A 49,377-nucleotide genomic window follows, 5' to 3' on the forward strand; every position below is an offset into this window, starting at 1 on the left:
TGAAACCGCACGTGATTATCTCGATGCGTTATCGCGGATCTTTATTTCGGTGGATCAGCCAGCGTGGTCTACGCACCTTCGGTCGAAAGCAACCTTGCGCAAGTCACCCAAGCGTCACCTCGCGGACCCGTCCTTTGCGATGGCTGCGCTTGAGCGCGGTCCTCAGCAACTGTTGCAGGATCCGCGTTACTTTGGGCAGCTTTTCGAGTCGCTCGTTTTCCACGAGCTTCGAGCGCTGACTGGCAAGACGGTGTACCACGCTCGGCTAAACACGAAGCTTGAGGTTGATGCGGTGGTGAACTACGAAGGCGTCGACATCCTGGTTGAGGTCAAGCTTGGGTACACGCCGGAAATTCTCGATCACGCGGCAGACACCCTTAAGAGGTTTGACGAACAGCTTGAACAGGACACCGTGTTGCTCGTTGTCACCTCTGGTGGGCCTGCACACCGTCGAGCGGACGGTGTGGTGGTTGTGCCGATCGGGGCGCTAGGCCCGTAGCCGAACCACTTACCGCCCGTCGCCGAACTCGCGCTTGAAGTTGTCGTCCCAGTCCACGTCGGGTTGGGAGTCGAAGTAGTGCTGCTCCAGGTTGGGTGCGTCGTTGCTGCCTTGAACTCCCATGATCAGGAACACGGCACCGGCGATGGCGCCGAAGATGCCAACGAACACGGCGGTTGCGCCGGAAAGGAACGAAAAGGACAGCACGCAGATGGCGATGAGGATTGCGCCGATGGTGTAGTTGCGGGCGGGTGTGCCGGGGGTGCGGTGTTCATTGGGGGCGCCGAGTGGCGTGCGTTCAACCGAGCTTCCCCCGAGAAATCCGCCACCCTGTCCGCCGCCAGTTCCACTCCGGTCTCCAGATCCCCCGATGGGGAGGCCGTCGGCGTCGTAGTCGCCGTTGTAGTTGTAAGGCTTCATGGCGAAGAGCCTACGGGAGTTGGCCGGTGAGGCGGTCGAGTCGGGCTTTGCTGGGGCCGTCGAGGCCAGTGATGGTGACGGTTTTGCCGCGGTTGTGGAACTTCTGGGTGATGGAGTCGAGGGTGGCCACGGTGGAGGCGTCCCAGATTTCGGCGTGGCTGAGATCGATGATGATGTGGTCGGCGTCGTCGGCGTAGTCGAAGGCGTAGACCAGGTCGTTGCTGGATGCCCAGAAGAGTTGGCCGTGGATGCGGTAGGTGCGGGTGTCGATGCGGCCGTCGCCATCAGTGTCGAGCTCCGCCACCTTTTCTACCGACGCGAGGTGGGCGACGCGGCGGGCAAACATGATCATGGCGGTGACCACGCCGAGCACCACTCCGACGGCGAGGTTGCTGGTGATCAAGGTGGCGGCAACGGTGACCATCATGACGATGGTTTCGGACACCGGCATGAGTTTGAGGGTGCGCGGGTGGATGGAGTGCCAGTCGATCGTGCCAAGGGAGACGACGATCATGATGGCGACGAGCGCGGCCATCGGGATGATGCCCACAACATCGCCGAACGCCAGCAGGAGAACCAGCAGGAACACGCCTGCGAGCAGGGTGGACAGGCGGGTGCGGGCGCCGGCTTCGCGGGAGTTGATCAGGGTTTGGCCGATCATGGCGCAGCCACCCATGCCGCCGAAGAGGCCGGTGACGATGTTGGCCACGCCCTGGCCCCAGGATTCGCGGGTTTTGTCGGAGTGGGTGTCGGTGATGTCGTCGACAAGTTTTGCGGTCATGAGCGATTCCAACAGGCCCACGATTGCCATAGCCAGCGCGTACGGCGCGATGATCTGGAACGTCTCCCACGTCAGCGGCACATGCGGGATCATCATGGCGGGGAAGGAGCGGGGTAGTTCGCCCATGTCGGAGACGGTGGGCACGGTGATGCCAGCGATGACGACCACGGTGGTCAGCACCGCGATGGTAACCAGCGGGGCGGGGACCGCGTTGGTGATTTTCGGCCAGAACACCATGATGAGCAGGCCGGCGGCGGTGAGCGCGTAGACGGGCCAGGCGACGTCGATAAGGTGCTGCATCTGCGCAGCGAAGATGAGGATGCCGAGGGCGTTGACAAAACCAACCATGACCGAACGCGGGATGAAGCGCTGCAGTTTCGCCACGCCGAGTGCCGCCAGGATGATTTGGAACACGCCGGCAAGCAGCACGGTGGCGATGAAGTAGTCCATGCCGTACTCGCGCGAGACGGGTGCGATGACGAGGGCGACTGCGCCGGTTGCGGCGGAGATCATCGCCGGCCGCCCGCCGGTAAACGCGATGGTCACAGCCATGGTGACGGAGGCGAACAGGCCGACGGCGGGGTCGACGCCGGCGAGGATGGAAAAGGCGATGGCCTCGGGGATCAGGGCGAGTGCGACGGTGAGCCCGGCAAGTACTTCACGACGAAGCCGCGTCCCCGAAGAAAACGCATAACGAAACGACGCAACCACCCCGGTCGGGGCGTGCTCGAGAGATACAGACATGCCTGTGCTTTCCGTTCGCTTTCCGTTCGCTTTCCGTTCAAAAACGTTGTGACAACCGTGGCAACCGTAGCCCACGGCGCCGACATCGGCCGACACCCCGCGAGCCACAGCGGGAGATTCGGCGCCCAGCGATTACGCTTAACTCCGACTGCCCACAATAGAAAGTGAGAGCTGTGGAAACGAGCAACAACCTCGCGGTAGACACGCTTGCGCGTGTGCTGATGCCGAAGAAGGGCGAGCCGCACGACGTGCGTATGCTGTACCTGATCGAGCAGGAGCAGAACAAGCAGCGTCTGCGCTGGTCGGACCGGACGAGTTTTGAGGTTCCGGCGGGCAACGAGGTTTCCTTCGAGACCTACTTCAATGCGTTCCCGGCGAGCTATTGGCGCCGCTGGTCGCAGCTGGACACCGTCGTCCTGGCGATGACGGTTCAGGGCCGCGCGACGATTTCGGTGTACCGCTCGAAGTACGACGGCACCCGCATCAGCGTGACCAATGCGGACGCGACCGGCTACACGGAGATCCCGCTGAAACTCAGCAATTTCGAGGACGGCGGCTGGCTGTGGTTCGACATCACCGCCGAAGAGGACACGCGCATCAGCGATGCGGCGTGGTGCTCCCCGCAGGAGCCGCAAGAGCAAGTGCTTGACGACGGCACCGTGGTCCCACCCCAACCCAAACAGGTCGCCGTTGGCATCCCCACGTTTAACCGTCCCCGGGATGCGGTCAACGCGTTGCATGCGTTGGCTGAGGACCCGTACGTGGAGGCGTCGATTAGCAATGTGCTTATGCCCGACCAGGGCAACCAGCACCCGGCGGACGAGCCGGACTTCGCCGAGGCCGAAGCGAATCTTGGTGGAAAATTGAAAATTTTCCAGCAGGGCAACCTGGGCGGCTCCGGCGGCTACTCGCGCATCATGTACGAGGCGCTCAACAGCACCGACGCTCCGTTCATCCTGTACATGGACGACGATATCGCCATCGAGCCGGACTCCATCGTGCGCTCCGTGCAGGCCGCACGCTACGCCAAGCAGCCGATCCTGGTCGGCGGCCAGATGCTGAACCTGCAGGACCGGAGCCAGCTGCGCACCACCGGCGAGACCGTCGACCCGAACATCTTCATGTTCTCTGCAGCCAAGCACGCCGTGTACGACCACGACTTTGCCAAGTACCCACTCGGCTACGTGGGCACTGAGGAAGAGGATCTGGATCCGCGTAAGACCACCTCGCGTCCGCTGCACCGCCGCATCGACGTGGACTACAACGGCTGGTGGATGAACCTGTTCCCGCGCGTCGTCGCAGAGAAGATGGGCCTGCCGCTGCCCCTGTTTATTAAGTGGGACGACAACGAGTACGCCCTGCGCGCCAAGGAAGCGGGCTTCCCAACCGTCACCTGGCCGGGCGTTGCCATCTGGCACATGGCCTGGGCCGACAAGGACGACGCCATCGATTGGCAGGCCTACTTCCACATGCGCAACCGCCTCATCGTCGCCTCCATCTACGGGCCGGACAACCCCGAGGCGATGCTGAAGAACATGCAAAAGTCCACCGCGAAGCACTACTTCTGCATGGAGTACTCCACCATCGCGATCCAAAACGAGGCAATGCGTGACTTCCTGGCAGGCCCGGACCAACTCTTCGACATCCTCGAATCCTCGTTGCCGCGCATCCAGAAGATCCGCAGCGAGTACTCCGACGCGCAGGTCCTGCCGTCCGCGACCGAACTGCCCGCACCCACCGGCGCGCCGGGTGTGCCGACCAACAAAATGGGCGGCCGCCTGGCCAAGGTGAAGAAGATCCCGTGGGCCGTCAAGGCGCTGCTGCACCTGCGTAAGGACGAAGACCGCGCCCACTGGGATGCCCCGCAGTTGAACCTCACCGCGGAGGAAGCCCGCTGGTACACCCTGGCACGCGTGGACTCGGCAACCGTGTCCACCGCCGGCGGCACCGGCGTGGCCTTCCGCAAGCGCGACAAGGCCCTCGCCGACAAACTCGTCGAGGAACAAAAGCAGCTGCGCGCCGACATCAAGCAGCGCTGGCCGGAACTCAAGCGCATCTACCGCGACGCGCGCGAAGACCTGACCAGCCACGACAACTGGGGGAAGGTGTTCGATGCCCAGTAAGGAAACAGACCTGCTCGTCGCCATCCAGGACGTGCTGTATTCTCCCGCCACCGCCAAAGGCGCCCGTGTGCTCTCATACTTCGGTGAGCACGACCTCGGATGGATGGGTGTTGCGATGGCTGGCGCCATCGCAACGAGCATTGGGGACGTCGATAAGCAACGGCGCTCCAAGTGGCTCGCACTCGGCGTTGGCACCTTCGCCGCGCACGCTGCAACCGTGGTGCTCAAACGCATCGTGCGACGCCCACGCCCGAACGACCCGCGGGTGAAGATCGGGGTGGGAACGCCCTCGCAACTGTCGTTCCCGTCCTCGCACGCCGCGAACACGGGCGCCGCCGCCGCGCACCTGGCTAACATCACCGGCAAGAAGTGGCCGTGGCTGCTGGTGCCTGTGATGATGCTGTCGCGTAACGTGCTCGGCGTCCATTACCCGACCGACACCCTCGCCGGCGCACTGCTCGGCGCGGGGACGGCGAAGGCCGTGATTGAAGCGGAGAAGAGGATTTAAGTGGCACACACGCAAGAACCTATCGACGAGCCGCTGCTGAAGTCTGAACCCCACACCTCAGGTGTGGACCAGGTGATGAAGAAAACCCCACCGAAGAACCTCGTCGACGCGATGATCAAGGGGCTGCGCCCCAAGCAGTGGGTGAAAAACGTCCTCGTGCTGGCGGCACCGTTGGCTGCCGGCGCGGAAGCGTTCACCCGCCACACCGTGGTGGACATCCTGCTGGCGTTCATCGTGTTTTGCTTCGGTGCGTCCTCGATCTACCTGATCAACGACGCCCGCGACGTCGAATCGGACCGCCGCCACCCGACGAAGCGTTTCCGCCCGATCGCCTCCGGCATGCTGCCGATCAACCTGGCATACATCATGGCGGCGGTGCTCATCGCCGCAGCGCTTGGCCTGTCGCTGCTGGCCACCGACGGCGCTGCACTGGCATGGGTCATCGGTATTTATATTGCGCTGCAGCTGGGCTACTGCTTCGGCTGGAAGCACATCCCGGTGATTGACATCGCCCTGGTATCCTCCGGCTTCATGCTGCGCACCATGGCCGGCGGTGTCGCTGCCGACATCGAGCTGTCGCAGTGGTTCCTGCTGGTCGCCGCGTTCGGTTCCTTGTTCATGGCTTCCGGCAAGCGCTATGCAGAACTGCTGCTGGTCAAGGAAACCGGCGCGGAGATCCGCCGCTCGCTGCAGGGCTACACCGAAACCTACCTGCGCTTCGTCTGGACCCTGTCCGCCACCGCCGTGGTCATGTCCTACGCACTGTGGGGCTTCCAGCTTTCCAACTCCGTCGAGGGCACCGCCGCCATCTGGTACCAGGTGTCCATGGTGCCGTTCGTGATCGCGATCCTGCGCTACGCCTCCGTCGTCGACGGTGGTCAGGGTGGTGCACCCGACGAGATCGCCCTCGAGGACCGAGTGCTGCAGCTTCTCGCCGCAGCTTGGATCTTCTGCATCGTCATGGCCGTCTATGTCGTACCAAACTTAGGTTGGTAGGACAAAACGCAGTAACATCTGCGCAATGACCAAAAACGCCCGTATCTCCGCGCTCGCCGCAGCCGTGGTGGCGGGCGTTGCCGCATTCTGGGGCGGTTGGACCCGCCGCTGGATGTCCGACGACGGCCTGATCGTCCTGCGCACCGTGCGCAACCTGCTGGCCGGCAACGGTCCCGTGTTCAACGCCGGCGAGCGCGTCGAGGCCAACACCTCCACCCTGTGGCAGTACCTGATCACGCTGTTCGGGTGGCTCACGGATGCCCGTCTGGAAAGCATCGCCATGTGGCTGGCGCTGCTGTGCACCGCCGCAGCAGCCGCCACCGCCGCGTACGCCTCCGGCACATTCTGGGGCAGGGTCGGCCCCGTCATCCCGTTCGGCATCATCATCTATATTGCGCTGCCGCCCGCGCGCGACTTTGCCACCTCCGGGCTCGAGTGGGGCATGTCGCTGCTGTGGATCGCCATCTGGTGGGCGGCACTCGTCGCCTGGGCCGAGGACCCGGTCAAGCGCCGCGCGCCCTACGCCGGCTACTTCCTCGCGTTCTGGTCCGGCCTGTCCTGGCTGGTCCGCCCCGAACTCGCGCTCTACGGCGGGGTGGCAGGCATCATGCTCATCGCGTTTAGCCCCCGCAAAACGCTAGGCATCCTCGCCGTAGCGCTGCCGGTGCCCGCCGGCTACCAACTGTTCCGCATGGGCTACTACGGCCTGATCACCCCGCACACCGCGGTGGCCAAGTCCGCCAGCGGCTCTGAATGGGCCCGCGGCTGGGAGTACTTCGCCGACTTCTTCGGCTACTACTGGCTGGCCCTGCCTCTCCTCGGCGCTGCTGCGGTGGCGGTGTGGTTGTTGTGGGGTGCGAGGGGGCGTCGATTAGCAATTGTGTGTTTGACCACCGGCGTTGCACTCGCGCACATGCTGTACGTACTGCGCGTCGGCGGCGACTTCATGCACGGCCGCATGTGGCTGCTGCCCCTGTTCGCGCTGCTGCTGCCGGTGATGGCGGTGCCGTACACCAAGGTCACCGCCGCCGTCGGTACCGCGCTGGTCGTGTGGGCCAGCGTGATCGTCCTGCGCGCGCATCCCATCGACTGGGAGCCGTACAACAACGGCGAAAAGGAACTCGGCATTGTCGACGAGCGCGACTTCTGGACCATGGCCGTCGGCCGCGACGCCGGCGACCCACCCCTGTACGCCGAAGACTTCCTCGGCTCGAAACTCATGGGGGACTGGAACGAGGCCATCGAGCAAGGCCTCGACGAGGACGCCGCCCAGATCAGCCTCGCTATCGTCACCGCCGAGCCGGAGCGCTACAAGTGGTTTGTGCGCGAGCGCCAGCCCGACGCAACCGACCAGCGCGATCTGGAGCTGACCGCCTACATGGTCAACCTTGGCATGACCAGCATGAACTCGCCGCTGAACACGCGCATCCTGGACACGGTCGGTCTGGCCACCCCGATTGCCGCGCGCATGCCGCGGGTGCCGGACGGGCGCATCGGCCACGACAAGGAACTGGGCCTGGAGTGGCAGGTGGCGGACACGGATGCGGATCTGGACAAGTTGCCGCAGTTCGTCGATAGGCAAAAAGCGCAGGACGCGCGCGAAGCATTGCGTAGCGACGACATCGCCGACCTGCTGGCCACCTCCCGCGAACCCATGAGCTGGGACCGCTTCTGGGCCAACGTCCGCTACTCGTTGGGCCCGGGCCGCACGCTCACGCTTGACGACGACCCCACGCACTACCTCAGTCACACCAGCCCCACCCGACAAATCGCCTGGCCGACCGAGTGAATAGCGGACTATGTTTCGGGTTGGTAACGTGAACGTGTCTTTTGCCTGAAAACACGTCTCGAGGGGAATGCATGAACACTCGAACCTCCGTGCGCCGCAAACTCACCGCGGTGCTGGTCGCGATCCTCAGCGCGATCTCCATCGTGAGCGCGCCACAGGCCGCCGCGGCCAACCGTGACTGGCTGCGCCCCGGCTGCACCTGGGACCGGGTCGGCTACTGGGTCCAGCGCTGCAACGTGTGGTCGGCCGCAATGAACCGCCACATCCCGGTACAGATCCAGCCCGCACAGCGCGGCGGCAACGCGGGCCTGTACATGCTGGATGGCCTGCGTGCGACGGAGCGCACCAACGCGTGGCTCAACGACGTCAACGCGGCACGCACCTTTGTTAACCACAACATCACCCTCGTGCTGCCGGTGGGTGGACAGTCGTCGTTCTACACCGACTGGAACGCCCCGGCGACCTACGACTTCAACAACCCGGTGACCTACAAGTGGGACACGTTCCTGACCAAGGAGCTGCCGCCGTACCTGCAGCAGCACTTCGGCGTGTCGCCGACGAACAACTCCATCCTCGGCCTGTCCATGGGTGGCACCGCCGCGGTCAACCTGGCTGCGCTGCACCCGAACCAGTTCCGTCAGGTGCTGTCCTACTCGGGCTACCTGGCCACCACCATCCCGGGTGGTCAGACCGCGCTGCGCGCCGCGCTTCTCGACGGCGGCATGTACAACGTCAACGCCATGTGGGGCTCCTCGCTGAACCCGCGCCGCTTTGAAAACGATCCGTTCCTGAACATGGGCAACCTGCGCGGCAAGGACGTGTACGTCTCCGCAGGCTCCGCCGTGCCGGGCCCGGCCGACGAGAAGTACCTGCCGCAGCACCGCGCCTCCGGCATCGCGCTCGAGGGCGTTGCCAACGCGACGACGCGCGCCTGGTCCGCCAAGGCCACCGTGACCGGCGTGAAGCACACTGCCGTGTTCACCCCGACCGGCCTGCACAACTGGGATCAGTTTGGCAGCCAGCTCGAGGCCACCAAGCCGCGCATCCTGAATGTGATGAACGCCTGGTAGTTCCCGGATTTCCGGCCAGGTGAGGGCGCGTGCGGATGTGTTCCGCACGCGCCTTTTGTTGTTTGTAGAGGTGTTTGCGGAAGTGTTTGCAGTAACGCCCCGCGTGTCGCGCTCGATTAAACCCTCAAGTGAAACTTAAGATTTAGGGCGATACTCTTGTGACACAAGTAGCCCGACGAGGTAGGAGACTCATGCGAGACAACCGGATCACCCCCACCAGGCTCACCGCAGCCCTGCTGCCTGCCGCGCTGGCTCTCACGCTGGCGCCGTCGGCCGCAGTCACCGCCCAAGCACAGTCCTCGGACCTTTCGTCGCTGTCGTCGAACCGCGGCATCTCCGACGGTCTGCGCCCGTCCGACCCGCCAAAGCGCACTCCGATCGAGGTGGAGAAGAACCCCGAGATCCCCGGCCTGCCGGAGGGCGTGAAGGTGGACCGCATCGAGTGGATCACCAGCCGTCGCGTAGCCGTGTTTATCAAGTCCGCGGCCATGCCGAAGGAACTCATCCAGGTGCAGATCCTGCTGGCACGTGACTGGCACTCCAACCCGACCGCGAAGTTCCCGGAAGTGTGGGCGCTCGACGGCCTGCGCGCGCGTGACGACGAAAACGGCTGGACCATCGAAACCAACATCGAGCAGTTCTACGCCGACAAGAACGTCAACGTCATCCTCCCGGTCGGCGGCGAGTCCTCCTTCTACTCCGACTGGCAGCGGGAGAACAACGGCAAGCACTACAAGTGGGAGACGTTCCTGACCAAGGAGCTCGTCCCGGTGCTGAACAACGAGTTCCGCTCCAACGGCAAGCGCGCCGTCGTCGGCCTGTCCATGGGTGGTACCGCCGCAGTCAACCTGGCTGAGCGCAACCCGCACCTGTTTAACTTCGTCGGCTCGTTCTCCGGCTACCTGGACACCACGACCACCGGCATGCCGTCCGCGATCAAGGCCGCGCAGCTGGATGCCGGCGGCTACAGCGCCGAGGCCATGTGGGGCCCGCTGGGCTCCCAGGACTGGATCGACCACGACCCGAAGCTGGGCATTGAGAACCTGAAGGACATGACGGTCTACGTCTCCTCCGGTTCGGGCCGCGACGACTACGGCAACGCCGAATCCGTGGCCAAGGGCCGCGCGAACGCTGCCGGCATGGGCTTGGAGGTCATCTCGCGCCTGTCCACCCAGACGTTCGTGGACTACGCCTCGCGCACCTCCGTCAAGCCGATCGTGCGCTTCCGCCCCTCTGGCGTGCACTCGTGGGAGTACTGGCAGTTCGAGATGGCACAGGCATGGCCGTACATCGCTAACGCCCTCGACGTGCCGGAGGCTGACCGTGGCTCCAAGTGCAACCCGATCGGTGCGATCGCAGAAGAGACCAAGTCCGGCGTCATCGGCACCTGTGTCAACGACGAGTACAACGCGGGCAAGGACGGCAAGGGCAAGGCCCAGGACTTCCGCGGCGGTACTGCGTTCTGGTCCCCGAACACCGGCGCGCACGCCCTGTACGGCGCAATCCTGGCCAAGTACAACGCGCTCGGCGGCGCCGCTGGCTGGCTCGGCTTCCCCACCACCGGCGAGCTCCAGGCACCGGACGGACAGGGCCGCTTCGTCCACTTCGAAAACGGCTCCGTCTACTGGACCGCGAACACCGGCGCCTACGCCATCCCGGGCGACATGTTCAAGGCATGGGGCGCCAACGGCTACGAGACTGGCGACCTGAAGTACCCGGTCGCCGAGGCCAACAAGGTCGGCGACGGCTACGTGCAGAAGTTCCAGGGCGGCTACCTCACCCGCAACCCGGACGGCAAGCACTACATCGTCCACGGTGCGATCGGCGAGAAGTACGGCGAGATCGGCACCGCCACCTCCGAGCTCGGCTACCCGAAGTCCAACGAGATCGCAATCAAGGGCGGCTTCTTCCAGGAGTTCGAGCACGGCAACATCTACTGGTCCGCTGCCACCGGCGCCCACACGATTCTCAAGGGCGACATCTTCAACGAGTGGGGCAAGCGTGGCTACGAGCAGGGCGAACTCGGCTGGCCTGTGAAGGACATGGCGAAGATCCCGGCTGGCGGTCTGACCATCGACTTCCAGCACGGCACGGTTGAGCAGGTCAACGGTGTGGTCAACGTAAGGAAGAAGTAATGCGCAAATTCGCCCTTTGCTTGACGACGATCACCTGCACCGCCGCCCTTACCGCCTGCGGTGGAGCCACCGTGGACTCCGAGGACGTCACCGAAACTGCGGCCACCTCGGCTACGGAAACGGCCACCTCGGCCACTGAGTCGGGTACCGCGTCCGCGACGGAATCCGCGACGGCGTCGTCGGCTGCGGCGCCGGGGTCGTCGTCACGCAATGGCGCCGGCGACCAACCCGCACGGGAAGTGGAAACCGTGCCCACCCAGGTGCCTTCATACGCGCCGGAGGAGCAGGCGTTTCTGGATCACCTCAGGCAAAACGGGGTGAACGTCGACGGTCTTGAAGACCAACTCACAGCAACCGGGTTTACCGTGTGCGACGACGATACGATCACCCGCGACGCCGTCGCCGGGCAACTGGTCGAACAACGCCGCACCGACATGGACGCAGGCACCGTAGCGACCCTGCTCAGCGACACCGCTCGCGCCAACCTGTGCGGCTAACCCCGCACGTGTAAGGAGTTTTCATGCGCCGATCGCGCAACGTTGTCGTCGTCGCTGCCGTGATTGTGGTGCTTGCGCTAATCGGCCTAGGTATCTACCAGTGGCGCACCACCACCGACAGCGACCTGCCGTCGGCGAGCAAGCCGCCAGAGTCGAGCGCGCTCGAGCGTGTCGACGAGCCCGACTGGTGCCCCGCCGTCGAAGTCATCTCCGTACCGGGCACCTGGGAATCCGCGGCAGACGACGACCCGTTCAACCCCCAGGCCAACCCGGCCAGCTTCATGCTGTCCATCACGCGCCCGCTGCAGGAGATGTACGACATCAACCACGTGCGCGTGTTCACCGTCCCGTACACCGCGCAGTTCCGCAACATCCAAACCGCGCACGGCCGCGCCGAGATGACCTACGACGACTCCCGCGCCGAGGGCACCGCGAAACTGCGAGGCGAACTGGACTTCGTGGCGCGCACCTGCTCGTCGACAAAGTTCATCATTGCGGGCTTTTCGCAGGGTGCGGTGATTGTGGGGGACGTGGCGTCGTCGATAGGCAATAGCGAGGGTCCGATCAACCCGGACCGTCTGCTCGGCGCGATGATGATCGCCGACGGACGCCGAGAAAACGGCGTGGGCATCAACCCCGGCGCCGAAGTGCACGGCACCGGCGCGGAGATCGTCCTGCAGCCGCTGCAGCGCGTCGCCGACGCCGTCACCCCCGGCGCCACCATGACCGGACCACGCCCCGGCGGCTTCGGTCTCGTGGAGGATCGTGCCTACGAAATCTGCGCGCCGAACGACACCGTTTGCGACGCCCCACTGGGTGTAGGCAACGCGATCGAACGCGCAAACGCACTCATTTCGGCAAACGGCAATCATGCACTATATGCCACAAATCCGGACGTGATTCCGGGCTCGACAGTGCCCGAGTGGGCTGTCAATTGGGTCCGTGACGTGGTAGAGAGTTTGTAACTCGAATACAGGTGTAAAACAAGGAGTTTTTCGATGGATCTTCAGCAACTGACCGCCCAATTCATCGGCCCCGACGGCGACATCGCCCTGCCAGAACACTTCACCCTGCCCCGACTCGCCGAAATGATCCACCAGGCCCAACTGCAGGCCGGCGGCGGCGACGCGATCAACGTCCGCGCGTGGGACTTTTCCACCGACCCAGCTGGTGTGGAAACAACGTTCACCCGCTCCGAGGTCAACACCCGCATCAAGGCCGTCGCAGCACGCCTCGCCCAGGTCGGCGAGCCGGGCGCACGCGTCGCGCTGATGGCGCCGAACTCCGCCGAGTACGTCTTCGGCTTCATGGGCGCGCTCTACGCCGGCCAGGTGCCGGTGCCGCTGTACGACCCGACCGAGCCGGGCCACGAGGGCCACCTGCGCGCAGTGCTTGGCGACGCCGGCGTCCAGATCGTGCTCACCAACTCCGCCGCCGCCCCCGCTGTGCGCCGCTACTTCGCCGACCTGCCCGGCACCGAGCGTCCCCGCGTCATCGCCGTGGACTCCCTGCCGGACACGCTCGCCGAGTCCTACCAGCCAATCCCGCCGGTGCCGGGGGAGGACACCGCGAACCAGATCTGCTTCCTGCAGTACACCTCCGGCTCCACCCGCAACCCGGCAGGCGTGATGATCACCAACGAGGCGCTGGTCACCGACGTTCTGCAGATCAACGACGCGGTGAAGTTCGAAACACCGATGCGCATCCCGACCTGGCTGCCGCTGCACCACGACATGGGCATGATCGTGGCCATGATCGGCGTCGTGCTGGGCCAGGAGATTGAGATCTTCGCCCCGCGCGACTTCATCCAGCAGCCGAAGCGTTGGGTGGAGCGCCTGTCGCGTCGCGACGACGACCTCGCCGACATCCACGTCTACACCGTGATCCCCAACTTCGCCCTGGACCTCGCCGCCCGCTACGCCGCGCCGGAATCTGCGGACCAGTACGACTTCTCCGCCGTGGAGTGCATCATCATTGGCTCCGAGCCGGTTACCCGCGCGGGCGTGACCGCGTTTATCGACGCGTTCAGCGCCTCCGGGCTCGACCGCTCCGTGCTGCGCCCGTCCTACGGCCTGGCCGAGACCACCCTGCTGGTGTCCACCGACCGCACCGATGAGCGCCCGAAGTTCATCGAGTTCGACCGCGACGCACTCGCAGAGGGCAAGGCCGTCCCGGCGGAAGGCGGCGTGGCTACCGCGTCGAACGGCCAGCCGGTGAACTGGATGCACTTCGCCATCGTCGACCCGGAGACCCGCAACGAGGTCGAAGACGGCACCATCGGTGAAATCTGGGTCCACGGCAAGAACGTCGCCGCCGGCTACCTGGACCGCCCGGAGGAGACCGCCGCGACGTTCCACAACACCATCGGCGAAACCATCCAGGACGGCATGCCGAAGGACAACTGGTGCGCCACCGGCGACCTGGGCACCATGCTCGACGGCCACCTGTACATCACCGGCCGCGTCAAGGACCTCGTGGTCGTGGCGGGACGCAACCACTACCCGCAGGACATCGAAGCCACCGTCATGGAGTCCACCGACCACGTGCGCAAGGACTCCGTCGCCGCATTCGCAGTGCCTGGCGACGACGTCGAGCGCCTCATCATCATGGTCGAACGCGCCGACAACGCCTCCGCCGACGGCGACGCAGCCGCCATCGACGCCATCCGCTCCGCCGTCACCGCCAAGCACGGCATCGCCCCGGAGGTCGTCGAGTTCTACGGTCCGGGCGAGATCGCACGCTCCTCGGCAGGCAAGATCGCCCGCCGCGTCAACGCGAAACGATTCACCGATCGCGAACACGCTGCAACGCAGTAACAAAACCCCGCCGGTGGGCGATAGTCTGAGCTGTTATGAACGAGCATGATCTGATTCAGTGGCTCACCAGCTGGGTTGAGCGCGCCACCGGCGTAGATAACGTCGACCCGACCACGCCGCTGGAGACCTACGGCCTCGCATCCCGCGACGCCGTGATCCTCTCCGGCGAACTGGAAACGCTCCTCGGCCGCCGCGTAGACCCGACCATTGCCTACCAGTACCCGACCGTCGCTGCGATCGCCGCGGCGCTGACGGCGGTGAAGGCGGAGGGGCCGGTAAGGCGTCGTCGTCAAGCAACTGCGACCCCTGGCACCCACGACATTGCCATCATCGGCTCCGCCGGCCGCTTCCCAGGCGCCAAAAACAACGCCGAATTCTGGCAAATGCTCATCGAAGGCCGCTCCGCCACCGGCCCACTTCCCGCACCACGCTGGAATGAATACCTCGGCGACCCCGTCGTCCGCACTAAAATGTCGGAAGAAAACACCGACGGCGGCTACATGGACGGCATCGCCTCCTTCGACCACGAATTCTTCGGCGTCTCCCCACTCGAGGCCCAAAACATGGACCCGCAGCAACGCATCATGCTCGAAGTTGCGTGGGAAGCCCTCGAAGACGCAGGGCTCGCGCCCAGCAAGCTGCGCGGCGAACCCGTCGGCGTGTTCGTTGGCTCGTCCAACAACGACTACGGCATGCTCATCGTCGCCGACCCAGCCGAGGCGCACCCGTACGCGCTGACCGGCGCATCCTCCGCGGTCATCCCGAACCGCATCTCTTATGCCTACGACTTCCGCGGCCCGTCCATGAACGTGGACACCGCCTGCTCCTCGTCGCTGGTGTCGGTGCACCACGCGGTGCGCGCGCTTCGCGACGGCGAAGCCGACGTCGCCCTAGCCGGCGGCGTGAACATCCTGGCCAACCCGTTTGCCTCGCTTGCGTTTTCGGAGTTGGGCGTGATCTCGCCGACCGGGCGCATCCACGCGTTTTCCGACGACGCCGACGGCATCGTCCGCGCCGACGCCGCAGGCTTCATCGTGCTCAAGCGTGTCGACGACGCCATCGCCGACGGCGACAACATCCTCGGCGTAATCAAAGGCTCGGCCACCAACTCCGACGGCCACTCCAACGGCCTGACCGCCCCCAACCCGGACGCCCAGGTAGACGTGCTGCGCCGCGCCTACGACGACGCCGGCGTGGATCCGCTGCAGGTCGACGTGGTCGAAGCCCACGGCACCGGCACCATCCTCGGCGACCCGATCGAGGCCACCGCACTCGGCGAGGTCCTCGGCCGTGGCCGCGACGCTGGCTCGCCGCTGCTGCTGGGGTCGGCGAAGTCCAACATCGGCCACTCCGAATCCGCCGCCGGCGTGGTGGCGCTGATCAAGGTGATCGAGGCGCTCAAGCACGACACGATTCCGGAGTCCATTAACTTCACCGCCCCAAACCGCTACGTCGACTTCGACACCGAGCGCATCGAGGTCGTCCAGGACCCGCGCGAGTGGCCGCGCTACTCCGGCCGCCGCATCGCCGGCGTGTCCGGCTTCGGCTTCGGCGGCACGAACGCGCACGTGGTCGTCGCCGACTTCGACCCGGCCGACTACGACACCCAGGCGCCCGAAACCGAGCCATCCTTCGAGGGCGTGGCTGCGGCGGCGTTGCCGGTGTCGGGCCTGCTGCCCTCTCGTCGCAAGGAAGCAGCAGGCGCACTCGCTGACTTCCTCGAAGGCCGCCCCGACACCGACCTGATCCCGGTGGCGCGCTCCCTGGCCAAGCGCAACCACGGCCGCTCCGCCGCTGTCGTCCAGGCCACCACCACCGAAGAGGCGGTCAAGCGCCTGCGCCAGGTGGCTGCCGGCAAAATCGGCCCCGGCATCGCATCCGCCGACGCACCGACCCCCATGGGCCCCGTCTTCGTCTACTCCGGCTTCGGCTCCCAGCACCGCAAGATGGCCAAGGAACTCATCGCCCGCTCGCCGCTGTTCGCCCGCCGCATGCGCGAACTCGACGAGATGGTCAAGTTCCAGGCCGGCTGGTCGATGCTCGAGATCATTGATAACGACGAGCTGACCTACGACACCGAAACCGGCCAGGTCACCATCACCGCCATCCAGATCGCCCAGACCGACCTGCTGGCCTCCGCCGGCATCACCCCGGCCGCCACCATGGGCATGTCCATGGGTGAGATTGCCGCAGCCTACGGTGCCGGCGGGCTGAGCGACGAGGACTGCATCCTCATCGCCACCGCCCGCGCCCGCCTCATGGGCGAAGGCGAAGAAATGATCGCCGGCACCGACCAAGAAGGCGCGATGGCGGTTGTGGAGTTGTCGCGCGAGGCGCTGGCGGAGTTCGTCGATAAGCATGAGCAGGCTGCAGGCGTTGAGCCAGCCGTCTACGCGGGCCCCGGCATGACCACCGTCGGCGGGCCGTCGAAGGCCGTCGACTACATCGTCGAGGCACTCACCGCTGAGGAGAAGTTCGCCCGCAAACTCAACGTGCGCGGCGCCGGCCACACCAGCGCGCTCGACCCGATCATGGGCGAGCTCGCTGGCGAAATCGCAGGCATCACCCCGCGCCCGCTCACGGTGCCGCTGTTTACCTCCGTCGACCGCGGCGAGGTCTACCAGCCCGGCCAGACCATCCACGACGACGCCTACTTCCTGCGCATGACCCGCCAGCCGGTCTACTTCCAGGACGCCACCGAAGCCGCGTTCGCCGCCGGCCACACCACGCTTGTGGAGATCACCCCGAACCCGGTTGCACTGATGGGCATGATGAACACCGCGTTCGCCGCCGGCCAGCCGGATGCGCAGCTGCTGTTCACCACGAAACGCAAGGTCGACGAGCTCGAGTCGCTTTTGGACCTCGCCGCGAAGCTCTACGCCGGCGGCGTGCCGGTGGACTTCGGCGCCTTCTACGGCGCAGGCAAGGTCATCGACGCGCCGAAGATGGCGTTTAAGCAGGTGGATCACTGGACGCCGGCGAGGCCGTCGTCGGCAAGCACGTCGCTTTTGGGCTCCCGTGTGACGCTGCCGAGCGGCGAGGTTGCGTTCGCGACCGCCGCCGACCAGGTCTTCAGCCCGCACCAGCTCATCGAGGCCGCCGCGGCTGAGGTGGCCGAGGGCGCGCGTGTCGTCGCTACGGAAGAGCACGGCTACCTGCCCGCCGACGGCGAGGTGACCACCGTGGTCGCCTCCTCTCTCGGCGGCGTGTCCGTCAAGGTGTACGACGGTTCCGCGCTGGTTGCGGAGGGTTTCGCCTCCACCATCGACCGCGCCCCGGTTCAGGGCGTCATGGAGCCCACGCGTATCGACGACACCCCGGCCGCCGCCTCTGACGAGGACCAGGACGACGACATCGACGCCGTGCGCTGGGACCCCACCTCCGGCGAGACCGTCGCCGAGCGCCTGCGTGGCATCGTGTCCGAATCCATGGGCTACGACCCCGAGGACCTGCCCGACGAGCTGCCGCTGATCGACCTCGGCCTCGACTCCCTGATGGGCATGCGCATCAAAAACCGGGTGGAAAACGACTTCCAGATCCCACCGCTGCAGGTGCAAACGCTTCGCGACGCCTCCGTCGCCGATGTCATCCGCATCGTCGAAGACGCCGTCGCAGGCCGCACCGATGCGCCTCAGCCGATGGCTGTCAACGACGAGGCGCGCGACCCGGCCGCTGCTGCCGAAAAGACCCAGGGCGTGGGCGTCGCCCCGCGCGACGCGTCCGAACGCATGGTGTTTGGCGCCTGGGCGAAGTACGCCGGTGCGGCGGCTGCTGGTGTGACGTCGGAGTTGCCGCAGATTAGCAACGAGCAGGCGGGAGAGATCGCCGCGCACCTGACCGAGCGCTCCGGCATCGAGGTCACCGCCGAGGATGTGCTGGGCGCCGAGACGCTCGAACCGCTGGCGAACAAGGTCCGCGAAGGCCTGGAGACCCCGGTCGACGGCAACATCCGCGTCTTCCGCGAGGGAACCGGCACCCCTGTGTTTGTCTTCCACCCGGCCGGCGGGTCGTCGTCGGTGTACGCGCCGCTGGCCCGCCGCCTGAATAAGGACGTCCCGGTCTACGGCGTCGAACGCCTGGAGGGCTCCCTCCAGGAGCGTGCTGCCGAGTACGTCAAGGACATCGAGCGCATCGCAGGCGAGCGCAAGGTCATCCTCGCCGGCTGGTCCTTCGGCGGCGCCCTGGCCTACGAGGTCGCATCCCAGTTGGGCAACGACAAGATCGACTTCATCGCGCTTTTGGACACCACCCAGCCGTCCGAGCCGATTCCCGACACCCTTGAGGAGACCAAGGCGCGCTGGGGCCGCTACGCCGCCTTTGCCAAGGAGACCTATGGCCTGGACTTCGAGGTGCCTTACGAGCTGCTCGAAACCGCCGGCGAAGACGCGCTGCTGACCATGCTCACCGAGTTCCTGGCCAGCACCGACGCCTCCGAACACGGCCTGGCCGCCGGTGTCCTGGAGCACCAGCGGGCATCGTTCGTGGACAACCAGATCCTCAACCACCTCGACTTCACCCGCTGGGCCGACGTCGACGTGCCGGTGTTGCTGTTCCGCGCCGAGCGCATGCACGACGGCGCCATCCAGCTCGAGCCGAACTACGCCCACATTGACGAGGACGGCGGCTGGGGCGCTATCGTGAGCGACTTGACCATCGTCCACCTGCCCGGTGACCACTTGGCGGTTGTGGACGAGCCGGCGGTGGGCATCGTCGGTAAGCACATGAACGCATGGATCGAAGGGAAGCGATGAGTACCGCCGACAAACTCGCCGACCTGCGCGAACGGCTTGACAAAGCGCAGGACCCGGGCTCGGAACGCTCGCGCAAGCGTCGCGACGACGCCGGCCGCACCACCCCGCGCCAACGCATCGACGCCCTGCTCGACGAGGGCTCCTTCGTCGAAATCGGCGCGCTCGCCCGCACCCCCGGCGACCCTGACGCCGTCTACTCCGACGGTGTGGTCACCGGCTACGGGCGCATCGACGGCCGCCCCGTCGCCGTGTACGCCCACGACAAAACCGTCTACGGCGGCTCTGTCGGCGTGACGTTCGGCCGCAAGGTTACCGAGGTCATGGAGTTCGCCATCAAGATCTCCTGCCCCGTGATCGGCATTCAGGACTCCGGCGGCGCCCGCATCCAGGACGCGGTGACGTCGCTGGCCATGTACTCCGAGATTGCCAAGCGCCAACTGCCGCTGTCGGGCCGCGTCCCGCAGATCTCGATCATGCTGGGCAAGTCCGCCGGCGGCGCCGTCTACGCCCCGGTGACCACGGACTTTGTCATCGCCGTTGACGGCGAGTCCGAAATGTACGTCACCGGCCCGAACGTGATCCGCGAGGTCACCGGCGAAGACATCACGTCCGCCGAACTCGGCGGTGCGCGCGTACAGGAGCAGGCCGGCAACATCCAGGCCGTGGTGGCTACGGAGGAGGACGCCTTCGACTACGTCAAGGACCTGCTGGCCCACCTGCCCACCTCCACCTTCGACGCGGCCCCCGTCGTGACGGCCCCTGCGGACGAGGAGTTGGACGACTCCGCACTCGATTCCTTCATGCCCGACGACACCAACGCCGGCTACGACATGATGGATCTGCTCGTGCAACTTGGCGACGACGAAGACCTCGTCGAAATCCAAGCCGGCTACGCCGAAAACCTCATCTGTGCCTTCGGCCGCATCGACGGCAAGGCAGTCGGCTTCGTCGCCAATAACCCGATGTACGCCGCTGGCTGCATCGACGCGGACGCCGCCGACAAGGGCGCGCGTTTCATCCGCACCTGCGACGCCTACAACATCCCCATCGTCTATGTCGTGGACACCCCCGGCTACCTGCCCGGCGTGGAGCAGGAGCGCGAAGGCCTGATCCACCGTGGCGCGAAGTTCGCCTTCGCCGGCGTGGAGGCCACCGTGCCTAAGGTGACGCTGGTCGTGCGCAAAGCCTACGGCGGCGCGTATGCGGTGATGGGGTCGAAGAACCTCAACGGCGACATCAACCTCGCCTGGCCCACCGCCCAGATCGCCGTGATGGGTTCGGCGGCGGCGGTGGTGATGCTGCAGGGCAAGCAGCTCGCCGCCATCGAGGACCCTGATCAGCGCGAGGCCATGAAGAGGATGTTCATGGACTTCTATGACCAGGAGATGACTTCCCCGTACGTGGCTGCGGAGCGGGGTTACATCGACCAGATGATCGAGCCCAATCAAACACGCATTGCTTTACGACGAGCCCTTCGCCAACTGGCCACCAAACAAGAATTCGACCTTCCTAAGAAGCACACCATCAGCCCCCTGTAAGAAAGGCCCTTCTTCTATGCTTTCCTCCACCCTCGACCTGTTCGGCGACCTTGTCAGCATGATCATCTGGTTCATCAACGGCATCCAGACGGGTGATCCGCTCTGGAACTTCGGCTCTAGCTTCTAGGCTTTCTTCGACCAGAGTTTTGCGATTCCGCGCCAGCCGAGCATGAGCAGCGCGGACATGGTCGTCGCCACGATGATGAACGACCAGTGGGGGATCGAGCCGTTGCGGATGCCCCAGATGACCAGGCCGGTGATCACGGTGACTGGCCAGATGATGCCGCCCTTGTTGTCACGGGCGATCAGCCATCCCAGCGTCACGCCCAGGGCGAACGGCCACAGGGTGGATAGCCAGCCGGTGAAGTTGAACGGCATGGTTTCGGATTGGTGGGCGGCGCGTGCGAGCAGCGCGAATACCGCGATGGCGACGTAGTCGGCCGCGATCGCGGTGGGGCGTGTGATTCGTTTCGTCATACTCGCAGATGGTAGCGCCCGAACAGCGCGTCCATGATTCCGCCGGGCCTAAACACCGGGTACCCGCGCGGTGAAACCCACACCGGCCGGCCCCGGATCCGTTCGATCCTTCCGCGCCGGTTGGTGTGGCGGGGGTCGTCGTGGTTGACCCGGTTGTGGTACCTGCACAGCGGCACCAGGTTGGCCAGGTTGGTCTGCCCGCCTTGCGACCACGCCGTGATGTGGTGGAACTCGCACATATCCGCCGCCACCCGACATCCGGGTACGGGGCACATCGGGGTGGCCATGCGGGCTAAGTCGCGTTGCTTCGCGTTGGCCACGCGCTGGGTCCGGTACAGGTTCACCGGCCCGGCCTCGGGGTGCACGAGCGCGACCTCGGTCGGGAACATCTCGCCCAACAGTGCGGCGACGTATTCGGCGCCGGTGATGGTGGTGCCGTCGGAAAGTGCGAGCAGGACGTCGTCGCCGTGGTCGGCGAGGATTGTCACGTGCTGGTCCGCCGGCACCGCCACGATCGGGCGCGGCGCCGGCACTTGCACCCCGCCGCCCGCGGTGAGCATGTCGGCGAACCGGGCGAACATCTGCGGGCCCGCAGGTTTCGACGCGTCCAGCCCGGAGCGCAACTGCTGTTCCAGCGCTGCGAGCACGTGTTCGTCGCCGCAGCCGGAGAACTTCCGTTTGCCACCCCGCGAGGCGGAGAAGCGGAAGGCGTCTTCGGGGGTGCGGGCGTCGTCGGGAAGCAATTCGCGCGCGGCTTTCTGCACCGCCCGGTAGTCGCCGCGCACCTCGAGCAGCGCAAGCCGCGGCGCCCAACGCTCGTTGACTGGCAGGCGCTTCAGGCGGCGCTCGATGGCCACCAACTGGTGCAGCGAGAACCCCCGCGCCCGCTCCAGCGCCACGGCCTGTTTGCGGGTGTAGGCGGTGCGGCCGAAGTACACCGTGTGTAGCGCGGCCCACTCGCGAACCTGTGCCGGGTCGAGGCCTGCCTGGAGGGCGTACTGCTCGTCGAAACCGGCGAGCGCATCAACGGCGCTGGCCAGCGTGTCCACGAGAGCAGTAAATGAAGTCATGCATTTCAACCTAAAGCGCCGGCCAAACTTGCGCAACGGCCCTGTGGATAACTCGCGATTATGCCGTTGGTTTATCCACACGCCCCAGGTAGACGGCGGAATAGACGATCCAGCCGATGGCGGTCACGAGCGCAAACGAGATGGCGCGGTAGATGACGGTGGCTGCGGTGGCGTCGGCAAGCGAGAGCCCCCCGGCGACGAGCATGCCCACCGCAACGGGCTCCACCGTGCCCAAGCCGCCAGGCGTGACCTGGGCGGATCCCGCGAGTTTGGTCATGATGAACGCCAAGCAAATACCCGATAGCGAAATGCTTGACGACGACACCGCCCACACCGCACACACCATCGTCGCCAAGTCGAGCAGCCGGTTACACAGCGACAACCCGGCAGCGCCCGCGAAGGCGGGGGCGGAGATACGGATGGCGGAGACCTGGTCGATCACGGACACAGCGCGCTCGTGCACGCGCGAGGGCAGAAACCGCACCCAGCGCTTGAGCACCGCGGGGTTGAGCGTCGCCCAGAACACTGCGGCGATGGTCAGCGCGGCCGCCACCAGCGACAGCACGAGCGACGTCACCGACAGGTCGGCACCCAGCAGCACCACGGCGACGATGCCGATGAGCACCAGCCATACCGTGGACAGCGCACCGGAGACGACGAAGAACCACCCACACAGCCCCGTCGACGCCCCCCACGAGCGGTGCACCCGGTACGTCAGCCACGCCGACAGCGCGGGCCCGCCCGGCACGGTGGTGGACCACGCGTTAGAGGCGAACACGATCGCGTTGGTGCTCGCCACCCCCGTGATGCGCCCTTCGACGTTGAGCAGGATCTGCATCACCCCGGCCATCGCCACTAACGCCAGCAAGGCTGTGACCACCGTGCCCAACAGCGGCGGCGGCGAAGCAGACCGGACGGCGCGCCAGACGTCGCCGAAGAACGGCATCTGGTCGCGAAGCACCACCAGCACCACCACGACCAGAACGACCGGGGCGAGCCAGCGCAGCCAGGTCCTAGCGTTCAAGTTCTTTCTTCTTCAGCTGCTCGAGGGCGCGGCGCTGCTCGATGTCGCGCATGAGTTCGCTAAACGGCACCAGCGTCGCGTCCTCTTCGACGGAGACGCCGGCGCGGCCGGGCAGGGTGTCAACGACCATGTGCTCGATGGGGGTTTCGGTGGGTGGTGTCGTCGATACGCCAGAGCCCTCGCCGAGTGCACCCGCGGCACGTTTGACCCAGCGTGGCGCCCACCAGTTGTCCTCGCGCAGCAGGTGCATCACGCCGGGCACGAGCAGCAGGCGGATGATTGTCGCGTCGAGGGCGAGCGAGAAGATCATGCCGTAGGCGATGTACTTCATCATCACGATGTCCGACAGGGCGAACGCGGCGGCGACCACGATCATGATGGCGGCCGCGGCGGTGATAATCCCACCGGTATGGGCGGTGCCGTCCTTGATGGCGTCGTCGGTACGTGCACCGTCCTGGCGGGCCTCCACCATGCGGGAGACCAGGAACACCTCGTAGTCGGTGGATAGGCCGTAAAGGATGGCGACGATGAGCACCAGGATCGGGCTCATCAGCGGACCCGGCGTGAAGTTGAGCACCCCTGCGCCGAGCCCGTCGACGAACACGGCGGTGAGGAAGCCGAGGGTGGCGCCGATGCCGAGGATGTTCATGATCACGGCCTTCGCCGGCAGGATCAGCGACCCGAACACGAGCGCCATGAGCAGGAACGTCGCGAGCACCATGTAAACGCCCATCCACGGCAGGCGCTCCAGCAGCGCTTCGATGGATTCGACTTCCATGGCGGGGGTGCCGCCGACGTAGGTGGTTACGCCCTCCGGCACGTCAATCTGACGCAATTGCTTGACGACGTCCGCCCCACCGTCCCTGTTCTCCAGCGGTGCCGACAGCACCGTGATGTCGCCTTCGGTGGGGTAGTCGGGCTTGAGCGGGCGGGTGAAGCCGTCGATGGCGCGGGTCTGCATGACGATCTGGCCGAGCTGCGCGTTGTCGGCACCCTGGACCACGAGTTTCACCGGGTCGGTGCGGAAGGCGGGGAACTCTTCGTTGAACTCGTCCTGCGCTTGGCGGGTGACCTGGTTGGGCGGCAGGTAGGTTTCGTTGATGCCGCCGAACGCGATGCCGACAATCGGCACGGTTAGGGCGATGAGTAGCGCCGCCACCCCGACGACAACGGGGCGGGCGTGGCGCATCGCCCAGGCGGGGATCTTGTACCAGACCGTATCTTCCATGCTGCGCTCTTTGCGACGACGCACGGACAGGAAATCGATCTTGGTGCCCAGCATGCTAAATAGCGCCGGCAGCACCGCCACCGAAATCACCGCGGCGAGCACCACCGCGCTGATCGCACCGTAGGCAACCGACTTGAGGAACGCCTGCGGGAACATGAGCAGGCCCGACAGCGCGACGCCGACCATGAGGGCGGAGAAGAACACCGTCTTGCCCGCCGTGTTGGTGGTCACGGCGACGGCCTCTTCGGTGTCCAGCCCGCGGTCGAGTTCTTCGCGGAAGCGCGACACCATAAACAGGCCGTAGTCAATGGCAAGACCCAGGCCGAGCAGCGTGATGATCGACTGGGAGAAAATGTTGACCTGCTGGAACTGCGCCAGCACCGCCAGCAGTGACAAGGAGCCGATGATGGACAGGATGCCCACGATCAGCGGCATCGCCGCGGCCATCACGCCGCCGAAGACGAACAGCAGGATGATGGCGACGAACACCAGGCCGATCTTTTCGGCACGTGCGATGTCGTCGGCCATGCCGGTGTCCAACGCGTCGGCCACGGCGGTGGCGCCGGCGATCTGGGCGGTGCCGCCAGGGACCTCCAGCGCCTCGAGCGCGGGCTGGATGGTGCGGAAGTCCTTCAGCGTCTGCTCGCCGTCGCCCTTCAGCCCGATCGCGGCGAACGCCTTGGTGTGATCGGCGTTGACCAGTTGCGGGTTGGGCCGCTCGAAGTAACTGGTGATGTGCGCGATCTGGTTAGGGTGCTGCGCCTTGAGCTCCCCCAACTGTGCATTCACCTTATCGACGACCTCCGGCCTGTCCACCCCATCCAGCGCCGTCACCAGCAGGATCACGTCGCCGGAGTTGTCGCGGCCGAACGTGTCGTATTCGATCTGCGCCGCCGTCGTCGAATCCGCGCCCGGGTCTTCCCAGCCTTCTTGGGAGAGGCGGTCGGCGAGTTTGGATCCGAACAGCACTTGCATCAGCAGGATCAACGCGATGACGATGACCGGGATGATGCGGCGGTGGCGGTAGGCGAAGTGGCCCCACTTGTAAAACACGGCGGGCTCCTAGTCTTTCGGGTTGTGCAAAAGCGCCTTGAGCGGGCGGAACGGCTGCAGCCAGGCGCCCTCGTCCGGCAGTTTGTCCAGGTGGACGCGCGGCAGCGGGTTTTGGAACACGCCCGGGATGTCTTCGAGGTCCACGAAGGTGACGTCGGGGGAGTTCACGGCCCAGGAGGCGTGTTCGTGGAAGCCGAGGACGGTGACGGGGATGTTGTCGTCGACAAGTTCTTGCAGGAGCTCTTGGAAGTTTTGTCCGTCTGCGGATGCGACGACAACGCCTTGGAGCACGCCTTCTTTACGACGACGCTCTATGTGGTCGATCATGTCACCGTCCACATCCGAGTCTTCCTCGCTCTTCGGCTTAGCAAAGACGGCGAAACCGACGTTGCGCAGCGCCTCCACCCACGGGCGGATCGAGTCTGCGCCGGCGGGGGAGACGTTGGTGAACACGGTGGCTTCCGGCTCGACGTCGTAGCCGAGTTCGTCGGAGCGGTCGGCGGCGAGGTCGATGAGCCAGCGGCCGATGGCGTCGAAACGCGGACGGTGCGCCGCAGTCGGGCGGCCACCCAGGATCGCGCCGAGGCCCATGTCCAGGTTCGGGGCGTCCCACACCAGCAGGTAGCTCTCCGGCCCGGCCGGCGCACCCGGGGTGTAGGGGTGGGTCATTGCCTGCAGGTCCATTACTTCTTCTCCCACAGGTACTCGCGGATCACGTGATCCTTGTCCAGGCCCTTGCCTTCGAACTTGGTGATCACCTGGCGGTCCGTCAGCATCGGCGCCTCGTCCCATGGCCAGCCCTTGTACTCCAGCATCGGCTCCACGTTCACGAGTTCGTCGATCCACTCGGCGTAGTCGGCGTGGTCGGTGGCCACGTGCAGCACGCCGCCCGGCTTCAGGCGCGTAGCGATGAGGTTGAGGGTGCCGGATTGGATGATGCGGCGCTTGTGGTGGCGCGCCTTCGGCCACGGGTCCGGGAAGAAGATGCGCACGCCGTCCAGGGATTCCTCGCCAAACATGCGGGCCAGGACCTCCACGCCGTCGCCGCGCACCATGCGAATGTTGTCGATGCCACCACGCACCACCGCGCCCAGCAACTTCGCCAAACCCGGCTTGTACAGCTCCACGGCAACCACGTTGGTGTCCGCCTCGAGCGGGGCCATCGCCGCGGTGGAGGTGCCGGTGCCGGAGCCGATCTCCACGATGGTGGGGTGGCCGGAGCGGCCAAACCAGTCGTCGATATCAATGCGTTCGTCCGACCCCTCCGCCAACACCTTGCCCAGGCGTGGCCAGTGCTCGTTGAACAAGGCCTCCTGGTTATCGGTCAGCGTGCCGCGACGAAACGTCACGGACCCCAAACGCGGGTAATCCAGGCCGGTTTCAAAATCAGTTTGCAATGGGCGGCCAGCGGGCAACTCGCCCGTGCCCGACCGCGTGTTTTCAGAATTATTCATCGTGTTTATTGTCCATATGAACAGGTCAAACGCAAGTGTCCCGGCGAGGGGTGAGGGGCCGGGTTGTCACCCCCGTGTCGTCGATACGCATGAGCCCCCGACGGGGGTAGCGCGTTACCCCCGCCCAAAGTGTTATGAGTGCTCGGGCGTACTGGTTATATCCACTATGCTGTGGAAGTGCCCAAGGTTTGGCTTGAAGAACACACATTTCGATACTCTTGGGGCAAAACGCAACGATTATTGGGGTTGCCGTGCGCCACGCACTGGCAATAACCAGTTACACAAGGAGTGCACATGACCGCCGAAGTTAAGCGCCTGGAGGGCCAAGCCCCCACCGACAACGAACAGCTCATCGACTGGATTAACGAAGCCGTCGACCTGTTCGAGCCGGAGAAGGTGGTCTTCGCAGACGGCTCCGACGAGGAATGGAACCGCCTGGCCGACGAACTCGTCACCGCCGGCACGCTAATCAAACTCAATGAGGAAAAGCGCCCCAACTCCTACCTGGCGCGCTCCAACCCCTCCGACGTCGCCCGCGTCGAGTCCCGCACCTTCATCGCCACCGAAAACGAAGAAGATGCCGGCCCGACCAACAACTGGATGAAGCCCGAAGCGCTCAAGGAAGAAATGCTCGAGCACTTCGCCGGATCCATGCGTGGCCGCACCATGTACGTTGTCCCGTTCTGCATGGGCCCGATCTCCGACCCGGACCCGAAGCTTGGCGTGCAGCTCACCGACTCCGCTTACGTGGTTATGTCCATGCGCATCATGACCCGCATGGGCACCCAGGCGCTGGACAAGATCCAGGGTGACAACTTCGTCCACTGCCTCCACTCCGTTGGCGCCCCGCTCGAGCCGGGTCAGGAAGACGTGGCCTGGCCGTGCAACGACACGAAGTACATTTCCCAGTTCCCAGAGACCAAGGAAATCTGGTCCTACGGCTCCGGCTACGGCGGCAACGCCATCTTGGCCAAGAAGTGCTACGCCCTGCGCATCGCATCTGTGATGGGGAAGGAAGAGGGCTGGATGGCTGAGCACATGCTCATCCTGAAGCTCACCAACCCGGAGGGCAAGAAGTACCACGTTGCCGCTGCATTCCCGTCCGCTTGCGGCAAGACCAACCTGGCCATGCTCACCCCGACCCTGCCGGGCTGGGAGGCCGAGGTTGTTGGCGACGACATTGCGTGGATGAAGCTGCGCGAAGACGGCCTCTACGCCGTCAACCCGGAGAACGGTTTCTTCGGCGTCGCCCCTGGCACGAACTTCGCCTCCAACCCGATCGCCATGAAGAGCATGGAGCCGGGCAATGTGCTGTTCACCAACGTCGCTCTTACCGACGACGGCGACGTCTGGTGGGAAGGCATGGACGGCGAAAAGCCGGCGCACCTGATCGACTGGCGCGGCGAAGACTGGAACCCGGACTCCACCAGCAAGGCCGCCCACCCGAACTCCCGCTACTGCGTGGCCATCGAGCAGTGCCCGACCGCAGCGCCGGAGTTCGAGGACTGGCAGGGTGTGAAGATCGATGCCATCCTCTTCGGTGGCCGCCGCCCCGACACCGTCCCGCTGGTCACCCAGGCGCACGACTGGGAGCATGGCACCATGATCGGCGCGATGCTCTCCTCCGGCCAGACCGCAGCCTCTGCCGAGGCGAACGTCGGCTCCCTGCGCCACGACCCGATGGCGATGCTGCCGTTCATGGGCTACAACGTGGGCGACTACTTCCAGCACTGGCTCGACATGGGTAAGAAGGGCGGCGACCGCATGCCGTCGATCTTCCTGGTCAACTGGTTCCGCCGCGGCGAGGACGGCCGCTTCCTGTGGCCGGGCTTCGGCGAGAACTCCCGCGTGCTCAAGTGGGTCATCGACCGTATCGAGGGCAACGTCGAGGCTGAGGAGTCCGTCGTGGGCTACACTGCCCGCGCCGAGGACCTGGACCTTGATGGTCTGGACACCCCGATCGAGGACATCCGCGAGGCACTCACCGCCGATCCGGAACTGTGGAAGGAAGACGTCGCGGATTCCCGCCGTTACCTCGAGAGCCTCGGCTCCCGCATCCCGCAGGAGATCTTCGACCAGTTGAAGAAGCTCGACGAGCGCATCCACGCCGCGAAGTAACCCCTTGCCCGCCCACGGGGTGATGCTGTAACATCGCCCGTGGAAAACTTCAGACAAGATCTGTTGTTAATTTTGCAGGATGCCCGCCGCGAGGCGGGCATTTTGTTATGCTCACGGCATGGTGGGTGAAATGCTTGGGGGATTGAGTGACGCTCGTGTTCGGTCATACCGCATGGTTATTGTGGGAGAGACTGGGAGAAGCGCAGACAGCATCTCTGATCGCTCAGTTCAATCCTTGTATCTGTGGCAAAGTGCAATTGCTTCGGCTTGGTATGAGGCGCTTTCGGTCTTCGAGCCTGTGCTGAGAAATCGTATTGACGCATCTTTAAGGTCGTGGAACCAAGCGCAAAGCAGTACTGAAGATTGGCTTGAGAACCCGGCTCGTCCACTTAGAAAAGTAGTGGAGCGCATGGCAACGGACGCACGGAATGCAGCGGAACGTAGCGCTCGGCGCAGACCTCGGAATCATCCCCGATTTAAGGCTCCGGTGACATTGGATGACAGGGTTTCGCAGCTCTCGTTTGGGAATCTAAGTGCTCTTTTCCCGTTGCATCCACCGGCTAATCGTGCGGATTTCGCGACAGGATTTTCAGCAAAAGAGAACCTTTGGATTCATGCACTGGTGGGTGGTTTCCCCGGGTTGACATCGAAGCTTGTTGAACGGCACCGTTCGAGCATTTCACCTCTAGTTCCCGCTCAAGTTGAGAATGGGTATGCGGTGGCGGTTGCTTTAGAACAGTTGCGTCGGCTCCGGAACCGTGTAAGTCATCAGGAACAGATTCTTAACGTTGACCACCAGGAACGGTTGGCAGACATGTATGCCTTGGTCCATGCAATGTCTCCCCAAACACTCGGTGTGATGAAGAAGATGGATCGAATACAGCGCACTCTGCTGTTGAGGCCCCAGTATTAGCCGCGCAGGACGAGGACGAGGTTTGAGACGGCGAACTCGCGCAGCACCGGCACGCGGGTGACCCACCACGCCCACGCTGGGTGGTAGCGGGGGAAGGCGGCGGCGAGGCGTCCGGTGGCTTCGGCCCATTCGAGGCCTTCGCGTGCGGAGACGGCGAAGAGTGTTTCGCCGAAGCGGTTCTTCGGTTCGTGCCCGTGCACTTTTGCGTATCGACGACGCGCGTACTCCCCGCCTACGTAGTGCTGCCACAGGCCTGTCTCGTGCCCGCCGAATGGCCCGAGCCACACCGTGTAGCTGAGCACCACAAGCCCGCCGGGTTTGGCTACGCGTAGCATTTCTTCGCCCATGGTCTGCCAGTTCGGGATGTGCTCGGCGACGTTGGAGGAGTACACGACGTCGAAGGAGTCGTCGGCAAATGGCAGGGCTGCGCCGTCGCCGCGTACGGAGCCAAACCCGGACAGGCCGGCGGCGGACATTTCGGAGACGCTGGGTTCGAGGCCGACGTAGAAGCAGTCGGCGAATTCTTCGGCGAAGTACCCGGGGCCCCCGCCGACGTCCAGGACGGATTGGTTGGTGATGGGAGGTAGGGAAATGTCGTTGGCGAGGGCGTCGATAAGCATCCGCGTGTCGCGCGCGAGGGAGGAGTAGAACACGCGCGGGCGGAACTGCTCGTAGGGGAACGAGCGCAGCAGCCGCAGTGAGCGGCGGAGCGTGGCCATCCGGCGGGTGTGGTGCATTCGCGCAATGTTAGCACTGTAGCAACCGTGCTACGCTCCGGCGTATGGCACATCCGGAATGGGACGAATCGCTGGTGGAGCGCAGGATCTCCCAGCGCGAGCTGCGCAATGATTCGGCGAAGATCCTGCGTGAGGTGCGTGCAGGGCGCAGTTTCGTGGTGACGAACAACGGCGAGCCGGTCGGGCGCCTGATGCCTCTCGACGACCCGCAGCCACGCCTGGCCATTACCCGTCCGGCGACCCGGGTGGGTGGTTGGCTCGACCTTCCGGTGCCGCAGGTGGAGGGCGAGTCGCTGGCGGATGCGCTCGACGATATGCGCGCGGACAGGTACTGACATGCGCAGGGTGTACGCCGGCACGTCGGCGATGGGCTGTCTGCTCAAGTTGGAGCCGCACACGCACGCGATGCGGCTGTGGCTCGAGGCAGGCGAATACGAGGTGGTGTCGTCGGACTTGTTGGAGATTGAGCTGCGGCGCTTGGCGGTGCGCCTCGGCCGGCCGCAGGGGGAGGCTACGATGATCTTGCGGGGAATTTCGATCGCGGAACTTGGCCGGGGGACACTACGAGCGGCGAGTATGTTGCCGATGCCGTATTTGCGTACGTTGGATGCGATTCACTTACAGGCTGCGTTGGATGTGGAGGCGGATGCGGTGTTGACGTACGACGACAGGCTCGCCGAGGCCGCCCGTGAAGTTGGGCTCGAGGTCATTGCGCCGTGAAGGTGTTGTTGTTGTGTTGGCGCGACTCCACCCACCCGCAGGGCGGCGGTTCGGAGCGCTACCTTGAACGCGTTGGGGAGTACTTGGCGGCCCAGGGCCACGAGGTGGTGTATCGGACGGCGAAGCATACGGATGCGCCGCGGCGGTCACGCCGAAACGGGGTGCGCTACGAGCGTGCCGGCGGGAAGTTCAGTGTGTACCTGGCGGCGCCGTTGTCTATCTGGCGCAACCGGCCGGATGTGGTGGTGGATACGCAGAACGGTATTCCGTTTTTCGCCCGGCTGTTTACGCGTAGGCCGGTGGTGTTGCTGACGCACCATTGCCATAAGGAGCAGTGGCCGGTGGCGGGTCCGATCATTGGCCGGTTGGGGTGGTTTTTGGAGTCGAAGGTGGCGCCGCGGGTGTATCGGGGGGCGCGGTATGTGACGGTGTCGGAGGCGTCGAGAAGCGATTTGGTGGCGCTTGGCGTGCGCGAGGGTGACATCGAGATCGTGGAGAATGGCGTGGATCCGGTGCCTGCGCATGTGCCCTCGCTTTACGACGACCACCGCACCCACCTGCTCACCCTCTCTCGTCTGGTGCCGCACAAGCGGATCGAGGAGGCGATCGACGCCGCGGCGCGGATTCCGGGCGCGGTGCTGGATGTGGTCGGTTCGGGCTGGTGGGAGGACGAGCTGCGGGCCTACGCGCAGGGCCGTGGCGATGTGGTGTTCCACGGGCACGTCTCCGAGCCGTACAAGCACGCGCTGCTGGAGCGCGCCGATGTGCACCTGCTGCCGTCGCGCAAGGAAGGCTGGGGCATTGCGGTGATTGAGGCCGCGCAGCATGGGGTGCCCACGGTGGCGTACGCGTCGGCGGGTGGGGTGGCGGATTCGATCCGCGACGGCGAAACTGGCCGCCTCGTCCAGGATGGGGACGACTTCGCCGAGGCAACCCGAGAAACACTTGAGCGCCGCGCCAGCATGGCCGAGAATGCCAAGCGTTGGGCGCAGCGCTTTTCGTGGGAGGAGACCGGCCGTAGGTTCGCGGCCGTGCTCGCGGGAGTTACTGGCAGAACTTAGATGAGCTGGGTGGTCCAGTTCAGCTGTTGGATCTTGGTGTCCAGTTCGCGGTAGGCCTTGGAGGCGTTGTCAGCCATCTCGCGGAGCGATTTCACGTCGATGGTGGGCACGAAGCGCACCTCGGAGCGGGAGTAGCGGGCGTTGGTCATGGTGCCGGCGTCGGCAACTGCGGCGTAGAGGCGGCGGGAGCGTAGCAGGGCGTCGCGGCGCGCGATGGCGTCGGTAAGCGTGGCGCCCTCGAAGGCGGTCTGCGCGTTGGTGTGGTTGATACGGCGCACAAGCGTCTCAATCTCTTGGAGCAGCTCGGCGGCTTCCTTGAGCAGTTCGGCGGGGTCCTCGACGGGCGTGTCGCCTTCCTGGATCATGGCGCCCTGGACGAGGCGTTCCTGCAGTTTGTTCAGGCGGTCTTGTGCCTCGGCGCGGCGTGCGAGTGCTTCTGCGAGCAGCATGTGTCCTCCTTGAAAGTTCTGTCCCCGTTCCCAACCCTCACGAAAGTGTCCGGGTCACCCCCAACGTCGCGGTAGTAAATAGTGCTCGGTGCAACCCTGTGGTGGGGGTTGTGCCCGTGTGCGTCGTGCAGGCCGCATGCGTTGTGCGTGTGAGCGGAATCGAACCGCTTCAGCCTTGATACGGCCACAAGGCGCCGGTGTGTGCTCCCTTTTCCCCGGGCGCGTGGGGTTGACGTTCGCTGGGTGCCGGTGTGCTTTCGCTACCGACAGTGTTAGGTGTCGAACATAGCAAAATGCCCAACCGCTGCAAAGGGGTTGGGCGTTGGGGTTTGCTGTGAGTTATGCGGCGGCCTGCGGGAAGAGGTCGCCGTCGCGGAGTCGGTCGCGCATTTCTGCTTCGACGAGGACGGGGATGAAGTCTTCGACGGTTGCGGTGCGCTTGTGTGCGCGGACGACGGCGTCGAATGCGTCGGTGATTTCGAGTGCGTCGTACTGTCCGGCGAACTCGGCGAGCAGGTCCTCGCGGATGTTACGCAGGGCGCGCTCGCGGATGATGCTGAAATCGATGTTGTTGTTGGCCACGGCTATACCTCCTTGATTCTGCGGTGCGTAACCTTTTGTTCATCTGGAGTTCACTTTAACCGCACAACACAATTCATGCAAGCTTTCAATCATGGGAGGTTCCAACTATCGGTTGCGGCGCAGCGTTGCTGGCACCGCGAGCCACAGCGCGAACAGTGCGATCCCCGCAGGTGGCAGCGGGTTCGCGGGCGCTTGCGTATCGACGACCCGCCCATCCGAACGCACAACCACCCCGATACCCATCTCGTGCAGCGCATCGGTGTCGTCGATGGCCGCTTGGGCCGCGATCCAGCGCGGTGACGGAGGGTCTACGACGACGCCGTCGACGGTAAGCGCGCCGGATTCGACCACGTTCATGGCTTTGGGGGCGGGGTCGACGGTGGGGTGGTCGTCGATAAGCGTGAGCGTCGGGCGGGATTCAAAGAGGACGTCGCGGCCGTGGTGGTTGATGGCGGGGACCTCGACGGTGGTGGGGGTGAGCGCGACGACGGCGACGGGCGCGTCGGGGACCTGCAGGAGCGCGAAGGTGAGACCGGCGAGGGCGCGGCGGGGACTCAAGGCGCCGGCGGCGGTGACCAGGGCGGGGATGGTGAGGATGAGCCACTTTTGGCTGTCGCGAAGCAGGCCGGCCCCGGGGACGTGCGCGACCACCGGCCCCAGCAGGCCCGCCCAAGATGCGAGCGCGATGCAGAAGCCGACCCCGGCGAGCACGAGTAGGCGGCGGGGCACGTCGCGCCAGGCCAGCGCGAGCAGCACGAACAGCGCGATGCCGAACAGGGCGAAGCCGGCCTCGCGGGAGGCGGGCACGGCGTGAGCGTTCCAGATTCCGCCAAGGCCTACGAGCGCGCCGAGGGTGCCGGTGAGCCCTTCGGCGCGCGGGGCGAACACCTCGGCGGACACGGCCGATGAGGTGCCGCCCGCCCCGGCGAAGATGCCTGCAACGACCCACGGCGCGCAGGTCAGCGCGGTGGTCAGAGGGCTGCGGGCCACGCACGCGGCGGCGATGGCGCCGGTCGGTGTCAGCGACGCCAACCAGTGCGCAAGCCCCGACAGCGGGTGCACGCCCAACGCCACCAGGGGCAGCAGCCAGGCCGCGGCGGCAAGCGACCACTGTCCCTGCAGCAGCCGTTCTACGACGAACGGGTTCCACACCGCCACCGTCATCGCCGCCGCCTGGCCCAGCGGGGTGCGGCCGAGTTTCCACCCCGCCCACGCGGCGGCCGCGGCGGCGGACACCATGAACACACGCAGGAACAACACCGGATACGGCAGGACGCCAAGCAGGGCGTCTTGGGGGACGTTGCGGGCGGGCAGGTCACCCCACCCCAACGAGGCGCGGGTGAGTTCCATCGCGTCGAAGACCATCATGTCCCGCAGCGCGAACGCCTCGCCGGGGACAAGAAACGGCCAGGTCAGCGCCAGAACCAGCAGGGCGCCATAGACCGGCGCCCACCACCTTTTAGCGGCGGCGCGCATAGGCCACCAGGCCAGCAATGAACGCCGCGGCCGCGATGAAGCGGGTGAGCACCGCCATGACTTGCAGGCCACGCAGCCAGGCCACGTCGCGGCGCGCGGCGTCGACAGCTGCTGCCTTGGTCTCCTCCGCAAGCACCCACTGCTCGGGCGGGCAGTCCCAGACCTCATCCAGGATGCGGCCGGTGCGGCGTTCCGCGTCGACGGTGCGCACGCAATCGTTGGACAACGCAGCGGTGTACTTGTAGGTCTGCATGCCACGCACGTTGCCGGGACCTAAGTAATCCATGGGGACGTCTTGGCCGGAGGTGGTGTCGAACAGTGGGTAGGTGCGCCGTTCCGGCTGGTAGGGCAGCAGCGGGCCGAGCCCGGCGCGGCCTTTGGCGGGGAAGGTCGTGGAGGGGTCGATAAGGAAACTGTCTACGACATCGCCGTCGACGGTTACCTCAGCCAGCATGGATTTGGGCTGTTTGGTCAGGGTGACGGTGCGGGAGCGGGTGTCGTCGAAAAGCATGGTGTACTCGCCGGGCTGCAGGGTGCGCTGCTTTGCAATCACGATGGGGGAGGCGATGTTGAGCGCGGCGCAGACGACAATGATGCCCAGGCAGATGGCTAATCGACGACGCAGGTTCACCCGCCTAACCCTACCGGGCGACTAGACTTTGCCCATCGTGAATCCAAGACCCGCTGTGTTGCCCGAGCTCGACGGCCTGCGCGCCGTGGCCGCGTACGGCATTGTGGCCACGCACGTCGCGTTTCAGACGGGGACCGGCTCGGCGGTGTTGGAGCGCTTTGACTACTTCGTGGCGGTGTTTTTCGCCCTCTCGGCGTTTTTGCTGGCGCGCGGCGGGATGCGCCCGGGCTACTACTCGCGGCGCGTTGCCCGCCTGGTGCCGGCGTACGTGGTGTGCGTGGCGGTGGTGCTGCTTGCGCTGCCGCCGCTCGCGGGGGTCAGCGCAACGCAGGTGGTGGCGAATGTGCTGTTGGTGCAGGTTTATGTGCCGCACGCGCTTATCGACGGCCTCACCCAAATGTGGTCGCTGTGCATCGAAGTCGCCTTCTACATCGTGCTGCCGCTGTACCTGCGGCTGGGCGCGCGGGGCCGGTACGTGGCGCTGGCGGTCGCAGTGGCACTCGGGTTCGTGTGGCCGTGGGCGGTCTCGGGCATTGCGGACCCGGCGGTGCTGAACCTGCAGATCTGGCCGCCGTCCTACGCGCTGTGGTTTGCGGTCGGGTTGGTGCTCGCCGAATTGGAGCGCGCCGGGGTGCGCTACGCAGGACCCCGCTGGCCGTTTGTGCTGCTGGCGTTGCCGGTGGCGTGGGTGGCGGGCGTGATCGGCCCGCGTGGCCTGGAGCACCCGAGCCCGCTGGAGTTCAACGTGCGGATAGTCCTCGGCGCGGTGTTCGCCGCCCTGCTCGTGGCGCCCTTTGCGCTGGGGCAGAGGTTTGAGGGGACGGTGCTGTCGTCGAAAAGTATGCGCACGCTCGGCCACTGGTCCTACTCGGTGTTTTTGTGGCACATGGCGGTGCTGTACTTCGTGTTCCCCATACTCGGCGTGCCCATGTTTTCGGGGCACTTCGTGCTGATCTTTGCGACGACCACCCTCCTGAGCACCGCCGTCGCCTACATCTCTTACGAATTGGTGGAGGTACCCGGCGCGCGGCTGGTCAGGCAGGCCACGGCGAAGCAGGCGGCGAGAACGAGGAAGGTCGACGAGCCGGCGTAGTTCGCCGCCGGCCAGGGCGCACGTGCAAGCACGAGGCCGCACACGGTCATGGTGGCGGCGGCCAGGTGCGGCATCGGGATCACGGTGAAGCGGCGCACCAGCCACGCAAGCGCCACGGCGGCCGCGCCGGGCAGGGGTGCCACGGCGATGACGGCCACACCCGGCAGCCAGTTCGCACCGGGTGGGGGCGTGAAGCTTTCGAAGCGGCGCCACGGCACCCACAGGCACCGGGCGGTGACCAGCAGGCTCAGCAGGGTGCCGGCGACGAGCGAGTACCGGTAGGCGCCGTCGCCGGTGAAGAACATGTCGAACTCGGCGGTGGTGGTGTCTGAGGGCACGCTGGCGGGGACGCGGAAGGCCTGGGCGCCGGCGTCGATACGCATGGGCTCGAGCGGGACGCCGCCGAGGGTGGCGCGCAGGCCTTCGTTGAACGCGCGGGTGGTCAGGATCATGCGCTCGCCGGTGTGGTTGGGCAGCGGCGCGCGCGAGAGCATGACGGTTTCGGCGCGGGTGACAATCTCGTGCGTGCCGGCCTCGAGGAACACGCGGCCGGCGTGGCGCTCGCCGTCGATTGTCGCCGGATGAGAGAGCATCCATTCGCTGTCTACGGCGGTGGTGAAGCGGCGCTGGATCACGTCGGTGTCGGGGAAGCGGCGTTGGAAGAAGTAGCGGTCCGCGGTGCCCTCCACCTGGACGACGCGCGTGACGCCCACGTCGAGCTCGCGGATGCCCACGGGTTCGGTCAAGCGCACGATGGTGGCGTCGCCGCGGGTCAGGCGGCGCGGCTGGTCCTTGACCAGGGTGACGTCGCGGCAATTGTCGTGCCCGTCGCAGAGTTGCACGGTGGTGTCCGCGGTGGCGGTGAGCGAAATCTGAGGCTGCTGAGTCTGAAACTCGATCCACGCGTTGCGGTCGCCCGCCGCGGGCCACCAGGCGGTCTCGTGCAGGCCGTCGAAGGCAGCGGTGAGCGATTTCGACGGGTCCGGCCCGCCGAACGCACCGGCGTCCGCGCGTGAGGACGACGCCCGCGCGAACCCGTCCATGTCCACTCCGGTCCGGGTGCCGGCGGAGGGGTAGTCCTTCACGCGGTTGCGCACGGTGGTGTCCTCCCACTCGTACTGCAGGGTGCCGGATTGCCCGTGGATGGTGCCGTAGTTGCGCACCGCCAGCGCCGGGGTATCGGTGACGATGTCCGGGTTCTCGCTGGTCAGGCGCGCCGGGAAGTAGCCGAGTTCGCGCCACAGCAGCGCGAGCACCTCGCCGCCGCCGTCGACGGCAATCGGCGCGCGGTCGGTGTCCATGATGTCCGCATCCGGGTCCAGCAGGAAGATATCCACCTCCCCGAAGCTCGCGTCCGGCTCGCCCAGGTTCGGCGTGACGGGCTGGCGTTCCAGGTCGCGGCGCACCACCACCGCACCCACGCCGATAGAGCGCAGCGCCTGCTGATCTGCGACCGCCACCTGGCCGTCCAGCCCACGAATCGCCTCCGGATCCACCAGCGGCACCGCATCCCTAAAGGCAAAACGCGTGCTGGTCAGCGCTTGGATCGGCTCGTCGCGCGTCCACCCCCAATGCTGGCGCGCAAAGGACGCGGCGGGCACCACCAACGTGCGCGTGCCTGCGGCGTGCTCCTCCAACCACTCACCGGCCGCCACCCAGTCTTCGGAGACCTCCGACCAGGTGCCCTCCGGCAGCAGGCGCAACGACCAGGCGGGCGCGAGCGCCACCGCAGCCGCCACCGCCACCCCAACCGCCTGCGGGCGACGCACGTGCGAAGCCACAAACCCCACCCCGAGCACCAACGGCAGCCGGACCAGCGGGTCGAACTTGTGGAGATTGCGCAGCGGGGCGAGGGTGTCGTCGTAAAGCGGTGCAAGCATTGGCGACGACCCCAACACCACAAACCCCACCACAAACACCGCAAGCAGCGGGAAGCGCCACGGCATGTCGCGCCGTGCCAAGCCCGCCAGGCCGAACGCGGCGATCAGGCAGGTGGCGATGATGAACACCGGCTCCGCAACCAACAGGTGACCGGCGGCGCGCTCCGTGTCCACGAACGGGGTCCAGCTGGTGGTGCCGCGCAGGATCTCCACCGGGTTGAGCCACGCGGTGGTCACATGCGCGGACTCGATGAAGTCTGTAAACGGCGGCGAATACATGCCCAGCACCAGAAGCGGGCCGATCCACCACGCCGACACCAACACCGCACCCAGCGTGAAGCGTGCGGCCTCGCGGAAGCGGCGCAGCGCCACCAGCAGCACAAACGCCGGCAGGCACGCCGCAATGGTCGCCGTTGCGTTGACCGCACCCATGCACGCCACCGCCACCACCGCCGGCGCCACCTGCGGGCGACGCTGCACCAGCGGCACCAACGTCCACGGCACAAGCGCCACCGGCCAGGCCTCCGAAGAAATCGCCGTCAGCGTCGTCAAAATCCTTGGGCTCAACGCGTACAGCAACGCCGCGAGCACCGGCGGCCACGTACCCGTGATCCCGATGCGACGCGCCAGCACCAACGTGCCCGAATACGCCACACCCAGCAACAACGCCCACCACGCACGCTGCGTCAACCAATCCGGCAACCACCCAAACAACCAGAAAAACGCGCCCTGCGGAAACAGATACCCGTACGCCTGGTTCTGCACCTGGCCTAGCGGAAACTCATCCGTGTACGCCTGCGTCGCCCGCGCCAAAAACCGCGCCGGGTTGGCAACGAGATCAAACTTGGTGTCGGCCGCGACCTGTCCCGGCGGCTGCGCCAGCGCAAGCAGGGTCAGGACCAGCCACCTAAGAACATGGGCGCTTCTCGACGACCCCACCCAGCCCTACTTCCGCGAGCCGTACTCCGGCCCGCCAAGCACCGCATCATCAGCGGAAACGGCCGTATTATCCGGCACCGTCGACTGGCCCGACGCCGCCGCGATACCAAGCACACCGACCACGCCGAGCACAATGCCAACGACAGCGCTCGCCACAACAGGGGACGCAGCGTGGCGCTTCAGCGGCTCTGGTAGGACAACGACGTGGGACATGTCGGAAAAGGCTACCAGCAGCGAGTAGAGTAAGGGCGTTTTCACACGCCACAAAGGGGCCACAAAGGGGTCAATCACATGCGGAATCGAGCCTTCGGCGCACGCGCAGCGCACGCCACGCGTGCCGTTGCGCTTGCCGCGTGCGTTGCGCTTGCCGGATGTGGAGCCCCCGAGCCCGCGGAGGAAGCCACCCCGACCCCAGAAGCGGTGACGGCGCCGTCGACGGTGCGGGAGGGTGGGGTCGTCGATAAGCAAGAAGCTCCTGCGCTGTTAAGCCCCGCGCAACAACGCGTGCCCGAGGACCTGCGGGCGCGGGTGGCGTCGCTGATGGTGGTCGGCGTGACCAACTACGAGCAGGCGCGGTTTGCGCTGGACCAGGGTGCCGGCGGGCTGATCATCCCGAGTTGGGCGGACCCGCGGCTGCTCACCGAGTCGGGCCGCAACATCAATGCGCTGCGGGAACAGTACGAGAGGCCGTTTTCCGTCGCTATCGATTTTGAGGGCGGCCGGGTGCAGCGCCACACCAACGTGCTCGGCGAGTTCATGCCGCCGCGCGCGCTGGCCGGCACCCCGCCGGAGGTCATCCGCGGCACCGGTTGGGACATCGGCCGCTCCCTGCGCGCGCACGGCATCAACGTGGACTACGCGCCGCTGCTGGACCTCGACGTGGCCGACCTGGACGTTGTGGGCGATCGTGCCTTCCACGGCGACCCGGCCGAAGTCGTGCGGGTGGCCACGCTGTTCTCTCAGGGGCTCACCGACGCCCACGTCACCCCCACCTTCAAACACTTCCCCGGCCACGGGCGCGCCTCCGGCGACACGCACCACCAACTCGCCGTCACTCCGCCGCTGAACCAGGTCCGCGACCTAGACATGCGCCCCTATGGCCCGCTGCTGACGCAGTTCCCGCGCTCTAGCGTCATGATGGGCCACATGATCGTGCCGGGTCTTGGCCCCAACGGCGTGCCCAGCTCCATGAACCCCGAGGCCTACCGCGTGCTGCGCGAGGGCGACTACCCCGGCGGAGTGCCCTTCAACGGGGTCGTGGTCACCGATGACCTGTCCGGCATGCGGGGCATCCTCGATTACGCGCCCACCCGCGACGCCGTCGCCCGCGCCATCGCCTCCGGCGCCGACCAGGCGCTGTGGTCCACGGGTAAGGATCTGCCCGCCATCATCGACCACGTCGTGTGGTGCGTGAACAACGGCTACATCGCCGAAGACCGCATCGATGAGGCAGCCACCCGCGTGCAGCAATTGCTTATCGACGACAACCTCTAACCCGCTTTTTCAAACATCTGCATTACCCTTGTTTGGGTGACTACGGTGAAGGCAACCTCGCACAAGGCGAGCAGCAAGGGACGCGGTGGCAAGATCGCGCTCGGTGTGCTGCTCGGCATCCTCGCCATCGCGCTCGCTGTGTACCTGGCGGATCTGGCGATGCACCGCGGCAACGTCCCGCGTGGCACCACCGTCGGCGGCGTGAACATCGGTGCGATGAAACCCGACGAGGCTCGCGCGAAGCTCGAGGGCGAACTCGGCAGCGCTGCTGACAAGACCGTCGAGGTCCGCGCCGGCGACAAGACCTCCACTTTCGTGCCCGCGAAGTCCGGCCTGGACATCGACTACCAGGCCACCGTGGACGCCGCCGGCATCGAAACCGCCAACCCGATTTCGCGCCTGCGCGGCCTGTTCACCACCCAGGAGGTTGACGCGGTTCCGCGTATCGACGACACCGCCCTGAACCGCACCCTCGACCGCATCAGCGACGAACTGCACTTCGACCCCACCGACGGCACCATCCGTGTCGAAGCCGGCAAGGCCGAGACCACCAAGCCAGTCAACGGCCAGAAAGTAGAACGCGACCTGCTGCGCGAGGAAACCACCACCGGCTGGCTCAACCCGGACGGCATCGATGTCGAGCCGACCCCCGTGCCGCCCGCCATCGACGACGCTGTGATGAGCGCCGCCATGGACGGCCCCGTGCGCGCCGCTTTGGACGGCCCGCTGACCGTGACCGGTCGCGATGATCACAAGGCCGCTATCACGCAGGAGCGGCTTGGCGAGGTGGTCAGCTTCCCCAACGTCGACGGCAAGATCGCCCCGAAAGTGAACGTCGAAGCCGCGCAAGCCATCCTGGCCGAGCAGCTCGCCGAGACCGAAGTGGAGATGCAAAACGCCCGCGTGCTCACCGGCGGCGGCGTCGAACCCTCCGTCGACGGCACCGCTGTGGACTGGGAGAAAACCCTCGCCGGCTTCAACGACCGCGTCCTCGGTTCCAAGGGGCGTTCCTGGGACGCCGACTACAAGCCGGTACCCGCGGACTTCACCACCGAAGAAGCGAACAACGCCACCTTCAACGAAGTGGTCGGCTCGTTTACCACCGGCGGCTACTCGGGTGCTTCGGGCACCAACATCGCCCTGGTGGCCAACACGGTCAACGGCGCGATTGTGAACCCGGGGGAGACGTTCTCCCTCAACGGCTACACCGGCCCCCGCGGCACCGCCCAGGGCTACGTCGAATCCGGCATCATCCTCAACGGGCGTGCCGACACCGCCGTCGGCGGCGGCATTTCCCAGTTCGCCACCACCCTGTACAACGCGGCCTACTTCGCCGGCATGACCGACGTCGCCCACACCCCGCACTCCTACTACATCTCCCGCTACCCGGCCGGCCGCGAAGCCACCGTGTACGAAGGCGCCATCGACCTGCAGTTCCGCAACGACAGCCCCTACCCGGTGCGCATCGCCACCAACGTCGGCGGCGGCCAACTCACCGTCAGCCTCATGGGAGTGAATACGGTCAACGTGCAGTCCATCAACGGCGGCCGCTGGGCCCAGACCAGCCCGCAGCCGGTCAACGTGTCCGGCCCGAACTGCTCGCCGTCCGGCGGCGCACCCGGGTTCACCACCTCGGATACCCGCATTATCTACGACCTCGCCGGCAACGAACTCTCCCGTGAAACCCAGACCACCGTCTACGACCCGCAGCCCATCGTCCGCTGCGGGTAGGGGAGCGGGTGCCGCACCACTTGACACTAGACTGCTTGGTCTATATTGTGTCGTTTTGGATCAAGAAATCTGACGGATAAGGCCCCTCGGCTCGTCGATTAGCAACCGCGCTCATCGCGCACGGTGCTCCCGAGGGAAGATCCGCCGGCACGCGCAACCGCCGCGCCGGAAGAGCGATATTTCAAGGAGCACCATGTCTTTTGGCATGCCCACCGACTGGACCCCAGCCACCCTCAGCAGCATGGACGGGCTGACCTTTGCGTTTACGCTTGATGAGACGGGTGAGGTGGTCGTCGCAAAGTTTGATAGCGCTGCGCAGGGCCACGAATTCGTCGCCAACACCGGCGCGACATTCGACTACTCGCCAAGCGCCGCCGCCGTACGCGTTGGCGACGCCACCGTCCCACTCCCCAAACGCCCCGCCACCCGCCGCACCTGCACCTACCGCGAATGCGACCAACGCACCCGCGGCCACAACCAGCACTACATTCCCGTGCTGCGCGCCATGAACCAAAAATTCTGCTGGTTCCCCATCGACATCCTCGCCCACGACGGCACCACGCTCACATTCCGCGTGAGCACACCACTTGGCGACGACACCATCACCGCCCACAACCACAACCCCGAAGACCTCGCACTCGCGCAGGAATACAACCCAGACTGGAAGATCCTGCGCTACACGGTTGATGGTGGCGGCTACCGCGCCATCCTGCTGTCGGATAAGCCCGTCACGGCGTGCACAACGGAAGCGTGAGGGGTTTAAGACTCCTCGTCCGGGATGTCTGTTACGCGGGGTGTTAAACGGGCTCGGTCTGCAAGAATCCGGCGGTCAATCTGCTTCATGGTCTCGACCAGTTTTGCGTCAGCTTCGGCTAGATTGTCGGATTCCCGACCAGCATTAAATAGCTCGTAGCGTTCTTTGGCTAGTCTGTTGGCCTCTTCGCGCGAGATTCTTCCGCGATCCTTCAACGGCTCGAAGCCATTGAATTCAATAAACGAATCGGTATTCTCCAACCAATCCTTCATGTAGATAGGGCTTCTCATACGAGTCTGGAGGTCTGCATATTCCAAAAACTGGGAAACTAGCAGGTTGAGTGTGGTGAGCTCGGAATTTGTTAGATAGTTTTTTGCGGTGGCTACATCACCTTTCCGTACCACTTTCCCCTTGAAAGTGGATAACCCCAGGTTGTCGGCTCCGGGGTCGCAACGTGTCGCAATGATTTCTGAAGCAGTTTGACCGGTAACTGCGTAATGGAGTTTGTCCTGAATCCAGCTGAAAATCCCGCGTGTTTTGGGGCTATCTTTGTTGTAGTCCGTAGCAAGCGCGACAATGTCTCGTAGTTTGAGGTAGAGGCGAGCTTCGGAGGATCGAATATCCCGGATTCGCGCGAGTAGCTCGTCGAAATAATCGGTTCCGCGGGGGTCTTTGAGCTTTTCGTCGTTGAGGACGAAACCTTTTCTCAAATATTCCTGGAGTATTTCACTGGCCCAGCGTCGGAACTGATTTCCTCTTGGTCCTTTAACTCGGTAGCCGACAGCAACAATCGCATCCAGATTGTAATGTTTGAGTGTTCGCGAAACATCGCGATCTCCTTCAGATCGAACTATTTGAATTTCTTTAATAGTTCGATCCCTGCTCAGCTCGTTTTCGGCGTAGATATTCTTGAGATGAATGCTCACGCTTGCCGGAGATATATCAAAGAGATCTGCGACTTCACTTTGAGTCATCCATACTGATTTGTCGACAACTCGCAGATGGACTTCCGTTAATCCGTCCTCGGTCTGGTAGATGACAAACTCGCCGTGATCCGTCGAGTCTAATTTGACCGTCCGCTGATCCATTTCGCCCCCAAAAATAACCAGTGCCTTGGAGCCGGCGACGAGAATCGAACTCGCACTCTCAGCTTGGGAAGCTGATGTTCTACCACTAAACTACGCCGGCAGCTTTTACGACTTTAGCACTGCAGGAACCGGCTCCAAAAACCGGGCAAGGGGTGGGGAAGTACACTCTGTGTCGTGCTGCTTTCAGATCACGACATTCGCGAATCCATTGACTCCGGCCACCTCGGCATCGACCCCTTCGATCCGTCGATGGTCCAACCGAGTTCGGTTGACGTGCGCCTGGATAAGTTCTTCCGAGTCTTTAATAACTCGAAGTACACGCACATTGATCCGAAGCAGGAGATGCCGGACCTGACAACGCTCGTCGAGGTTTCCGACGACGACGCCTTCGTCCTTCACCCCGGCGAGTTCGTCCTCGCCTCCACGCTGGAATGCTTCACGCTGCCCGCGGATCTGGCCGGTCGCCTCGAGGGCAAGTCCTCGCTGGGCCGCCTGGGTCTGCTGACCCACTCCACCGCGGGCTTCATCGACCCTGGCTTTTCCGGACACATCACGCTGGAACTGTCTAACGTGGCCAACCTGCCGATCACGCTGTGGCCTGGCATGAAGGTCGGCCAGCTCGCGCTGTTCAAGATGACCTCCCCGGCTGACACTCCGTACGGCTCGGGTGCGCTCGGCTCGAAGTACCAGGGCCAGCGCGGCCCGACCCCGTCGAAGGCGTACCTGAACTTTCAGTAGGGCTGGTGGTGCATCGTCTAGCTAGACGGTCCGAACTGCTAGACGATCCGCCCGCCTTGTCTGCGTTTCCCCAGGTCATGTTGAAGATGGTTTGCAATACGGTGCGAATCGTCTAGCAGCCTGCCGAGGGAACTAGACGATCAACCCCACCACAGCGTCGCCCTGCAGCCTCCGCACCGCCACGGCATAATGGCCACCATGCGACTGACTGTGATCGGCACTGGTTATCTTGGCGCGACGCACGCGGCGTGCATGGCGGAGTTGGGCCACGAGGTGCTTGGCGTCGACGTGGACGAGCACAAGATTGAGGCGCTGAAGAACTCCACGGTGCCGTTCTACGAGCCGGGCCTTCCCGAAGTGCTGGAGCGCAACATCGACGCAGGTCGCCTCAGCTTTACGACGAATTACGACGAGGCCGCCAACTTCGCCAACGTGCACTTCATCGGGGTGGGCACGCCGCAGCAGCGCGGGTCGTATGCGGCGGATACGCGCTTTGTCGAGGCGGTTATCGACGACCTCGTGCCCAAACTGCACGGCCACCACGTCATCCTGGGCAAGTCCACGGTCCCGGTCGGCACGGCCGCCGCGCTGCAGGAACGCGCCGACGATCTGACTCGTCGCGCCGGCCGAGGCGCGACCGTGGAGATCGCCTGGAACCCGGAGTTCCTGCGCGAGGGATACGCCGTCAAGGACACGATCGAGCCGGACCGGATCGTATTAGGACACCGCAGCGAGAACTCCCACGCGGAGGAAATCGCCCGCGAGGTGTACGCGACGCCGCTGGCCAACGGCACCCCGTTTATCGTCACCGACCTGCAGACGGCGGAGTTGGTGAAGGTGTCGGCGAACGCGTTTTTGGCCACGAAGATCTCGTTTATCAACGCGGTGAGCGAGGTCTGCGAGATCGTCGGCGCAGACGTGACCCAACTCGCAGACGCGATTGGTTACGACGACCGCATCGGCCGCAAATTCCTCGGCGCCGGCCTCGGCTTCGGCGGGGGTTGCCTGCCGAAGGACATCCGTGCGTTCATGGCGCGCGCCGGCGAGGTCGGCGCGGACCAGGCGCTGACCTTCCTGCGTGAGGTAGATGCGATCAACATGCGACGCCGCCAGCGCGTGGTCGACATGGCGCGCGAGGAGCTCGGCAGCCTGATCGGGCGCAACATCACGGTGCTGGGTGCAGCGTTTAAGCCGAACTCGGACGACGTGCGCGACTCGCCAGCCCTCGCCGTCGCGGGCCAACTCTCCCTGGCCGGCGCGAACGTCACCGTCTTCGACCCGCAGGCGATGGACAACGCCCGCAAGGTCTTCCCAACCCTCGATTATGCCGACACGCTCGAAGAGGCGCTGCGCGGCGCGGAGCTGACCATCCTCGCTACCGAATGGGGGCAGTTTAGGGAGATGGATCCGGAGTGGGTTGCTGGGGTCGTCGAAAAGCAATTGCTTATCGACGCCCGAAACGTCCTGGACGTGCAACAATGGCGCAATGCCGGATGGGAAATGCGGGCGCTCGGACGCACCCTCTAGTCGACGAAACCGCGTGCCTGTCAACAACTACAGATTATTAAGGCATGATGGGGCGCATGCCTAAGGACAAGTCAGGAAACTTTGCCAAGGTCGCCCTCGGCAGCGTCGCAGCGGCGTTGGGCGGCGTGGCCATCCACGACCTCACTCAGACCAAAAACCCGGTCCTGCGCAACTACCCCGTACTCGGGCACATGCGCACCCTGCTCACCGACATCGGCCCCGAGCTGCGCCAATACTTCATCGAACGCGACTGGGACGGCCGCCCCTTCAACCGCGATCAGCGCAACGCAATTTACGAACGCGCAAAGGGCATGCAAAGCGAAACGTCCTTCGGCACCGTCCAGGACGTCTACGCCACCAACCACGAACACCTCGTACACACGGTCGCGCCTGTCGACGAACCCTCCGAACCGCCCCGCACGCTCATCGGCGGCAAGGACTGCACCCAGCCGTACTCCATTTCGATGCTGAACGTGTCCTCCATGAGTTTCGGCTCCCTGTCCAAAAACGCCGTACGCTCCCTGAACAAAGGCGCAGCCATGGGCGGCTTCGCCCACAACACCGGCGAAGGCGGCGTCTCCCCGTACCACAAGGAATTCGGCGGCGACCTCGTCTGGCAAATGGGTACCGGCTACTTCGGCGCCCGCACCCACGACGGCGACTTCGACCCCGCTAAGTTCCGCGACCGCGCCGCCGACGACCAGGTCAAGATGGTCGAACTGAAAGTCAGCCAGGGCGCCAAGCCGGGCATCGGTGGCGTGCTGCCAGCCGACAAGATCACCAAAGAAGTCTCCGAAATCCGCGACGTGCCCATGGGCAAGGACTGCATCAGCCCCGCAGCCCACCGCGTGTTCAGCACCCCTGTCGAGTTGATCGAGTTCATCGCGAAGATGCGCGAACTGTCCGGCGGTAAACCGGCGGGGTTCAAGTTGTGTGTGTCGAGTCGTCGAGAAGTACTTGCCATTTGCAAGGCCATCCGCGAGGTCGGCACCGCACCCGACTTCATCGTCGTCGACGGCTCCGAAGGCGGCACCGGCGCCGCCCCCATCGACTTCGAAGACCACATGGGCATGCCACTGACCCACGGCTTGATGACCGTGCACAACGCACTCGTCGGCACCGGCCTGCGCGACCAAATCAAACTCGGCGCGTCCGGCAAAGTCGCCGGCGGCTCCGACATCGTCATGCGCATGATCCAAGGCGCCGACTACACCAACTCCGCCCGCGCCATGATGATGGCCGTCGGCTGCATCCAGGCACAACGCTGCCACACCGGCGAATGCCCCACTGGCGTCGCCACCCAAGACCCGCGCCGCAACCGCGCCGTTGTGGTCAAAGACAAGTCCCAGGCGGTGTACAACTATCACAAGACCACCGTCAACACCGCCGTGCGCCTCATGGCCTCCATGGGAGTCACCGACCCGGCGGATCTCACCCCCGAGATGCTGCGCCGCAACATCTCCCCGACCGAGTCCCGCTCCTACGCCTCCATCTACGAATGGCTGCGGCCGGGCCAGCTGCTCGAAGACCCGCCGTCATCCTGGGCACAGGAGTGGAAGGCCGCGTCGCCGGATACCTTCCGCCCGGTGTAGGTGGGGTGCTGTCTGCCGGCGGGGCCGTTAACAACCTCTCGCGGCTGACAAAGTACGGCGGAATGTGTCAGTGACCGGCATCGTGCCTGGTCAAAAATCGACCCTGACAGATTTTGTGGAATCTGTCAGGGACGGAGCCTCAACGCCCGTAGCCGGCGGGCGTGCAAAATAGTTCCCGACCTCAGTGCGAAACCGGGAACTTTCTTACCTCGCCGGGGTGCCGACCTGGGCGAATGTCGTCGAGAAGGGGCCGATACCCCCAAATAGTTCCCCGGCCGGGAACTATTTTGCGGGAGCTGCAGGGGCCATCAGGTCAGATCATCGATGGAAACTTCCCTGTCAAGGTTCATACGCTCACAGAAGTCTTCGTCGTGGCTGACGAGAAGAACCGCACCTGCATAACTCTCAAGAGCGGAGACAAGCCAGTTCACGGTTGAGATATCGATGTTGTTGGTGGGCTCGTCGAGAAGCAATAGCTGCGGAGCAGGCGACGAAAGAAGAACGCGGGCAAACTCAACGCGGAAACGCTCACCACCCGAAAGCGTTCCAATAGGCGCGTGCACAGTCTCATTCTGAAACAACAGTTGCGCGAGTTGGTCCCGAATATACTGCGGGTCAGCAGACGCGTTGGCCTCCGAGACCAATTCCAAAACTGACCGGTTGGGGTCAAGAACAATGCGTTGCCGGAGGTACCCCACATTCCTAATCACATACCCCGCGCTACCGTCTGCAACAGAGTTGAGCAGGGTCGTCTTTCCGCTGCCGTTCGGCCCAGTGATCCGGACACGCTCGGGGCCCACAACAGTGAGCCCTGGGATTTCCATAACACGGGTTCCGTTCGGAAGCGCTGGCCTGTGTCAAATTTTGTGGACGGGTAAACC

The 49,377-nt window shown here is 65.1% G+C and carries 41 protein-coding genes, 1 tRNA gene and 1 riboswitch (1 of these 43 running past the window's edge); of the genes, 24 read left to right on the forward strand and 18 right to left on the reverse strand.

Annotation, left to right across the window (positions count from 1 at the left end; all coding sequences use genetic code 11):
• Positions 1–499: the final stretch of an ATP-binding protein gene (locus HMPREF3048_RS04590; protein ID WP_246818848.1), read on the forward strand. 836 nt of this gene lie to the left of the window's left edge; the window shows 499 of its 1,335 coding nt (coding positions 837–1,335); its start codon lies off the left edge, out of view; it ends in the stop codon at positions 497–499.
• 9 nt (positions 500–508) lie between these two features.
• Here the strand turns inward: HMPREF3048_RS04590 and HMPREF3048_RS04595 are convergent, their stop codons facing one another.
• Positions 509–919 (reverse strand): hypothetical protein, encoded by a 411-nt coding sequence (locus HMPREF3048_RS04595; RefSeq protein WP_070771322.1) that lies wholly within the window; start codon positions 917–919, stop codon positions 509–511.
• 10 nt (positions 920–929) lie between these two features.
• Positions 930–2,444 carry a SulP family inorganic anion transporter gene (locus tag HMPREF3048_RS04600; RefSeq protein ID WP_070771323.1) on the reverse strand — a complete coding sequence of 505 codons (1,515 nt, stop codon included), beginning with the start codon at positions 2,442–2,444 and terminating at the stop codon, positions 930–932.
• A gap of 173 nt (positions 2,445–2,617) precedes the next feature.
• On the opposite strand from HMPREF3048_RS04600, the gene HMPREF3048_RS04605 reads away from it, so the two are divergent.
• The 11 genes from HMPREF3048_RS04605 (at position 2,618) to HMPREF3048_RS04655 (ending at position 20,667) form a co-directional block, all read left to right on the forward strand.
• A complete protein-coding gene (locus tag HMPREF3048_RS04605; RefSeq protein WP_141758856.1) occupies positions 2,618–4,567 on the forward strand; it encodes a glycosyltransferase in 1,950 nt (649 codons plus the stop codon).
• Entirely contained in the window at positions 4,557–5,075 is a 519-nt protein-coding gene (locus HMPREF3048_RS04610) for a phosphatase PAP2 family protein (RefSeq protein WP_070771324.1), read from the forward strand. The genes HMPREF3048_RS04605 and HMPREF3048_RS04610 overlap by 11 nt, the downstream gene beginning before the upstream one ends.
• Complete coding sequence (locus HMPREF3048_RS04615) at positions 5,076–6,071, forward strand: decaprenyl-phosphate phosphoribosyltransferase (RefSeq protein ID WP_070423325.1); 996 nt, start codon at positions 5,076–5,078, stop codon at positions 6,069–6,071.
• A gap of 25 nt (positions 6,072–6,096) precedes the next feature.
• Positions 6,097–7,860 (forward strand): arabinofuranosyltransferase AftB family protein, encoded by a 1,764-nt coding sequence (locus HMPREF3048_RS04620; protein WP_070771325.1) that lies wholly within the window; start codon positions 6,097–6,099, stop codon positions 7,858–7,860.
• A 71-nt stretch (positions 7,861–7,931) separates the two neighbouring features.
• Entirely contained in the window at positions 7,932–8,930 is a 999-nt protein-coding gene (locus tag HMPREF3048_RS04625; RefSeq protein ID WP_070453278.1) for an alpha/beta hydrolase, read from the forward strand.
• Between the two features lie 191 nt (positions 8,931–9,121).
• Entirely contained in the window at positions 9,122–11,065 is a 1,944-nt protein-coding gene (locus HMPREF3048_RS04630) for an alpha/beta hydrolase-fold protein (RefSeq protein ID WP_070423322.1), read from the forward strand.
• Positions 11,065–11,562, forward strand: a complete 498-nt coding sequence (locus tag HMPREF3048_RS04635) for a hypothetical protein (RefSeq protein ID WP_070453272.1) — start codon at positions 11,065–11,067, stop codon at positions 11,560–11,562. Before HMPREF3048_RS04630 ends, HMPREF3048_RS04635 begins: the two co-directional genes overlap by 1 nt.
• Positions 11,563–11,585: 23 nt before the next feature.
• On the forward strand, positions 11,586–12,527 hold the full coding sequence (locus tag HMPREF3048_RS04640; protein WP_070771326.1) for a cutinase family protein: 942 nt from the start codon (positions 11,586–11,588) through the stop codon (positions 12,525–12,527).
• Positions 12,528–12,560: 33 nt separating this feature from the next.
• On the forward strand, positions 12,561–14,378 hold the full coding sequence (locus tag HMPREF3048_RS04645) for a FadD32-like long-chain-fatty-acid--AMP ligase (protein WP_070615576.1): 1,818 nt from the start codon (positions 12,561–12,563) through the stop codon (positions 14,376–14,378).
• A 35-nt stretch (positions 14,379–14,413) separates the two neighbouring features.
• On the forward strand, positions 14,414–19,129 hold the full coding sequence (gene pks13, locus HMPREF3048_RS04650; protein ID WP_070771327.1) for a polyketide synthase Pks13: 4,716 nt from the start codon (positions 14,414–14,416) through the stop codon (positions 19,127–19,129).
• Positions 19,126–20,667 carry an acyl-CoA carboxylase subunit beta gene (locus tag HMPREF3048_RS04655; protein ID WP_070771328.1) on the forward strand — a complete coding sequence of 514 codons (1,542 nt, stop codon included), beginning with the start codon at positions 19,126–19,128 and terminating at the stop codon, positions 20,665–20,667. Before pks13 ends, HMPREF3048_RS04655 begins: the two co-directional genes overlap by 4 nt.
• Positions 20,668–20,790: 123 nt before the next feature.
• Here HMPREF3048_RS04655 and HMPREF3048_RS04660 read toward each other — a convergent pair whose 3' ends face one another.
• The 6 genes from HMPREF3048_RS04660 to trmB are packed head-to-tail and all read right to left on the reverse strand — an operon-like array spanning position 20,791 to position 26,973.
• On the reverse strand, positions 20,791–21,144 hold the full coding sequence (locus HMPREF3048_RS04660) for a DUF3054 domain-containing protein (protein WP_246815286.1): 354 nt from the start codon (positions 21,142–21,144) through the stop codon (positions 20,791–20,793).
• A complete protein-coding gene (locus tag HMPREF3048_RS04665) occupies positions 21,141–22,214 on the reverse strand; it encodes an HNH endonuclease signature motif containing protein (RefSeq protein ID WP_070771329.1) in 1,074 nt (357 codons plus the stop codon). Before HMPREF3048_RS04665 ends, HMPREF3048_RS04660 begins: the two co-directional genes overlap by 4 nt.
• A gap of 58 nt (positions 22,215–22,272) precedes the next feature.
• On the reverse strand, positions 22,273–23,238 hold the full coding sequence (locus HMPREF3048_RS04670; protein WP_070771330.1) for a lysylphosphatidylglycerol synthase transmembrane domain-containing protein: 966 nt from the start codon (positions 23,236–23,238) through the stop codon (positions 22,273–22,275).
• Complete coding sequence (locus HMPREF3048_RS04675; RefSeq protein WP_070771331.1) at positions 23,228–25,519, reverse strand: MMPL family transporter; 2,292 nt, start codon at positions 25,517–25,519, stop codon at positions 23,228–23,230. The genes HMPREF3048_RS04670 and HMPREF3048_RS04675 overlap by 11 nt, the downstream gene beginning before the upstream one ends.
• A gap of 9 nt (positions 25,520–25,528) precedes the next feature.
• Positions 25,529–26,203 (reverse strand): NYN domain-containing protein, encoded by a 675-nt coding sequence (locus HMPREF3048_RS04680; protein ID WP_070771332.1) that lies wholly within the window; start codon positions 26,201–26,203, stop codon positions 25,529–25,531.
• Entirely contained in the window at positions 26,203–26,973 is a 771-nt protein-coding gene (gene trmB, locus HMPREF3048_RS04685; RefSeq protein ID WP_070771333.1) for a tRNA (guanosine(46)-N7)-methyltransferase TrmB, read from the reverse strand. Before trmB ends, HMPREF3048_RS04680 begins: the two co-directional genes overlap by 1 nt.
• Before the next feature lie 294 nt (positions 26,974–27,267).
• Between trmB and HMPREF3048_RS04690 the strand changes: the two genes are divergently transcribed.
• Both HMPREF3048_RS04690 and HMPREF3048_RS12065 read left to right on the forward strand, forming a co-directional pair.
• Entirely contained in the window at positions 27,268–29,091 is a 1,824-nt protein-coding gene (locus tag HMPREF3048_RS04690; protein ID WP_070771334.1) for a phosphoenolpyruvate carboxykinase (GTP), read from the forward strand.
• A 118-nt stretch (positions 29,092–29,209) separates the two neighbouring features.
• Positions 29,210–30,004 carry an Abi family protein gene (locus tag HMPREF3048_RS12065; protein ID WP_168156435.1) on the forward strand — a complete coding sequence of 265 codons (795 nt, stop codon included), beginning with the start codon at positions 29,210–29,212 and terminating at the stop codon, positions 30,002–30,004.
• On the opposite strand, the gene HMPREF3048_RS04695 is transcribed toward HMPREF3048_RS12065, so the two are convergent.
• Positions 30,001–30,741: a class I SAM-dependent methyltransferase gene (locus HMPREF3048_RS04695; RefSeq protein ID WP_070771335.1), complete on the reverse strand. Its 741-nt coding sequence runs from the start codon at positions 30,739–30,741 to the stop codon at positions 30,001–30,003. The genes HMPREF3048_RS12065 and HMPREF3048_RS04695 overlap by 4 nt on opposite strands.
• Positions 30,742–30,785: 44 nt before the next feature.
• Here HMPREF3048_RS04695 and HMPREF3048_RS04700 point away from each other — a divergent pair, with 44 nt between their 5' ends.
• From HMPREF3048_RS04700 to HMPREF3048_RS04710, 3 genes are read left to right on the forward strand one after another with little or no spacing between them, the layout of a single operon-like run.
• Positions 30,786–31,076: a type II toxin-antitoxin system Phd/YefM family antitoxin gene (locus HMPREF3048_RS04700; protein ID WP_070453229.1), complete on the forward strand. Its 291-nt coding sequence runs from the start codon at positions 30,786–30,788 to the stop codon at positions 31,074–31,076.
• Between the two features lies 1 nt (position 31,077).
• Positions 31,078–31,461, forward strand: coding sequence for a type II toxin-antitoxin system VapC family toxin (locus HMPREF3048_RS04705; protein ID WP_070771336.1), 384 nt, complete (start codon positions 31,078–31,080; stop codon positions 31,459–31,461).
• Positions 31,458–32,522 (forward strand): glycosyltransferase family 4 protein, encoded by a 1,065-nt coding sequence (locus tag HMPREF3048_RS04710; protein WP_070771337.1) that lies wholly within the window; start codon positions 31,458–31,460, stop codon positions 32,520–32,522. Before HMPREF3048_RS04705 ends, HMPREF3048_RS04710 begins: the two co-directional genes overlap by 4 nt.
• Here the strand turns inward: HMPREF3048_RS04710 and HMPREF3048_RS04715 are convergent.
• The 4 genes from HMPREF3048_RS04715 to HMPREF3048_RS04730 form a co-directional block, all read right to left on the reverse strand.
• Positions 32,519–32,971: a DIP1984 family protein gene (locus HMPREF3048_RS04715; RefSeq protein WP_070482232.1), complete on the reverse strand. Its 453-nt coding sequence runs from the start codon at positions 32,969–32,971 to the stop codon at positions 32,519–32,521. The two genes, HMPREF3048_RS04710 and HMPREF3048_RS04715, sit on opposite strands and share 4 nt — an antisense overlap.
• Before the next feature lie 339 nt (positions 32,972–33,310).
• Positions 33,311–33,553, reverse strand: a complete 243-nt coding sequence (locus HMPREF3048_RS04720) for a three-helix bundle dimerization domain-containing protein (RefSeq protein WP_246818849.1) — start codon at positions 33,551–33,553, stop codon at positions 33,311–33,313.
• Positions 33,554–33,658: 105 nt separating this feature from the next.
• Positions 33,659–34,921: an MmpA family trehalose lipid delivery protein gene (locus HMPREF3048_RS04725; protein ID WP_246818850.1), complete on the reverse strand. Its 1,263-nt coding sequence runs from the start codon at positions 34,919–34,921 to the stop codon at positions 33,659–33,661.
• A 91-nt stretch (positions 34,922–35,012) separates the two neighbouring features.
• The gene (locus HMPREF3048_RS04730; RefSeq protein WP_070771340.1) at positions 35,013–35,660 is read right to left on the reverse strand and encodes a porin PorA family protein; all 648 of its coding nucleotides are present in this window, start codon (positions 35,658–35,660) and stop codon (positions 35,013–35,015) included.
• 37 nt (positions 35,661–35,697) lie between these two features.
• Here HMPREF3048_RS04730 and HMPREF3048_RS04735 point away from each other — a divergent pair, with 37 nt between their 5' ends.
• Complete coding sequence (locus tag HMPREF3048_RS04735; RefSeq protein WP_246818851.1) at positions 35,698–36,753, forward strand: acyltransferase family protein; 1,056 nt, start codon at positions 35,698–35,700, stop codon at positions 36,751–36,753.
• Here HMPREF3048_RS04735 and HMPREF3048_RS04740 read toward each other — a convergent pair.
• A complete protein-coding gene (locus HMPREF3048_RS04740; RefSeq protein WP_070771342.1) occupies positions 36,660–39,572 on the reverse strand; it encodes an alpha-(1->3)-arabinofuranosyltransferase domain-containing protein in 2,913 nt (970 codons plus the stop codon). The two genes, HMPREF3048_RS04735 and HMPREF3048_RS04740, sit on opposite strands and share 94 nt — an antisense overlap.
• Before the next feature lie 6 nt (positions 39,573–39,578).
• Complete coding sequence (locus tag HMPREF3048_RS04745; RefSeq protein WP_070771353.1) at positions 39,579–39,785, reverse strand: DUF2613 domain-containing protein; 207 nt, start codon at positions 39,783–39,785, stop codon at positions 39,579–39,581.
• 78 nt (positions 39,786–39,863) lie between these two features.
• On the opposite strand from HMPREF3048_RS04745, the gene HMPREF3048_RS04750 reads away from it, so the two are divergent.
• The 3 genes from HMPREF3048_RS04750 to HMPREF3048_RS04760 all read left to right on the forward strand — a co-directional run bounded on the left by HMPREF3048_RS04750 (position 39,864) and on the right by HMPREF3048_RS04760 (position 43,551).
• Complete coding sequence (locus HMPREF3048_RS04750) at positions 39,864–41,066, forward strand: glycoside hydrolase family 3 N-terminal domain-containing protein (protein ID WP_070771343.1); 1,203 nt, start codon at positions 39,864–39,866, stop codon at positions 41,064–41,066.
• Between the two features lie 159 nt (positions 41,067–41,225).
• On the forward strand, positions 41,226–42,797 hold the full coding sequence (locus tag HMPREF3048_RS04755; protein WP_083316755.1) for a VanW family protein: 1,572 nt from the start codon (positions 41,226–41,228) through the stop codon (positions 42,795–42,797).
• Positions 42,798–42,855: 58 nt separating this feature from the next.
• A riboswitch (SAM riboswitch) is annotated at positions 42,856–42,977 on the forward strand.
• Between the two features lie 13 nt (positions 42,978–42,990).
• On the forward strand, positions 42,991–43,551 hold the full coding sequence (locus HMPREF3048_RS04760; protein WP_141758857.1) for a hypothetical protein: 561 nt from the start codon (positions 42,991–42,993) through the stop codon (positions 43,549–43,551).
• A 5-nt stretch (positions 43,552–43,556) separates the two neighbouring features.
• On the opposite strand, the gene rhuM is transcribed toward HMPREF3048_RS04760, so the two are convergent.
• Together rhuM and HMPREF3048_RS04770 are read right to left on the reverse strand one after the other, a co-directional pair.
• Positions 43,557–44,639, reverse strand: coding sequence for a RhuM family protein (gene rhuM, locus HMPREF3048_RS04765; protein WP_070771345.1), 1,083 nt, complete (start codon positions 44,637–44,639; stop codon positions 43,557–43,559).
• Positions 44,640–44,665: 26 nt separating this feature from the next.
• Positions 44,666–44,739 (reverse strand) — tRNA-Gly (locus HMPREF3048_RS04770).
• Positions 44,740–44,813: 74 nt separating this feature from the next.
• On the opposite strand from HMPREF3048_RS04770, the gene dcd reads away from it, so the two are divergent.
• The 3 genes from dcd (at position 44,814) to HMPREF3048_RS04785 (ending at position 48,496) form a co-directional block, all read left to right on the forward strand.
• Entirely contained in the window at positions 44,814–45,377 is a 564-nt protein-coding gene (gene dcd / locus HMPREF3048_RS04775; RefSeq protein ID WP_070423298.1) for a dCTP deaminase, read from the forward strand.
• A gap of 198 nt (positions 45,378–45,575) precedes the next feature.
• Complete coding sequence (locus tag HMPREF3048_RS04780) at positions 45,576–46,904, forward strand: UDP-glucose dehydrogenase family protein (protein WP_070771355.1); 1,329 nt, start codon at positions 45,576–45,578, stop codon at positions 46,902–46,904.
• A gap of 56 nt (positions 46,905–46,960) precedes the next feature.
• The gene (locus HMPREF3048_RS04785; RefSeq protein WP_246818852.1) at positions 46,961–48,496 is read left to right on the forward strand and encodes an FMN-binding glutamate synthase family protein; all 1,536 of its coding nucleotides are present in this window, start codon (positions 46,961–46,963) and stop codon (positions 48,494–48,496) included.
• Positions 48,497–48,804: 308 nt separating this feature from the next.
• Here HMPREF3048_RS04785 and HMPREF3048_RS04790 read toward each other — a convergent pair whose 3' ends face one another.
• The gene (locus HMPREF3048_RS04790) at positions 48,805–49,320 is read right to left on the reverse strand and encodes an ATP-binding cassette domain-containing protein (RefSeq protein WP_083316744.1); all 516 of its coding nucleotides are present in this window, start codon (positions 49,318–49,320) and stop codon (positions 48,805–48,807) included.
• Positions 49,321–49,377: the final 57 nt, after the last annotated feature.

The organism is Corynebacterium sp. HMSC075D04 (assembly GCF_001815635.1).
In the GTDB taxonomy this organism is placed as follows: Bacteria; Actinomycetota; Actinomycetes; order Mycobacteriales; family Mycobacteriaceae; genus Corynebacterium; species Corynebacterium coyleae.

Excerpts from the sequence above, each read along its gene's own strand:
- HMPREF3048_RS04695 (WP_070771335.1), bottom strand. The coding sequence starts at position 30,741 with ATGCACCACACCCGCCGGATGGCCACGCTCCGCCGCTCACTGCGGCTG.
- HMPREF3048_RS04680 (WP_070771332.1), bottom strand. The coding sequence starts at position 26,203 with ATGGACCTGCAGGCAATGACCCACCCCTACACCCCGGGTGCGCCGGCC.
- HMPREF3048_RS04640 (WP_070771326.1), top strand. The coding sequence starts at position 11,586 with ATGCGCCGATCGCGCAACGTTGTCGTCGTCGCTGCCGTGATTGTGGTG.
- rhuM (WP_070771345.1), bottom strand. The coding sequence starts at position 44,639 with ATGGATCAGCGGACGGTCAAATTAGACTCGACGGATCACGGCGAGTTT.
- HMPREF3048_RS04790 (WP_083316744.1), bottom strand. The coding sequence starts at position 49,320 with ATGGAAATCCCAGGGCTCACTGTTGTGGGCCCCGAGCGTGTCCGGATC.
- HMPREF3048_RS04755 (WP_083316755.1), top strand. The coding sequence starts at position 41,226 with ATGCACCGCGGCAACGTCCCGCGTGGCACCACCGTCGGCGGCGTGAAC.
- HMPREF3048_RS04725 (WP_246818850.1), bottom strand. The coding sequence starts at position 34,921 with ATGATGGTCTTCGACGCGATGGAACTCACCCGCGCCTCGTTGGGGTGG.
- HMPREF3048_RS04625 (WP_070453278.1), top strand. The coding sequence starts at position 7,932 with ATGAACACTCGAACCTCCGTGCGCCGCAAACTCACCGCGGTGCTGGTC.
- HMPREF3048_RS04705 (WP_070771336.1), top strand. The coding sequence starts at position 31,078 with ATGCGCAGGGTGTACGCCGGCACGTCGGCGATGGGCTGTCTGCTCAAG.
- HMPREF3048_RS04660 (WP_246815286.1), bottom strand. The coding sequence starts at position 21,144 with ATGACGAAACGAATCACACGCCCCACCGCGATCGCGGCCGACTACGTC.
- HMPREF3048_RS12065 (WP_168156435.1), top strand. The coding sequence starts at position 29,210 with ATGGTGGGTGAAATGCTTGGGGGATTGAGTGACGCTCGTGTTCGGTCA.
- HMPREF3048_RS04665 (WP_070771329.1), bottom strand. The coding sequence starts at position 22,214 with ATGACTTCATTTACTGCTCTCGTGGACACGCTGGCCAGCGCCGTTGAT.
- HMPREF3048_RS04630 (WP_070423322.1), top strand. The coding sequence starts at position 9,122 with ATGCGAGACAACCGGATCACCCCCACCAGGCTCACCGCAGCCCTGCTG.
- HMPREF3048_RS04715 (WP_070482232.1), bottom strand. The coding sequence starts at position 32,971 with ATGCTGCTCGCAGAAGCACTCGCACGCCGCGCCGAGGCACAAGACCGC.
- HMPREF3048_RS04645 (WP_070615576.1), top strand. The coding sequence starts at position 12,561 with ATGGATCTTCAGCAACTGACCGCCCAATTCATCGGCCCCGACGGCGAC.
- HMPREF3048_RS04635 (WP_070453272.1), top strand. The coding sequence starts at position 11,065 with ATGCGCAAATTCGCCCTTTGCTTGACGACGATCACCTGCACCGCCGCC.
- HMPREF3048_RS04760 (WP_141758857.1), top strand. The coding sequence starts at position 42,991 with ATGTCTTTTGGCATGCCCACCGACTGGACCCCAGCCACCCTCAGCAGC.
- trmB (WP_070771333.1), bottom strand. The coding sequence starts at position 26,973 with ATGAATAATTCTGAAAACACGCGGTCGGGCACGGGCGAGTTGCCCGCT.
- HMPREF3048_RS04780 (WP_070771355.1), top strand. The coding sequence starts at position 45,576 with ATGCGACTGACTGTGATCGGCACTGGTTATCTTGGCGCGACGCACGCG.
- HMPREF3048_RS04620 (WP_070771325.1), top strand. The coding sequence starts at position 6,097 with ATGACCAAAAACGCCCGTATCTCCGCGCTCGCCGCAGCCGTGGTGGCG.
- pks13 (WP_070771327.1), top strand. The coding sequence starts at position 14,414 with ATGAACGAGCATGATCTGATTCAGTGGCTCACCAGCTGGGTTGAGCGC.
- HMPREF3048_RS04745 (WP_070771353.1), bottom strand. The coding sequence starts at position 39,785 with ATGTCCCACGTCGTTGTCCTACCAGAGCCGCTGAAGCGCCACGCTGCG.
- HMPREF3048_RS04595 (WP_070771322.1), bottom strand. The coding sequence starts at position 919 with ATGAAGCCTTACAACTACAACGGCGACTACGACGCCGACGGCCTCCCC.
- HMPREF3048_RS04610 (WP_070771324.1), top strand. The coding sequence starts at position 4,557 with ATGCCCAGTAAGGAAACAGACCTGCTCGTCGCCATCCAGGACGTGCTG.
- HMPREF3048_RS04600 (WP_070771323.1), bottom strand. The coding sequence starts at position 2,444 with ATGTCTGTATCTCTCGAGCACGCCCCGACCGGGGTGGTTGCGTCGTTT.
- HMPREF3048_RS04785 (WP_246818852.1), top strand. The coding sequence starts at position 46,961 with ATGCCTAAGGACAAGTCAGGAAACTTTGCCAAGGTCGCCCTCGGCAGC.
- HMPREF3048_RS04700 (WP_070453229.1), top strand. The coding sequence starts at position 30,786 with ATGGCACATCCGGAATGGGACGAATCGCTGGTGGAGCGCAGGATCTCC.
- HMPREF3048_RS04690 (WP_070771334.1), top strand. The coding sequence starts at position 27,268 with ATGACCGCCGAAGTTAAGCGCCTGGAGGGCCAAGCCCCCACCGACAAC.
- HMPREF3048_RS04655 (WP_070771328.1), top strand. The coding sequence starts at position 19,126 with ATGAGTACCGCCGACAAACTCGCCGACCTGCGCGAACGGCTTGACAAA.
- HMPREF3048_RS04750 (WP_070771343.1), top strand. The coding sequence starts at position 39,864 with ATGCGGAATCGAGCCTTCGGCGCACGCGCAGCGCACGCCACGCGTGCC.